At 41.7% G+C, this 57,671-nt stretch carries 30 protein-coding genes and 2 pseudogenes (1 of these 32 running past the window's edge); 27 read left to right on the top strand and 5 right to left on the bottom strand.

Annotated features, from left to right (window positions below; genetic code table 11):
* Positions 1 to 1,429: the 5' portion of a TonB-dependent siderophore receptor gene (locus AC5590_RS07725; protein ID WP_248277149.1), read on the bottom strand. It extends 1,340 nt beyond the left edge of the window; only the first 1,429 of its 2,769 coding nucleotides appear in the window; it begins with the start codon at positions 1,427 to 1,429; its stop codon lies beyond the left edge, outside the window.
* Between the two features lie 979 nt (positions 1,430 to 2,408).
* On the opposite strand from AC5590_RS07725, the gene AC5590_RS07720 reads away from it, so the two are divergent.
* The 17 genes and pseudogenes from AC5590_RS07720 to AC5590_RS07640 all read left to right on the top strand — a co-directional run bounded on the left by AC5590_RS07720 (position 2,409) and on the right by AC5590_RS07640 (position 46,171).
* Positions 2,409 to 5,915, top strand: a complete 3,507-nt coding sequence (locus AC5590_RS07720) for a condensation domain-containing protein (RefSeq protein WP_211178300.1) — start codon at positions 2,409 to 2,411, stop codon at positions 5,913 to 5,915.
* A 61-nt stretch (positions 5,916 to 5,976) separates the two neighbouring features.
* On the top strand, positions 5,977 to 6,864 hold the full coding sequence (locus AC5590_RS07715; RefSeq protein WP_211178299.1) for a hypothetical protein: 888 nt from the start codon (positions 5,977 to 5,979) through the stop codon (positions 6,862 to 6,864).
* Positions 6,865 to 6,970: 106 nt separating this feature from the next.
* Positions 6,971 to 8,020 carry a TauD/TfdA family dioxygenase gene (locus AC5590_RS07710; protein WP_169263549.1) on the top strand — a complete coding sequence of 350 codons (1,050 nt, stop codon included), beginning with the start codon at positions 6,971 to 6,973 and terminating at the stop codon, positions 8,018 to 8,020.
* 21 nt (positions 8,021 to 8,041) lie between these two features.
* Entirely contained in the window at positions 8,042 to 16,876 is an 8,835-nt protein-coding gene (locus AC5590_RS07705) for a non-ribosomal peptide synthetase (RefSeq protein WP_169263548.1), read from the top strand.
* A 12-nt stretch (positions 16,877 to 16,888) separates the two neighbouring features.
* A complete protein-coding gene (locus AC5590_RS07700) occupies positions 16,889 to 17,671 on the top strand; it encodes a class I SAM-dependent DNA methyltransferase (RefSeq protein ID WP_169263547.1) in 783 nt (260 codons plus the stop codon).
* Positions 17,672 to 17,717: 46 nt separating this feature from the next.
* Positions 17,718 to 20,858, top strand: a complete 3,141-nt coding sequence (locus tag AC5590_RS07695; protein WP_169263546.1) for a non-ribosomal peptide synthetase — start codon at positions 17,718 to 17,720, stop codon at positions 20,856 to 20,858.
* Between the two features lie 181 nt (positions 20,859 to 21,039).
* Positions 21,040 to 23,802, top strand: a pseudogene (locus AC5590_RS07690) (type I polyketide synthase); the annotation flags it as partial.
* Between the two features lie 271 nt (positions 23,803 to 24,073).
* Positions 24,074 to 29,458, top strand: coding sequence for a non-ribosomal peptide synthetase (locus AC5590_RS07685; protein ID WP_169263544.1), 5,385 nt, complete (start codon positions 24,074 to 24,076; stop codon positions 29,456 to 29,458).
* Entirely contained in the window at positions 29,455 to 35,298 is a 5,844-nt protein-coding gene (locus tag AC5590_RS07680) for a type I polyketide synthase (protein WP_169263543.1), read from the top strand. Before AC5590_RS07685 ends, AC5590_RS07680 begins: the two co-directional genes overlap by 4 nt.
* A 25-nt stretch (positions 35,299 to 35,323) precedes the next feature.
* Entirely contained in the window at positions 35,324 to 36,286 is a 963-nt protein-coding gene (locus AC5590_RS07675; protein ID WP_318284222.1) for a cupin-like domain-containing protein, read from the top strand.
* Positions 36,287 to 36,569: 283 nt separating this feature from the next.
* Positions 36,570 to 38,120 (top strand): condensation domain-containing protein, encoded by a 1,551-nt coding sequence (locus tag AC5590_RS07670; RefSeq protein ID WP_169263541.1) that lies wholly within the window; start codon positions 36,570 to 36,572, stop codon positions 38,118 to 38,120.
* Positions 38,121 to 38,139: 19 nt separating this feature from the next.
* Positions 38,140 to 39,168 carry a TauD/TfdA family dioxygenase gene (locus tag AC5590_RS07665; RefSeq protein ID WP_169263540.1) on the top strand — a complete coding sequence of 343 codons (1,029 nt, stop codon included), beginning with the start codon at positions 38,140 to 38,142 and terminating at the stop codon, positions 39,166 to 39,168.
* Between the two features lie 19 nt (positions 39,169 to 39,187).
* Positions 39,188 to 43,645 (top strand): non-ribosomal peptide synthetase, encoded by a 4,458-nt coding sequence (locus tag AC5590_RS07660; protein WP_169263539.1) that lies wholly within the window; start codon positions 39,188 to 39,190, stop codon positions 43,643 to 43,645.
* A 129-nt stretch (positions 43,646 to 43,774) separates the two neighbouring features.
* Complete coding sequence (locus AC5590_RS07655; RefSeq protein ID WP_169263538.1) at positions 43,775 to 45,265, top strand: aspartate aminotransferase family protein; 1,491 nt, start codon at positions 43,775 to 43,777, stop codon at positions 45,263 to 45,265.
* A 44-nt stretch (positions 45,266 to 45,309) separates the two neighbouring features.
* The gene (locus AC5590_RS07650) at positions 45,310 to 45,579 is read left to right on the top strand and encodes a hypothetical protein (RefSeq protein WP_169263537.1); all 270 of its coding nucleotides are present in this window, start codon (positions 45,310 to 45,312) and stop codon (positions 45,577 to 45,579) included.
* Between the two features lie 74 nt (positions 45,580 to 45,653).
* Positions 45,654 to 45,947 (top strand): hypothetical protein, encoded by a 294-nt coding sequence (locus AC5590_RS07645; RefSeq protein ID WP_169263536.1) that lies wholly within the window; start codon positions 45,654 to 45,656, stop codon positions 45,945 to 45,947.
* Between the two features lie 11 nt (positions 45,948 to 45,958).
* Positions 45,959 to 46,171 (top strand): MbtH family protein, encoded by a 213-nt coding sequence (locus AC5590_RS07640; protein ID WP_169263535.1) that lies wholly within the window; start codon positions 45,959 to 45,961, stop codon positions 46,169 to 46,171.
* Between the two features lie 509 nt (positions 46,172 to 46,680).
* On the opposite strand, the gene AC5590_RS07635 is transcribed toward AC5590_RS07640, so the two are convergent.
* Positions 46,681 to 46,950 (bottom strand): glutaredoxin family protein, encoded by a 270-nt coding sequence (locus AC5590_RS07635; RefSeq protein WP_169263583.1) that lies wholly within the window; start codon positions 46,948 to 46,950, stop codon positions 46,681 to 46,683.
* A gap of 145 nt (positions 46,951 to 47,095) precedes the next feature.
* Here AC5590_RS07635 and AC5590_RS07630 point away from each other — a divergent pair.
* Together AC5590_RS07630 and AC5590_RS07625 are read left to right on the top strand one after the other, a co-directional pair.
* Positions 47,096 to 47,350: pseudogene (locus AC5590_RS07630) on the top strand (TOBE domain-containing protein); the annotation flags it as partial.
* Between the two features lie 105 nt (positions 47,351 to 47,455).
* Entirely contained in the window at positions 47,456 to 48,253 is a 798-nt protein-coding gene (locus tag AC5590_RS07625) for a YdcF family protein (protein WP_246162751.1), read from the top strand.
* 108 nt (positions 48,254 to 48,361) lie between these two features.
* On the opposite strand, the gene AC5590_RS07620 is transcribed toward AC5590_RS07625, so the two are convergent.
* Positions 48,362 to 48,931 carry a KGK domain-containing protein gene (locus AC5590_RS07620; protein ID WP_498822861.1) on the bottom strand — a complete coding sequence of 190 codons (570 nt, stop codon included), beginning with the start codon at positions 48,929 to 48,931 and terminating at the stop codon, positions 48,362 to 48,364.
* 1,375 nt (positions 48,932 to 50,306) lie between these two features.
* Between AC5590_RS07620 and dnaB the strand changes: the two genes are divergently transcribed.
* A complete protein-coding gene (dnaB, locus tag AC5590_RS07615) occupies positions 50,307 to 51,662 on the top strand; it encodes a replicative DNA helicase (protein ID WP_169263533.1) in 1,356 nt (451 codons plus the stop codon).
* A gap of 158 nt (positions 51,663 to 51,820) precedes the next feature.
* Here the strand turns inward: dnaB and AC5590_RS07610 are convergent, their stop codons facing one another.
* Both AC5590_RS07610 and AC5590_RS07605 read right to left on the bottom strand, forming a co-directional pair.
* Positions 51,821 to 52,345, bottom strand: a complete 525-nt coding sequence (locus AC5590_RS07610) for an FKBP-type peptidyl-prolyl cis-trans isomerase (RefSeq protein WP_169263532.1) — start codon at positions 52,343 to 52,345, stop codon at positions 51,821 to 51,823.
* An 81-nt stretch (positions 52,346 to 52,426) separates the two neighbouring features.
* Positions 52,427 to 52,753, bottom strand: coding sequence for a phasin family protein (locus tag AC5590_RS07605; protein ID WP_169263531.1), 327 nt, complete (start codon positions 52,751 to 52,753; stop codon positions 52,427 to 52,429).
* Positions 52,754 to 53,460: 707 nt separating this feature from the next.
* Here AC5590_RS07605 and AC5590_RS07600 point away from each other — a divergent pair.
* The 7 genes from AC5590_RS07600 to AC5590_RS07570 all read left to right on the top strand — a co-directional run bounded on the left by AC5590_RS07600 (position 53,461) and on the right by AC5590_RS07570 (position 57,537).
* A complete protein-coding gene (locus AC5590_RS07600; protein WP_248277148.1) occupies positions 53,461 to 54,900 on the top strand; it encodes an NACHT domain-containing protein in 1,440 nt (479 codons plus the stop codon).
* 8 nt (positions 54,901 to 54,908) lie between these two features.
* A complete protein-coding gene (locus AC5590_RS07595; RefSeq protein WP_498822860.1) occupies positions 54,909 to 55,709 on the top strand; it encodes a HEAT repeat domain-containing protein in 801 nt (266 codons plus the stop codon).
* Positions 55,710 to 55,725: 16 nt separating this feature from the next.
* Positions 55,726 to 55,947, top strand: a complete 222-nt coding sequence (locus AC5590_RS07590; RefSeq protein ID WP_169263530.1) for a hypothetical protein — start codon at positions 55,726 to 55,728, stop codon at positions 55,945 to 55,947.
* Between the two features lie 157 nt (positions 55,948 to 56,104).
* Positions 56,105 to 56,329, top strand: a complete 225-nt coding sequence (locus AC5590_RS07585; RefSeq protein WP_169263529.1) for a type II toxin-antitoxin system HicB family antitoxin — start codon at positions 56,105 to 56,107, stop codon at positions 56,327 to 56,329.
* Positions 56,330 to 56,362: 33 nt separating this feature from the next.
* Positions 56,363 to 56,617, top strand: coding sequence for a hypothetical protein (locus AC5590_RS07580; protein WP_169263528.1), 255 nt, complete (start codon positions 56,363 to 56,365; stop codon positions 56,615 to 56,617).
* Between the two features lie 9 nt (positions 56,618 to 56,626).
* Positions 56,627 to 57,070 carry an HNH endonuclease gene (locus tag AC5590_RS07575; RefSeq protein WP_169263527.1) on the top strand — a complete coding sequence of 148 codons (444 nt, stop codon included), beginning with the start codon at positions 56,627 to 56,629 and terminating at the stop codon, positions 57,068 to 57,070.
* A 95-nt stretch (positions 57,071 to 57,165) separates the two neighbouring features.
* Positions 57,166 to 57,537: a zinc ribbon domain-containing protein gene (locus AC5590_RS07570; protein WP_169263526.1), complete on the top strand. Its 372-nt coding sequence runs from the start codon at positions 57,166 to 57,168 to the stop codon at positions 57,535 to 57,537.
* The last annotated feature ends 134 nt before the right edge of the window (positions 57,538 to 57,671 follow it).

Genomic DNA, 57,671 nt, shown 5'->3' with positions numbered 1-57,671 from the left:
CAGTAAGACCACGATAAAAGGTGCGATCAACTTTGAGGAATTCATACTCTAGCGTCAATGTTGTTGCATCACCAATTTTGTAGGTGAAAGCTGGTGCGATCGCGAATGTTTCCTGATGATTAAAATCGATAAAACTACCAAAGTTTTCGTATGCAGTATTCAGGCGGTACAGTAACGTTTTGTCTGAGTTCAGCGGTCCAGAAATATCAATGGAGGGACGATAAGTGCTAAAACTTCCGGCTGTAAATTCAGCGGAGTAATAAGGCTCGCTGAGTGGTTGCTTGGTAATGTAATTCACCACACCTCCCGGCTCAAACTGTCCATATAGCACCGAAGCTGGACCCTTGAGAACTTCGATCCGCTCAATGTTAGTCGGATTCACAAGGTCACTTTGAACAGCAAAACCGTTTCTCAAGTTGTCATAGGTTGTAAATCCCCGAATATTGAAATTATCCGAACCCCCAGCATAGCCCCCTTGTTGAGTCACGCCACTAACATTGCGTGTTGCATCGCCAATCCGGGTGATTTGCTGATCTTTGATGATTGTTTGCGGAATGGCTTGAATTGACTGAGGAATATCGCGTGGATTTGTGTCGGTTCGAGTGGCAGTTGTGGTATCGGAAACACGATAACTATCTTGCTGTCCTGTCACCACTAGTTCAATCGGTTCGTCACCAGAAGCTGATGGTTGACTTGGTTGGGTTTGATTCTCTGGTTGAGTTTGTGGCCCAGTTTGTGGCCCAGTTGGTTGCGTTTGCCCTTGTTGTTGTGCAATGGAAGCAGCAGTTGACACGCTGAAGATCAGACCTTCTTTTGGACTATCAAACAACTCCACCACTGGTGGACTCGCTTCACCTATCACCGTCACTCGGATAGTATTGGCATCAAAGTTAGTCACTGTAATCTCAGTTACACCCGCAATTGGTTTTTGTGAGCGGAATGTGAAGGGTCTGTCACCTGGTGCACGCAGTTGAGCATTGGGAATGTCAACGATGAAGCTATTACTATTAACTTGAGTGCGGTTCTGTAGTTGCAACGTAGCAGCTTTGGAAGTTTGTAAAACCAGTTCCAAACCTTTGGAGGTGGGATTTGCCTTCACGAAGGTGACTTGCACGACTGGTGAAGTAGGTGTTGCTTGTGGGGTTGGCGATTGCACCAGCATTTTGGCACTTTTAGCTGGACGTTCTATCTCACTGACTCGCCGAATGTCTGTTATCGGTTTAACCAACCCGGAATTGGTTGCTAGACGTGATTGTTGATTCTTTGCATCGCCAAGAGCGGTTCCTGAAGAAGCATCGCTTTTTTCACCAGATGCTGTGCTCTTGTCAACTGCAATTGATGATATTTCCTGGCTTCTTGTAGGAGCGCTAACCAACGCTACGATGGCGCTACTCAGCAACAGACTGGGAACAAGTTGCTTAAATTTCATACTTTTTCTCTGACTCCATCACGCCACGAAATCTCAAGTTAACGATGCTAGCTTCAGAATTTATTGAAATTCATTTGCATCCACAAAGCAAGCCTCATCAAACGACAACAAATAAAAATTTACATATAATATGTAAATGTGAAGTAGACTGTTGCTACTCATTAACACTAATTTCTTAATAAAATTTCATTATCTCACGCGAAGTCAGAGATAGCGATTTAGTTTTTCCGCTTGCGCCCAAAACGTGCCGTCCCTAAAAAATCGGCCAAGCTTGTTTGTGATTCCGTCAACCAGCAGGACTACTAGAGTTGGCAAGAGCCTACTCGATTTTTTTATGTGTAAGACTGCCTCAAGTCGATATTCAGAAAATCCTCAAGCTGCATGTTCATTTCTACATAGCGAGAATTCTTTGTATAGCAGTCGCCACGTAGATTAGGACACGAATTAATGAGAAAACAGGTTCAGCAAGAGACTTTCAAGTCTGTTAAGCGTTAAGCGTTCCCTGCTATATCAAATTGAGATAACATTTACCACTCAACACTTTTGGCTGAGTTGACATGACTTGACTTACGTAACATCGAATCATCAAGTCCGATGAATGAAATCTTGATAGTACCTAAATTTATTTTAGCATCTACCAAAAGTCATAAAAATACAGTTCAAGAAATTATTATATTTTCTTATTTTTTGATAAGTATTCTCTATTAAACAAGTATTGCTAAAGACAATACTTTTCTTCTAGAGTAAAAGGTGCTAATTAAAAATAACTTGCAACTCATCTCAGCCAAGATTTGCATGACTGACCAAGTCATTGCAATGCATATTTGTATAAGACAGTTATTGAGGTTTATCCAAAAAGAATTATTGCCATGAAAAAAAGGCATGAAGGCAGCATTCTAACTTACATAGAATGAAATTTGCCATTGGGCTTGCCTAATTCAACCATTGTTTATGTGCATCTGATTGCTTGAAACGAAAAATGACTGTAATTTTCAATAGATTTCCAAAAATTTCCCATCAATGTGCGACTGTCGTTGATATTGTGCGTTATCGCAGTTCAACACAACCGCACGCACAAGCGTTCACCTTCCTTGAAGATGGAGAAACTCAGGAATCAACGTTAACTTACCATGAGTTAGATCGACGCAGTCGGGCTATAGCATCTCAACTCCAAACCCTTGGTTTAACCGGGGAACGTGCTATATTGCTGTATCCACCAGGGCTAGATTACTTGAGTGCTTTTTTTGGTTGTCTCTACGCTGGTGTGGTAGCTGTTCCAGCTTATCCACCTCGCAATCAACGCAATACACCCAGAATTCAAGCAATCATAACAGATGCACAAGCAGCAATTATCCTGACGATAACAACGATTCTCCCTACTGTACAGTCTTTACTTGCAAAAGAAACAAACCAGAGTCATTTACGTTGGCTGACTACTGACAACCTGGCACAGGGTATAGAAAATTCTTGGCAACAGCCTGAAATCAATGCAGATACCCTCGCTTTCTTGCAATACACATCTGGTTCTACAGGCACACCCAAAGGTGTCATGCTGAGTCATGGCAATCTGCTGCACAATGCCGCCGTGACTTACCAACTCATGGAACATTCTCCCAGCAGTGTATTTGTCTCCTGGCTACCTGTTTACCATGATATGGGGTTGATTGGTGGGATTTTGCAACCTTTATATGGTGGGTTTGGTTGCATCCTAATGTCTCCAGCATCTTTTTTGCAACGTCCATATCGATGGCTACAGACCATTTCCCACTACAAAGGCACTACGAGTGGTGGTCCTAACTTTGCTTATGAGCAGTGTATTCAAAGGATTACCCAACAACAAAAAGAAACTCTCGACTTAAGTAGTTGGAGTGTTGCATTTAACGGTGCTGAACCAATCCGGCAGGAGACTTTAGACCAATTTGCCGCAACCTTTGCAGAGTGTGGTTTTCGTGGGTCAGCATTCTACCCTTGTTATGGTATGGCAGAAGCAACACTGATGGTTTCTGGTGGGATCAAGAAAGCTTTGCCTCCTTGCAAAACAGTTGCGAAATCTTCATTAGAGAAAAACCTAGTCGTTGAAGCAAATACCAATAGTGAAGATACCCAGACGTTTGTCAGTTGCGGTCAAAGTATTCCTCAACAGGAGATTGTCATTGTCAATCCCGAAACATTAACTCGTTGTTCATCAGATCAAGTAGGAGAAATCTGGGCATCTGGTCCTAGCGTCGGTCAGGGTTATTGGAATCGTCAAGAAGAAACAGAGCAGATATTTCACGCCTACCTAAAAGACACAGGATCTGAACCATTTCTACGCACTGGTGACTTGGGCTTTTTGCACAATGGAGAACTCTTCATTACAGGTCGAGCCAAAGATTTAATCATTATCCGTGGTCGCAACCTCTACCCACAAGACATAGAGTTAACAGCAGAACGCAGCCATTCGTCATTACGTTCAAGTAGTGGTGCAGCTTTCTCGGTAGAGGTAGAGAATGAAGAACGACTAGTCGTAGTTCAAGAGTTAGAGTTTCGTGCCAAACCTAATCTTGAGGAAGTCACAGCAGCAATTCGTCAGGCGGTTGTTGAAGAGCATGAAATACAAGTTTATGGAATATTACTAATAAAACCAGGTACTATCTCCAAAACCTCCAGTGGCAAAATTCAACGGCGTGCAACTCGCGCACAGTTTCTCGCAGGCGAATTGGAGATCATAAACAGCAGTATCCTGGATGATACAGATGAGTTGGGGAGCCAAACAAGTCTCAGCCGTGAGGCAATTCTTGCAACTCCACCAGAAAAACGTCCGCCACTGCTCATACCTTATCTTCAAACACAGATTGCTCGCGTACTAAAAGTTGCAGCATCCCAACTAAACTCAGAGGTACCGCTAAGTACTTTCGGACTCGACTCATTAATGGTCTTTGAACTCAAAAATCAGATTCAAGTAGACCTTGGAGTCACAATATCTATCGAGGATTTCTTCAAAGATGCCAGTGTTGTCCTGCTAGCAACACAAATACTGACTCAACTAACAACAAAAACAGCGTTAGAACCCACACTGGAGCCTATTTCCCGAAATCAAGAACTACCTGTGTGCCTTGCTCAAGAACGCTTGTGGTTCCTTGACCAATTAGAACCTGGAAATCCCTTCTATAATGTTCCTATTGCTGTGCATTTAACTGGGGAGCTTAACCTGACAACCCTAGAACAAAGTCTTAACGAAGTCGTGCGGCGTCATGAGGCATTGCGAACAAGCTTTTCGGCAATACAAGGACGACCGATCCAAAAGATTGCCCCCACCTTAAAAATAACCTTGCCAGTCACAGATTTACCAGGAGTAAGTGTAGACTCAGCTTTGTCCATCGCTACTGAGTTTGCTCAACAGCCTTTCGACTTGTCCCAAGCACCATTACTGCGAGCTAAACTCCTACGTTTGACACAACAGGAGCATATGCTGCTGTTAGTCATGCACCACATTATTTCGGATGGTTGGTCTATTGGTATTCTTATTCAAGAACTGGCAGAGATTTACAAATCTTTTTCTAAAGGCTTACCCTCCCCACTACCTGAACTTACGATTCAATATGCAGATTTTGCTTATTGGCAGAAACAATGGTTGCAAGGAGAAGTACTCAACAATCAGGTTACTTACTGGAAGCAGCAATTAAGGGGTAGTTTACCTATACTGCAACTTCCCACCGACCGACCGCGACCAGCTATACAAACCTTTACTGGCGAAAAACAATTTTTTGCATTTCCTAAGGCTTTAAGCGAGGCAGTCAACAACTTGAATCGACAAGAAAGTGTCACTCAGTTTATGACACTTCTGACAGTGTTCAAGATTTTGTTATACTGCTATTCAAACCAAGAGGAAATAATAGTAGGTTCGCCCGTTGTCGGTCGCACCAGAAGAGAAACAGAAAAACTCATTGGCTTTTTTCTCAACACATTGGTATTGCGTACCAACCTATCAGGCAATCCGACTTTCCGTGAATTGTTAGGGCGGGTGCGCGAAGTTGCTTTGGGAGCTTATGCTCATCAAGATTTGCCCTTTGAGAAGTTGGTGGAGGAATTGCAGCCGGAACGAAATTTAAGCCATAACCCGCTGTTTCAGGTAATGTTTATTCTTCAGAATGCTCCCATACCAACTATAGAACTTCCAGGGTTGACTCTGCGTCCGTTGGAAGCCGACAGCGGCACTTCAAAATTTGATTTGAAGCTAAGTATTTGGGAAAGTCTAGAAGGTTTTAATGGTTCATTGGAGTATAAAACGGACTTGTTCGAGGCCACAACTATTGCTCGAATGATAAGTCATTTAGAAATACTTTTACGCCATGTTGTTGAACAGCCTGACATTAGAATGAATGAGCTAGCCAAAGTACTCGCCAAAGCTGACAGAGAACAACAGATCATAAAAGAACAAGAACTAGAACACACTTCTGTGCAAAAACTCAAGCTGACAAAGCGTAAGGCAATTTATGGAGTCTGAAAAAATCTGAAAATATTTCATGCTTTATTATTATTATTTTCTTTAAATGAGGAGTTTATCAATGAAAATCAACAATTTCCCGCTGAAAATAATAGCATTTCTCGCTCCTTACAATTTAAGTAAAACAGCAGCTATTTATTCTCATGATGAATGGCCAAGACTTCGGTTTGCCCATCGCTATCAAAGTCATTTTGCCCCCTTAAAGTGGAAAAAACTAAAAATTCTTGCAATTGGTGTAGGAGGTTATGAAAATAAAAAATTAGGAGGAGAGGCTTTAAAAACGTGGAAAACCTATTTCCCAAACAGTATGGTTTATGGTCTTGATATAATAGACAAAAGGTATTTAGAAGAAGACCGTATTAAAATCTTTCATGGTGACCAAAATGATGAAAATTTCATTCAAGAAGTTTTAGCTGAAACTGGCGAGCTAGATATTATAATTGAAGATGGTAGTTCTGCAAATGAACATCATATCAACGCGTTCTATACTTTCTTTCCAGCACTTAAAGATGGTGGCATTTATGCAGCAGAAAATATCCACCACTCATATTGGCCAAGTCTTAAAGGTGAAAAGTGGTCAAACTTAGCCAAAGACAGTTTTGAGTTACAAAACTGGATAACTGTTGGTGGTAGCCTCGATCTAAATGATCCAACAACCGTGATGAATATGTTTAAAAGACTGGTTGATGGATTAAACTATCAGGAATTTTTAAATCCAGGATACAGTCCTTCCTACTTTGATGAGAACACTATTTCCATACAATTTTATCATAATTTGGTCATCTTATATAAAGGTAAAAACGATGAAAAAAGTAATTTTATCGAAAACAATACATTGCACCCTTTTGTTTTGGAGACACTGGGTGTCAAGTCATTAGAGGAATTAGATTTAGATTTTTCAAAAGCTAATAAGTCAATAAATGAAGACACCACCATTCAAGCAAAATAGTTACAGCAATAAACTAAGAAGTTTGCCTTCTGGGATTAGTGTGATTTGTCGCAAGATAAAAATCAGAAGATAATTCTGGAAGCTGCAATATTATAAGAGAGCAAGAATGAAGATTCCAGACTATCCAAAAATTAGCCTCAACCAAATAAGGTCAAAAAGACGGCAAGGCGTTAATCTCTCGGATGCAAAATTGATCAAAGCAAGACCTTTGTCGCTTGAGAAATCCTTACCTTTGCTGTTACAACCTATAGTAGAAGGAATTAATTTAGTAACTTGGGCCGCAAGTAATCAGGAGTTAATTGCAAAAAATTTACTGAAGCATGGCGGTATCCTGTTTCGTAACTTCCAAGTCACAGATGTGGTTGAGTTTGAAAAATTTATCCAGACAGTTTCTGGAGATTTGCTGGAATATCGCGATCGCTCTTCACCCCGCAGCCTAATTCAAGGCAATATTTATACTTCAACTGACTATCCAGCCAACCAAACTATCTTTTTACATAGCGAGAATTCCTACGCTGCCACATGGCCCCTAAAAATCTTCTTTTATTGCGTGACACCAGCTATTCAGGGAGGAGAAACACCCATTGCTGATACTCGAAAATTATATAAGCGGATTGATTCCAAGATTCGCGATCGCTTCATCGAAAAAGGAGTAATGTACGTCCGTAACTTTGGCGATGGTTTTGGCTTGACTTGGCAGACAGTGTTTCAAACAACCAATTCAGCAGAAGTAGAAACCTTCTGCCATCACAATGGCATTGAGTTTGAGTGGAAAGAGGGTAATCGCTTGAGAACCCGACAGGTGCGGCAGGCTGTTGCCACACATCCACAAACAGGTGAACAAGTATGGTTTAATCACGCAGCTTTTTTTCATGTGTCAACTTTGGAACCTACCATGCGTGAAACATTGTTAGCTGAATTTCCAGAATCAGACTTGCCACACAATACATATTATGGTGATGGTTCGCCAATTGAAGCAGCCGTATTAGATGAAATTCGTGGTGTATACCAACAAGAAACGGTTATTTTCCCTTGGCAAGCTGGAGATATTTTAATGCTGGATAATATGCTTGCTTCCCACGGACGGATGCCATTTGTGGGACAACGAAAAGTCGTAGTAGGAATGGCAGAACAATTGAGTAGTAAAGATATTTAGTGCCCAGTACGGAGAATGAGAATGATAGAGGAAATGCAGGGTTTTCGACTCTCACCCCAACAAAAACATCTGTGGCATTTACAGGAAAGTGACAACTTCCCTTATTGTTCACAGTGTGCTGTTTTGATAGAAGGGAATCTTGAGATCGACACTTTGAAAATAGCTTTAGAACAAGTTGTCAATCGGCATGAAATTCTCCGTACTAATTTTCATTGCTTGCCTGGTATGACTATACCTTTGCAAGTTATTGGAAATAACGACATAATTTGGAATGAAAACCACAACTTGAGCAGTTGTACACCCCAAGAACAAGAAGAATTTTTATCCGCCTTATTTGATCAGGTTCACAAACAGACGTTCAATTTAGTAGAAGGTTCTCCATTACACCTATCTTTAGTAACTCTGTCACCATCTAAGTATGTTTTGCTCATTAGCTTACCTGCACTTTGTGCAGATGCAGCAACGCTAAAAATTTTAGTGCAAGAAATCAGCCAGTCTTATGCAGCTTGCCTTCAAGGTAAAGAACTAGACGATGAACCATTACAATACGCAGATTTGGCTGAATGGCAAAACGAATTGTTAGAAGGGGCAGATACAGAAGTAGGTAGAGACTATTGGCGGAAACAGGATTTTTCGACGCTGATAAAATTAAACCTACCTTTTGAAAAACAATCTCTAGAGCAACTAGAATTTCAGCCTCACACGCAAAGTTTTACAATTAGCCCTGCTCTGTTAGAACAAATTGACACCCTGACTCAGCAATATAATATTTCAGTGGCTGAGTTTTTCTTAGCTTCCTGGCAGATCTTACTTGCGCGTCTTACCAAACAGCAAAATTTGAGTATCGGTGTGGCTTATGAGGGACGCAAATATCAGGAACTAGAGAAGAGTCTCGGATTATTTACTAAATACTTACCGTTAATTTTAAATATAGAATTTGAATCAAGTTTTATTGATATTTTACACAAAAATCATGCATGTGCAGAGCAGCTTTATAAGTTGCAAGATTACTTTACTTGGGAATCATTAGCACAATCGTATCCCAATACCTTAGGTTTTTTCCCATTTAGTTTTGATTTTGAAGAACTGCCAGGAAATCATCTAGCCGCTGATGTATCTTTTTCGATTGATAGACTGTCTACTTGCATTGAAAGATTCAAAGTAAAGCTTTCCTGTACTCGTCAGAATAATACGCTAAATATAGCATTTCACTATGACTCAAACTTATTTGATGTAGAAGATATCAAACGCTTAGTCGGACAATTTCAGACGTTGTTAGCTAGTGCGAGCGCTTATCCAGATTTACCAATCAGTCAGCTAGAGGTTCTCAGCGACAATGAAAGACAATTACTCGACGAGGTAAACAATACTAAGCGCGATTATCCTCACAATAAGTGCATTCACCAACTGTTTGAGGAACAGGCACGAAAAACCCCCAATAAAGTTGCTGTTATCTTTGAAGACCAACAACTGACTTACCACCAACTCAATCAACGGGCTAACAAAATAGCTCACTACCTGCAAAAGCAGGGGGTTGGATCAGAGGTGTTAGTGGGGCTGTGTGTAGAACGTTCACTTGACATGATAGTTGGACTTTTAGCCATCCTCAAAGCTGGTGGGGCGTATGTGCCACTAGATCCGGCATTACCGAAAGAAGGTTTGGCATTACGATTGCAGGATGCCCGAGTGTCATTAGTCATTAGTCATTCGTCATTGGTAAATAACTTTGAGCAAATAACAGTAATCTACCTGGATAGCGACTCGGAAATTATTGCTCAGGAAAATGAAGTTAATCTCAATACCAAGGTAACAAGTGGAAATCTAGTATATGCACTGTTTACCTCTGGCTCTACAGGCAGACCCAAAGGGGTTGCAATTGAGCACCGACAACTGCTCAATTATCTATATGCCATCATCGATACGTTAAACCTGCCAGCAGGTGCCAACTTTGGACTGGTTTCTACATTCGCTGCAGACTTAGGCAACACGGTTATCTTTCCTTGTCTGTGTACGGGGGGGTGTCTGCATGTGATCTCCTACGAACGTGCTACTGACCCAGCAGCTTTAGCAGAATACTGCCACAGACATCCGATTGACTGTCTCAAAATTGTTCCCTCTCACCTTGCTTCCCTCTTAACATCTTCTTCACCTAAGTCTATCCTGCCTAGAAAACGACTTATCCTGGGTGGTGAGGCTACCAGTTGGGAACTAATCGAGCAGATTCAAAGGTATGCACAAGATTGCCAAATCTTCAATCACTACGGTCCGACAGAAGCCACTGTAGGTGTACTTACTTATCTTGTAGAACTTAATGACGACCTTTCCTGCAATCAAAAATCCAAAACAGTTCCCCTGGGTCGCTCAATTCGTAACACGCAGGTCTATGTCCTAGAAGAGAACCTGCAGCCTGCTCCCATAGGAGTAAGTGGCGAAATATACATTGGTGGGACAACTCTCGCTAGATGCTATCTGAATCAGCCGGAACAGACAGCTGTTAAATTTATTCCCAATCCATTCAGTCAAGAAGAGGGAGCGCGGTTTTACAAAACCGGCGATCGGGCACGCTATTTGCCAGACGGCACGATTGAGTTTTTAGGTCGGATCGACCACCAAGTTAAAATTCGGGGCTTCCGCGTAGAATTAGGAGAAATTGAGGCAGTACTCAGTCTCCACCCAAATGTCCGCGAGGTTGTTGTCTTAGCAAGAGATTCAGAGTCTGGTCAGAACTATCTGGCAGCTTACGTCGTACCATCTCAAGAATCGCCTATCCTTATTAATGAACTGCGTAACTATATGCAGGCGAGGTTGCCTGAGTATATGGTGCCTTCAACCTTTGTCATGCTCAAGGCGCTACCGCTTACTCCCAACGGCAAAGTAGACCGTCAAGCCCTGCCAGAACCCAACCAAGTACGTTCTGAGTTAGAAACAAGTTTTACAAATCCTCGCACGCCAGTTGAGGAGGTCCTTGCTGGAATTTGGGCTAGAGTTCTTGGTACTGAGCACGTAGGTATCCACGATAACTTTTTTGACTTGGGAGGACACTCGTTACTAGCAACGCAAGTTGTTTCCCAAATACGCGAAGCCTTTCAAGTGGAGTTGCGCTTACGTAGTTTGTTTGAAACACCCACACTGGCGGGACTAGCTGAAGTGATTGAAACCGCAGTCAGGGCTGGACAAAAACTCGAACTTCCGCCAATTGAGCACGTTTCGCGGGAGGGCGAGTTGCCTTTGTCCTTTCCCCAGCAACGGTTGTGGTTCCTCGACCAGTTGGAACCAGGTAATCCTTTCTACAACATTTCCAGAGGTGTAATACTGAAAGGTTCGCTCAACGTGACAGCACTGGAGCAGAGCTTGAACGAAATTGTACGACGTCACGAGGTATTGCGAACAAATTTCAGGGATGTAGATGGACGTCCTGTCCAGGAAATTGCTTCGGTGCTGAATATAACGCTGCCGATTATAGATTTAGGGGAATTATCAGAAGAAGAACGAGTTGCTTCGGTTCGGCAGCTGGCTCGCTCACACGCCCAACAGCCCTTTGACTTGACCGAGGGTTCATTGCTACGAACTACCTTGTTGCGGTTGAAGGAAGAGGAACATGTGTTGGTGTTTACTATACACCATATTGTCGCCGACGGCTGGTCGGCAGGCGTGATTGTTCGCGAAGTAGCAGCACTCTACGAATCATTTTGTAGCGGTAAGCCCTCATCACTACCTGAACTGACTATTCAATATGCAGACTTTGCGATTTGGCAGCGACAGTGGTTGCAAACAGAGGTACAGTCATCCCAGATGGCTTATTGGAAACAACAATTAGGCGGTCACTTGCCTGTGCTGCAACTTCCTACCGACCGATCTCGACCAGCCATTCAAACCTTTAGGGGAAGAAAACAGCCGTGGCAAATTTCCAAAACTCTAACTGAGGCACTTAAGTCCCTTTCAAAAGGGGAAGCAGTGACTCTGTTTATGACAATGCTTGCGGCGTTTAAAGTATTGTTGTATCGCTACACAAATCAAGCAGATATTCTAATAGGCTCTCCAATTGCCAACCGGAATCGCAAAGAGATAGAAGATCTAATAGGTTTTTTTGTCAATACCCTTGTACTGCGTACCGACCTTTCGGGAAATCCAAGCTTCAAAGAATTACTGCGACGGATTCGAGAGGTTACCTTGGATGCATATGCTTACCAAGATTTGCCCTTTGAGCAGCTTGTGGAACAGCTACAACCAGAGCGCAATTTAAGCTATACGCCACTGTTTCAGGTAATGTTTGTTTTGCAAAATGCCCCAATGGAGGAATTGACGCTTCCAGACTTGAGCTTGAGTCCAATGGAAGTAGAACCCGAAACAGCCATGTTTGATGTAACCGTGTTTTTGACGGAAACTGAACAAGGACTGATGGGCGTATTCGAGTATAATAGCGACTTATTTGATGCTGCGACTATTGAGCGAATCCAGGGGAATTTTCACACACTACTCGAAGGAATTGTCGCCAATCCCGAACAACATCTTTCTGACTTGCCAATCTTGAGTGCAACACAACAGCAGCAACTGCTGGTAGATTGGAATCAAACATCGGCTGATTACCCCTCTATTTGTATTCATCAGTTATTTGAGGCTCAGGTAGAACAAACACCAGATGCTGTAGCAGTAGTTTTTGAAGACGCGCTACGCGCGGCTTCTCGCAGAGTAGATCAACAACTGACTTATCAGGAATTGAATGTTCGTGCCAATCAGCTAGCACACTATTTGCAAACGTTAGGTGTGGGACCAGAGGTACTGGTGGGAATTTGTGTGGAGCGATCGCTCGATATGCTCATCGGACTATTGGGCATCCTCAAAGCCGGTGGCGCTTATGTGCCGCTTGATCCAGCGTATCCACGCGATCGCTTAGCATTCATGCTAGAAGATGCCAAAGTTTCAGTCCTGCTCACTCAAAAGAAGTTGGTAGCAGCTTTACCGGAACATAAAGCAAAGGTAGTATGCCTTGATACAGACTGGCAGGAGATTGACGAACAAAGCAATTGCCATTCTATCAACCAAGCAACTACTAAAGATTTAGCGTATGTGATTTACACCTCTGGCTCAACGGGTAAGCCTAAAGGAGTGCAAATTAGTCACGGTGCTTTAGTTAACTTCTTAAGTGCCATGCGTCAGAATTTGAAGTTGACTAAAGAAGATATTTTATTATCAGTCACTACATTGTCGTTTGATATCGCAGCACTGGAATTGTATTTACCGTTGATTGTAGGTGCTCGTTTGGTATTAGTGAGTCGTGAAATCGCTGTTGACGGAACCCAACTGCTAGAAGGGTTGACTTTGTTAAATACCACAATTATGCAAGCCACACCAGCAACCTGGCGACTATTGCTATCTGCTGGGTGGCAGGACAATCGGCAATTGAAAATCCTTTGCGGTGGTGAAGCTCTCGATAGCTCCCTTGCTAATCAGTTGCTCGAACGTGGTACGCAAGTATGGAATTTATACGGTCCGACCGAAACTACGATTTGGTCATCTGTCCGAATCATAGAAAGCAATCCAGACCAAAAAGAAAGAGGTGAAGTTATATCAATTGGGCGACCAATTGCCAACACGCAATTTTATATCCTTGACTCAAACCAACAACTGGTTCCTGTAGGAGTTCCTGGGGAATTGCACATTGGCGGTGTCGGACTTGCTCGTGGTTATCTTAACCAACCAGAACTCACAGCACAGAAGTTTATCCCCAACCCCTTTGAAAATTCAAAATGCAATCGTCTGTACAAGACAGGAGACTTAGCCCGATATTTGCCGAATGGAGAGATCGAATACTTAGGTCGTATCGACAATCAAGTGAAGCTACGCGGTTTCCGGATTGAACTTGGAGAGATTGAAGCACTCCTTAGCCAACACCCAATGGTGCGCGAAAGTATAGTTGTGGCTTTTGAGGATGAACTTGCTTCTAAACGTTTGGTAGCCTACGTAGTTTTGCACCTAGAGCAGACTGTAACAGTTACTGAGCTACGTCACTTTTTGGAGTCAAAGCTCCCAAGTTATATGGTGCCATCAGCCTTTGTGATACTAGAGGCGCTGCCACTGACGCCCAACGGCAAAGTAGATCGCCGTGCCTTAAGAGCACTTGACACCACCAAATTCTATCTTAAAGAAGCTTTTGTCGCACCTCGCAATCCAGTTGAGGAAGTGGTAGCTGGAATTTGGATTCAAGTTCTTGGTATTGAACAGCTAGGTATTGACGACAATTTCTTTGAGTTAGGCGGACATTCTCTATTGGCTACCCAAGTCATCTCGCGGATCTGGAAAACTTTTGAAGTACAGCTATCGCTACGTCGCTTGTTTGAGTCACCAACAGTGGCTGGACTCGCAAAAGCTATACAACAAACAATAGAGGTGAAAGTAGGACAGCAGACTCCTCCTCTATTGCGTGTCTCGCGAGACGAAAATATACCACTGTCCTTTGCCCAGGAGAGGTTGTGGTTGCTGGAGCAACTGCAACCAGGTAGTGCTACATACAACATACCAGTTGCCGTACAATTTGTTGGTCTGTTGAATGTAAATGCACTAGAGGAGAGTTTATGTGAAATTGTGCAGCGTCATGAAGTCTTGCGAACTACTTTCTCTGTGCTAGATGGACAACCATTTCAGGCGATAACCTCAACCATAACCCTGAAACTCCCAATAGTGGACTTACGGGAGTTGCCAAAAGCTGAACAGAAACCTCTTGTTCAACGACTGATTGACGAAGAATCCCAACGCACCTTTGACTTAGTTCAAGGTCCCTTACTGCGATGTACTATAGTGCGTGTTAGCGATCAGGAGCATATAGTATTGTTCACTATCCACCATATTGTCTCAGATGGCTGGACAATGGGTGTGTTCATTCGTGAATTAGCAGCACTTTATCAAGCCTTCTGTGCTGGAAAACCTTCTCCACTTCCAGAATTACCCATACAGTACGCAGATTTTGCCGTCTGGCAACGACAGCAGTTACAAGGAGAAACACTGGAAGCTCAACTCGCTTACTGGAAACAGCAATTAGGAAACAACCAGACTGTACTGCAATTACCCACAACTCGTCCGCGAACAGAAGTTAAAACCAACAAAGGCGCTACTCAATCTTTCCTCATTCCCTCTAACAGGTCTCAAGAACTCCAAGCACTCTCGCGCCAAGAGGGTGTCACCTTATTTATGACCCTGCTAGCAGGTTTTCAGATATTGCTACAACGCTACACCAGTCAAGATGATATCGTTGTTGGCACTGATGTTGCTAATCGTAATCGAGCAGAAATTGAGTTATTAATTGGCTTTTTTGTCAATCTGCTTGTCTTACGGACCGATCTGAGCGGAAACCCCACCTTTGGGGAGTTGCTTAAACGAGTACGCTCTATAACATTAGGAGCTTATGCTCATCAGGATTTACCCTTTGAAAAATTAGTAGAGGCTTTGCAACCTGAGCGGAATTTAAGCAACACGCCACCACTATTTCAGGTGTTGTTTGTCCTCCAGAACGCCCCAATACCACCTTTAGAATTGCCAGGACTGACATTAAGCCAGTTGGAAGTTGAAAACAAAGTGGCAAGGTTTGATTTAGCGTTATTTTTGACGGAAACAGAGCAAGGAATCTTAGGCAAGTGGCAGTATAATGCTGACCTTTTCGATACGCTCACTATAACTCGTATGGCAGGTCACTTCCAGACACTGCTTAATAGCATTATTTCCCAACCTGATGCACGGCTAAGCAATTTAGAAATGCTTACTGAAGAAGAAAGAAAACAACAAGTTATGCAAAAAAAGGAGCGCAAAGCCTTCAAGCGCGAAAAGTTTATCAGCATTGCCCCTAAGGCTGTCAGCCTATCACAAGAAAAATGGGTCGTAACTGATTATCTCCAACCAGGACAAACATTTCCTCTAGTCATTCAGCCTGCTGCTCGCGATATTGATTTAGTGGCTTGGGCTAAAACTAACCAGGAATTTATAGAGACAGAATTGTTGAAACATGGAGCGATTCTATTTCGAGGTTTTAATGTAGATTCTGTTTCAGAATTTGAAAGTGTTGCCCAGGCAATTTGTCCAGACTTATTCGGTGAGTATGGCGACTTACCTCGTGCTGGAGAAAGCGGTAAAGTTTATGGTTCTACTCCTTACCCACCTGATAAAGCTATCCTCTTCCATAATGAAAGCTCGCACTTACATCAATGGCCCCTAAAGATTTGGTTTTTCTGCGTGCAACCAGCACAAAAAGGTGGAGATACGCCAATTGTAGACTGTCGAAAAGCTTATCAACTCCTCACTCCAAAACTACGAGAACGATTAGCCCAAAAACAATTCATGTACGTTCGTAATTATACGAATGGTCTAGATGTAAGCTGGCAAGATTTCTTTCGCACTAATGACAAGTTTGAAGTAGAAAATTATTGCCGTAAAACTAATATTGATTTTGAATGGTATGATAATAATGGTTTAATTACTCGTCAAGTTCGTCCAGCCTTAGCAGTACATCCAAAAACTGGTGATCCTGTATTTTTCAATCAAATACAGTTGCACCACATAGCATATTTGGACGCAGAAGTTCGAGAATCTCTGTTGTCTACCTTTGGAGATAAAAAGCTACCGCGTAATGTTTATTATGGAGATGGTACTCCAATAGAAGACGAAGTTATTACAGAAATTAATCAAGTTTATCAGCAGTCACAGATTAGTTTTCCTTGGCAACAGGGAGATATTTTGATGCTAGATAACATGTTGACTGCCCACGGACGGAATTCTTATTCCGGTTACCGCAAAATTGTGGTAGCAATGGGTGAAATGATTAAGGAAGCGCAATCAGTGAGTTCAGAAAAAGAGAAAATGTCAAAATAGGAGAGAAAATGAATGTCTTCCAAACAACGCAATAGTAATCATAATGCTATAGCTTCTATTTACGACTTGAAAGATCCACCAGACCGCCATGACATGGCATTAGATTGCATAAATAAATTGATACTAAAATATATTCCAGAAGGAGCACACATTTTTGATCTCGGTTGTGGTACGGGACAAATTGCACAACGGCTGCTGAAAAAAGGGTATCAAGTTACTGGGCTTGATAGCTCTGAAGGGATGCTTGAGGTTGCTCGCAAAAATGCACCAAATGCAAATTTAATCTTGGATGACGCACGCTTTTTCAAATTGCCGCCTACCTTCCATGCAGCTATTTCAACAGATGTTGTCCTTAACTATATACTCAGTATTGAGGAACTAGAAAATGCCTTACATAAAGTTTATGAAGCATTACTTGATAATGGTATATTTGGATGTGAAATGTATATAGAAGAATTGTGTCAATCAAGTTGGAATAAAAGTGATTCTGGCGGTGGAGTCAAAGATGCTCATGTCTGGGTTGATATTTGGAGCTATGATTCAGAAAACAAAGTTGGTAGAAAAGATACTACTATATTTGAATTTGTCAATGGAATGTGGCAACGTTTAGATAAGACATTTCTCTTAAAACTCTATTCTCTGGCAGATGTCCAGACCACTCTGGAAAAAGTAGGCTTTACGGAAGTTAGTATCTATGATGTTAAACAGGATTTGGGATTAGAGCAAACATTAGGTGAAAGAGTCTGCTTTGTTGGTCGTAAAAAAGTTAGTGAGTCGTCATCTAGATCAACGTAGTTTAGACGGAACTTATGCTTACTTTGTAACAATATGGCATAAATAGATGCAAAATCATACTACTGAAAGCTTTCGGCTTTCCCCCCAACAAAAGCGCCTTTGGTCATTGCAGCAATGTAGTTTAGCTTATTGTGCTGAATGTGCTCTTTTGCTTGAAGGAAATCTCAAACCAGAGGTTTTAAAAACCGCCTTACAGGAAGTCATCAATCAACATGGAATTCTGCGTACAACCTTTCGCCGCTTGAATGGCATGAAGAATGCTGTTATGGTTGTAGCAAATAACAGCATTCTGTCATGGCGTGACATCAATCTAAGTGATTGGGAACCCAAGGAACTCTCAAACAAAATCGAGACTCTTTTCCAAGAAGCACGAAGCCAACATTTCGATTTTGAGCAAGAGCCACTGTTGTATGTATCTCTATTGAAGCTATCAGAAAATAAGTATATTTTACTGATTAACCTACCTTCCCTTTGTGCCGATACCTGGACACTCAAAAATCTGGTAGCTGAAATCAGCTATTCATATTCTGCTTGCTTGCAAAGTGAGGCAGTATCACAAGAAGTTGTGCAATACCTGCAATTTTCAGAATGGCAGAATCAATTACTCGAAGACGAAGATGCAGAGGCGGCTAATAAATACTGGCAAGAGCAAAATCTTCCTTCCCAAGCTACATTAAGACTGCCTTTTGAAAGCCAACCTTCAAAACAATCACAATTCCAGCCTGAGTGTTTGCGAGTGGCGATCGCTCCCGAACTAACAGCCAAAATTGAAACTTTAGCCCAAAAGTATAATACTTCCACTGCTGTCGTCTTACTAGCTTGCTGGCAAACTCTGATTTGGCGACTGACAGGACAGCCAGACATTGTTATCGGTATGGCTTGCGATCGCAGGGATTATGAAGAACTACAAAATTTACTAGGACTTGTTGCTACCTGGTTGCCAATTAAAAGCCATTTGACACCAGACTTACGCTTTAAAGAACTTTTAGAACTAGCTGAACAAACTATAGAGGCTGGTTCCGAATGGCAGGATTATTTCGTTCCAGAACCACTAGAAAATCATAATACACTAGCTTTTCCTATTGGTTTCGAGTTTGAGCAACTACCAGAACAACTCATTGCCGGTGGTGTTTCATTTTATATTGACAAATATTACACCTGTATTGAACCTTTTAAAGTAAAACTTACTTGTACTCAACGCGATAATTTATTAACATCAGAATTTGATTATGATGTCAACTACTTTTCGGCTGATGCTATTGAGCGTTTAGCTGGACAGTTTCAAACTTTATTAAGCAGTGCAACTGCAAATCCAGAAAATAAAATCTCTCAATTAGAGATTCTCAGCAAGAGCGATCGCCAACAATTACTAGTTGAGTTTAACCAAACGCAGATTGATTACCCACAAGACAAATGTATTCACCAACTCTTTGAAGAGCAAGCACAAAAAACACCCAATAATATTGCCATTGTATTTGAAGACCAGCAACTGACCTATGCAGAGCTTAATCGCAAAGCCAACAAAATAGCTCACCACTTGCAAACGCTTGGAGTAAAACCAGAAGTTTTAGTTGGGCTTTGCGTAGAGCGATCCTCTGAAATGATTATTGGACTTTTGGGCATCCTCAAAGCTGGTGGAGCATACCTGCCGCTTGATCCAGGATTACCAAAGGAGAGTCTTGCCTTTCGATTACAGGATGCCCAAGTACCACTGCTATTGACACAACAGCGATTAGTGGATGCTCTACCAACAGATGCATCGCAGATCGTCTGCTTAGACACGGACTGGGATATTATTGCTCAGCACAGTGATGAGAATCCCACAAGTGTTGTAACAACTGAGAATTTGGTCTACGTATTGTTCACCTCTGGCTCGACTGGTACACCAAAAGGGGTGGCGATTGAACATCGACAACTGCTAAATTACCTCAACGGAATCATAGATAAGTTGAATCTATCAACAATAACCAACTTCGCTACTGTTTCCACCCTTGCAGCAGATTTGGGTAATACTGTTATCTTTTCTTCTCTTTGTACTGGAGGGTGTCTGCATGTGTTGTCTGCCGAGTGTGCTACTGACTCAGCAGCCCTAGGAAAATACTTTCGCAAACATCCCATTGACTGTCTCAAAATTGTACCCTCCCACCTTGCTACTCTGCTTGCATCTGCACCATCCGAGTCCATTTTGCCCCGCGCCAGACTGATTCTTGGTGGTGAAGCAGCAAGTTGGGAACTAATTGAGCAAATTCAAGCTTCTGCACCAAACTGTCTTATCTTCAATCACTACGGTCCCACAGAAGCCACTGTGGGGGTTACTACTTTCGCCGTTGGGGATAAACAAGCTAACCATAGTTCACAAACAGTTCCACTTGGTCGTCCACTTGCTAACACGCAGATTTATTTGCTTGATCAGCAACTGCAACCTGTGCCTATTGGTGTCCCAGGTGAATTATACATCGGCGGTGCTTGTTTAGCTCGCGGCTATCTGAATCGGTCTGAGCTAACAGCACAACGGTTCATTCCCAATCCCTTTGCACAGACGGGATTGATTGCATCTAACTCAGGATCGCGCTTATATAAAACTGGTGATAAAGCACGCTACTTAAGCGACGGCAATATTGAGTTTCTTGGACGGGTCGATCATCAAGTCAAAGTTAGAGGTTTCCGTATTGAGCTAGGAGAAATAGAGAGCATACTATGTCAACACCCGGAAGTACAACAGGCTGCAGTTACAGCTTGGGAAAAAGAGTTGAGTAACCAGTGCTTGGTAGGTTATATTGTTCCTAAGCATAAACAAACACTTAGTGTTAGTGAACTGCACAGATTCCTAAGACACAAGCTGCCGGAATACATGGTGCCCTCAACTTTCGTGATGTTGAAGGCTCTACCACTTACGCCTAATGGAAAAGTCAACCGCAACGCGCTACCAGAACCAGACGATCATCGTCCAGAATTAGAAGCAACTTATGAACCACCTCGAACTCAAGTAGAGCAAACCATCGCTAATATTTGGCAGCAGATGCTTCATGTTGAAAAGGTGGGCATTCATGATAATTTCTTCGACCTTGGTGGTCATTCATTACTTCTTGTTCAAATTCATGCAAAATTGCGAGAAGTTTTAAATACTAATATATCAATAGTTAATTTGTTTGAATATCCAACTATAAACTCCCTGGCGAAATATTAACACAAGAACAAACTGAAACATCTTCTTTTGAAGAAAGCGATAAACGAGCGCAAAGCCGCATTGCTTCAAGGCAGTCAAGAGCACAATCTCGGTAAAATTATCTAATTTAAATACATACTTTAGGATGAATACCTAAATAACCATCAGTGCAAATCATCAAGTTATCAAGAAGGAAATTGTAATGAATAGCCTAGAAACACAAAATCAAATAGGCGATTTAGATATAGCGGTTATCGGCATGTCTGGACGGTTTCCTAAAGCCAGGAATCTTGATGCTTTTTGGCATAATTTGCGCTCAGGGGTAGAATCAATTTCGTTTTTTTCAAATCAAGAACTGGAGTCAGTAGGGGTAGATCCATCTTTACTGAGTGACCCCAATTATGTTAAAGCAAACGCTGTACTGGAAGATATAGAATTATTCGATGCCTCATTCTTTGATTACTCTCCCAGAACAGCAGAAATAATGGATCCACAGCACCGCCTCTTTTTGGAAACTGCCTGGGAGGCTCTTGAAAATGCTGGCTATGATTCTAAAACCTATGAAGGTCGGATTAGTGTTTATGGTAGTGCCAGTATTAGCAGCTATTTTTTATTCAATCTTTTCTCTAATACCGAACTGCTAAAATTAGTCGGTCTTGACCAAATTAGGCATAACAATCGTACAGATAATTTGACTACACGAGTCGCTTATAAGTTAGATCTTAAGGGATCAGCTATCACTGTTCAAACTGGATGTTCTAGCTCATTAGTTGCCGTTCACTTAGCCTGTCAAAGCTTAATAGATCGTGAATGTGATATGGCTTTGGCTGGTGGAGTTTCTGTAACAGGATTACAAAAAGCTGGCTATTTGTATCAAGAGGGGGGAATTTTGTCTCCTGACGGACACTGTCGCGCCTTTGATGCTCAAGCAAAAGGGACTGTGGGCGGTGATGGTGTGGGCATAGTCGCTTTAAAGCGATTAGCAGATGCTCTGGCGGATGGAGATAATATTCATGCTGTTATTAAAGGTTCAGCTATTAATAATGATGGTTCTTCAAAAGTTGGTTATACAGCTCCGAGTATCGATGGTCAAGCAAAGGTGATTGCGGAAGCACTTGCGATCGCCCAAGTGGAACCTGAAACAATCAGCTATGTTGAAACTCATGGTACTGGGACTGTTTTAGGAGATCCTATTGAAGTTGCAGCCCTTACCAAATCTTTTCGCGCCAAAACTAAAAAGAAGGATTTCTGCGCTCTTGGTTCAGTAAAAACCAACATCGGACACCTAGATACTGCGGCTGGTGTTGCTGGTTTAATCAAAACCATTCTCGCACTAAAACACAAACAGATACCACCCAGCTTGCACTTTCAACAGCCTAATGCCCAGATTGATTTTGCCAACAGCCCCTTTTATGTTAACAGTACGCTCTCCCAATGGAAGACAAACGGAACACCACGCCGTGCTGGGGTCAGTTCCTTTGGGATTGGCGGAACCAATGCCCATGTGATTCTTGAGGAAACCCCGACAACAGAGCAGGGGAGGCAGCGCCCTGCGGGGGTTCCCCAACGCCAGACGCCTACGGAGGGAAACCCTCCTGCAGCGCTGGCTCCCGTTGAGGCGACTGCCGTGGAGCAGGGGATGAAATATCAGCTGTTAGTTCTTTCTGCCAAGACTAGTTCCGCATTAGATACTGCCACAACTAATCTAGTTCAACATTTAAAGCAGCACCCTAATATTAACTTGGCAGATGTCGCTTACACTCTTGGGGTAGGTCGTCGAGTGTTTGACCATCGCAGGATGGTGGTTTGTCAAGATATTGACGATACAGTTAAAATTTTAGAAACAAAAGACCCGCAACGAGTTTTTACTCATTTCACCGAACCTTGTGAGCAAGAAGTTGTGTTTATGTTTCCTGGTCAGGGGTCTCAGTATGTAGAGATGGGTCGAGAACTGTACCACACTGAGCCAATTTTTCAGGAACAAGTTGATTATTGCTGTAAAATACTTATACCTATTTTAGGGCTAGACTTACGCACTATTCTGTATCCAAGCGAAGAACAGCAAACAGTAGCAGCACAGCAGCTAACACAAACCCATATTACCCAACCGGCGCTGTTTGTGATTGAGTATGCTTTAGCACAATTGTGGATAGCGTGGGGAGTGCGTCCTTCTGCAATGATTGGTCATAGCATAGGAGAATATGTAGCAGCCTGCTTGGCTGGTGTTTTTTCTCTGGAACACGCTTTGGTCATAGTAACCAAGCGTGGACAACTGATGCAACAACAGCCCCCAGGTGCAATGCTTGCTGTACCCCTACCGGAGGCGGAAGTCATACCTCTGCTTGGTGAAAAACTCTCTGTAGCAGCGATTAACGCACCAGCACGCTGTGTGGTTTCAGGACCAATACCTGTGATTGATGATTTACAAAATCGTCTGACTGAACAAGGAGTTGACTGTCGTCGTCTGCATACTTCTCATGCCTTTCATTCTCAAATGATGGATCCCATCATTGATAAATACACACATCAATTACAAAAAGTCAAGTTTAATCCTCCAAAAATTCCCTTTTTATCTAACCTAACTGGCACCTGGATAACCGCAGCCCAGGCGACAGATCCTAGTTACTGGAGTAAGCACTTGCGCTCCCCAGTTCGCTTTGCCGAGGGCATTGCTGAGTTGTTCAAACAACCAAATCGGATTCTTTTAGAAGTTGGTCCTGGACATACTTTGAGTGCCTTATCGAAGCAACAGGCGCAGGGGAGGATGATACTTTCTTCACTACGTCATCCCCATGATCAACAATCGGATGTAACGTTTTTGCTAAACAGTTTAGGTCAACTCTGGCTCAGCGGAATACAGATAGATTGGTTTAGCTTTTACGCCAATCAAAGGCGTCATCGCCTACCTTTGCCAACATATCCATTTGAACGAGAAAAATTTTGGATTGAATTCTCGAAAGTTAATGAATTGAATCAATTGTATGAAAAAAACAATCAAAATCACAAACAACGAGAAGAGAAAACACAAGATTTATTAGTTGAATCTCAGAAAAATGCTTTTAGTGATATGCCTGTCATAAAAAAAGAAAGTATGACAGAATCTCAGATAGAAAAAATTATTAATAAACAAAATCAAATCATGTTACAACAGTTAAATATATTAGAGACATATATGTTGTAATTAACAAAAAAAATGATTTTTAACTAATTCGAGTATATTATTTCATAAATTATCTATGTTTGAAACGAAAGATATTATCAGTGAATACTCTCAGCATCAAAAAATTCTATCCAAGCTCAAAGATATTTTTGTTGAATTGCTGGGAGTCAAGATCTCAAAAATAGATATTCACACTCATTTTCTTGAAATGGGTCTTGATTCTCTGCTCCTGCTACAAATAAAGCGTGCTATTCAAGAACAGCTTGATATTAACGTTCCTTTTCGCTTACTGGTGGAAGATTTCTCAACAATTCATGCTTTAGCAAATCACATAGCTCAACAGCTACCTGCGGAAGAACTCATCAAGACGGAACCATCACTAACTGTCAAGGTTTCCAATACACACGAGTTTGAGCAAGAAAATAAGAAACCTGCGGGAGGTACAGTTCTCGAACAAGTCATAGCACAGCAGCTTGAGCTAATGTCTAAACAGCTTGAGCTATTGCAAAAAACTAACTCCTATGGGAAAGTTCTACCTTCAGCAACAGCTATCCAAGCTACGCCTTTTCAGACAAAGGAACAACAAACGACTCAAAGTTTAACTAATCATTTTGTAAACTTAGCCTCTACATCCATAAAGACAGAGTTTCAGCAACCACCCACAAATCAGACTATTGAATCACAACAGACTCAAACAAAAGCTCAGGAACCACCCACAAATCAGACTGTTGAATCACAACAGACTCAAACAGAAGCAATGGCTCTGTTGAGTCCTCACCAACAGAAACATTTGGATGATTTAATAGCACGGTTTGTTCAACGCACTCAAGAGTCTAAAAGACTCACCCAAGTTTATCGTTCTTACCATGCTAATGGCAGAGCAGTGAGTGGATTTGTTCCCTCCTTCAAAGAGATGTTGTATCCAATCCACGGACAGCGTGGAGAGGGAGCCAGACTCTGGGATGTTGATGGTAACGAATATGTAGACATTTCAATGGGGTTTGGTGCGCTTTTATTTGGTCATTCACCATCTTTTGTTATCCAAACCATCCAAGAGCAGATTCAGCAAGGCATATTACATGGTCCACAATCACGTCTTTGCGGTCACGTAGCTGAGTTAATTTGCGAACTGACGGGTGCAGAACGAGCAGCTTTTTGTAACGATGGCACGGAAGCAGTGATGGGAGCAATACGTCTAGCACGTGCTGCAACAGGACGTTCCAAGATTGCTTTATTTACTGGTTCTTATCACGGAATTTATGATGGGGTATTGGTTAGAGGAGTAACAAGCAATGAAGGAACGCTGCGTTCTATCCCTAAGGCTGTAGGTATTCCATCATACATTGCCGATGATGTCATAGTACTCGAATATGGAAAGCCTGAATCTCTGGAGATTTTAAAAGTTCATACCCACGAGCTGGCAGCAGTTCTGGTTGAGCCGATACAAAGCAGTCGGCCAGATTTGCAACCCAAAGAGTTTCTGCTCCAACTCAGACAACTGACTCAAGCAACAGGAACTGTATTAATTTTCGACGAAGTCATTACAGGCTTTCGGATGCACCCAGGTGGTATTCAGGGATTGTGGGATATTCAAGCAGATTTGACCACCTATGGTAAAGCCGTTGCTGCTGGTATGCCGATTGGGGTTATAGCTGGTAAGGCAGCTTTGATGGATGCACTTGACGGCGGTATGTGGAACTATGGAGATAAGTCTTATCCTCAAGCAGAAACCACCGCGTTCGCTGGTACCTTTTTCAAGCATCCTTTAGTCATGGCTACTGCCTGGGCTGCACTCAATCATATCAAAAATAGCGGCTCGAAACTACAGGAGGAGTTATCTGAAAAAACAAGGAAATTAGCCGATATTCTTAATAATTACTTTGAGCAAAGGCAAGTACCTATTCAAGTAGTCAATTTTGGTTCACTCTTCCGTTTTATTGCTTCAACTCCTCTCAAGTTTGGTAATTTATTTTTCTACTATCTGTTGGAAAAAGGAGTTTATGTCTGGGAAGGACGCACTCTTTATCTATCTACAGCCCATACCGATGAAGATATTGAACATGTCATTCGAGCGGTCAAAGAAAGCGTAGTAGAAATGCAAGAAGGGGAATTTTTACCGTCCTCCCCGAGTTCAACAATTGACACAGAGTCGAGAAAAGTTCCTTTAACAGAACCACAAAAGGAACTATGGTTTCTAGCACAGATGAGTAACGAAGCCTCCCGCGCTTATAACGAATCCAGAGCTATCCACCTGCGAGGATCTTTCCATTTTTCGGCACTACGTCAGGCTGTTCAGGGAATTATCAATCGTCATGAGGCGTTACGAACTACTTTTAGCCCACAAGGAGATTATCAACTTATTCATTCCTCTGTCATTATAGATATCTCTTTCAGCGACTTTTCTACTTTAGAGAAAAGTGAACGTGAAGCTCAACTATCGCAAATTTTCAAACAAGAAGCTCAACAAACTTTCAATCTTGAACAAGGTCCATTACTCTGTTTTCACATAGTAAAACTGGAGAAACAACATCATCTTCTAGTTATTACTAATCATCACATTGTTGCTGATGGTTGGTCGATCACTATCTTGCTACGAGAACTAGCTGCAATTTATTCCGCAGAGTGTCAGGGTATCGCTTACCAACTCCCACAACCAATGCAATTGAGTGAGTATGCTCAATGGCAAGCGCGGCTGCAACAGAGTCCAGAGATGGCAACAGCTGAAGCTTATTGGCTCAATAAATTTGCGAATTCAGTCCCAGTGTTGGAGTTGCCTACTGACCGTCCTCGACCATCAGTCAATACATACACTGGTGCTCGACAAAGTCTTACACTCGGTACATCCCTGTTTAAAAATCTAAAAAGCTTGAGTGTCCAACGTAAGACTACTCTGTTTACGACGCTCCTGGCTGGATATATTGCATTGCTACACCGATTAACTGGTCAAGATGACATAGTTGTTAGTATTGCTGCGGCAGGACAGTTGTCTGTGGGGAGTGAATACCTTGTTGGTCACTGTGTTAACCTATTGCCAGTGCGTACTCAGGTCTCTGGAAATCAAACATTTACGGATTTTTCGACCTCAGTCAAGAAGGTATTGTTGGAAGCCTATGAACATCAAATTTATCCTTTTATTAAGTTAATCAAAAATTTAAATTTACCACGGGATCCAAGCCGAGCGCCGTTACTTACGACAATATTTAATATGGACAAAGCTGGATCTGAGGTAGAGTCTTTAGATCACAAAGTTGAATCGGTGAAAAATCCTACCAGTTCCGCCAAGTATGATATTGCCTTTAATATTGTTGAGACAGGCAGTGACCTTCTAGTAGAGTGTGACTATAGTACTGACCTATTTGACTCCCAAACAATTCAACGCTGGATGGAGCATTTCGGGATATTGTTGGAAGGTATAGTCACCCATCCCGAACAGCGCCTCTCGGATTTACCACTGTTAACACAAGCGCAACAGCATCAATTACTGGTAGATTGGAATAACACACAGGTTGACTATCCTCAAAACCAATGCATCCATGAGTTATTTGAAGCTCAGGTAGAGCGATCACCCAACGCCATTGCTGTAGTTTTTGAAGACCAAGAGTTGACCTACCAGCAACTGAACCAGCGAGCTAATCAGCTAGCACACCACTTGCGTTCAGCGAAGCTGTCGCATAGCGATTCGCTTGGGGTAGGACCAGAGGTACTGGTGGGAATTTGCGTGGAGCGATCGCTCGACATGGTCATCGGACTGTTGGGCATCCTCAAAGCAGGTGGGGCATATGTACCACTAGACCCAAGCTATCCCAAGGAACGCTTGGCTTTCATGTTAGAAAATTCTCAACCAAGCGTGTTGTTAACACAACTGTATTTACTAGAGAATCTACCAACTCACAAGGCGAAAGTAGTTTGCTTAGACGGCGACTGGGAAGCAATTGCCCATCAGAAGATAGAAAACCCCGTCTGCAACATCACCCCTGATAACTTAGCTTACGTCATCTATACCTCTGGCTCTACGGGTAGACCAAAGGGAGCAATGAATACCCACCAGGGAATCTGCAATCGCTTACTTTGGATGCAGGACGCTTATCAATTAACAGCAGCAGATAGAGTTTTGCAGAAGACACCCTTCAGTTTCGATGTGTCAGTCTGGGAATTTTTCTGGCCGTTGTTGACGGGTGCGGTTTTAGTGGTAGCCAGACCAGAAGGACATCGAGACACTAACTACTTAGTGAATTTGATTGCACAGCAGCAAATATCTACCTTACATTTTGTACCTTCCATGCTGCAAGTGTTTTTAGAAGCAGAAAATCTTGAAACTTGTAAGTGTCTCAAGCGCGTGATGGCGAGTGGTGAGGTCTTGCCAGAACAACTTCAAAAACGCTTTTTTCATCGTCTTTCTGCACAATTGCACAATCTCTATGGTCCAACTGAAGCGGCAGTAGATGTCACTTATTGGGCGTGCGTGCACCAAAGCAATACCGAAGAGAATAGTGCCACCGATCACAAGATAGTTCCTATTGGTCATCCGATTGCCAATATCCAGATTTATTTGCTTGATCAGCATCTAAATTTTGTTCCTGTGGGCGTAACGGGTGAAGTGTATATCGGTGGCGTGGGAATAGGTAGGGGCTATCTGAACAGTCCTGAACTAAGTGCAGAAAAATTTATCCCCAACGCCTTTAGCAAACAACCGGGGACACGCCTGTACAAAACAGGAGATTTAGCACGCTATCTGCCCAATGGAGAGATAGAGTATATTGGTCGTATTGACCACCAGGTTAAAATCCGTGGTTTCCGCATTGAACTTGGAGAAATTGAAGCATTCATCAGCCAACACCCAGCAGTGCGAGAAACTGTAGTTGTTGTTTACTCAGATTCAGCAGATTCGCAACGACTAGTCGCTTATGTAGTTTCTCACTCAGAGCAAACACTGGTAATTTCTGAACTGCGCCGCTTTTTAGAGTCGAAGCTGCCAAACTACATGGTGCCAGCAACTTTTATTATGCTGGAGGCGCTGCCACTAACACCTAATGGTAAGGTGGATCGTAAGGTACTGCCAGTACCTGATTTAGCAAGTCCCGAATCAAAAGCGGTTTATCAGGCACCCCAAACTGAGCTAGAACAAACAATTGCTACTATTTGGCAAAAGGCTCTTAATATTGAAAACATAGGGATTCATGATAACTTCTTTGAACTCGGCGGTCATTCATTGCTTATGGTTAAGGTTCATAGCCAATTGCGTGAAACATTCAAAGCCGACGTATCAATCCTCGAAATGTTTAGATATCCAACCATAAGCTCCCTAGCAGAGTACTTAAGTGCATTAAAAAATCAAACAACATCATCTTCATATAAAACTGATATTAAAACTGAAAATATTGAAGCAGGTAAGGCTCAACAAAGGAAACGTCTTCAAAAATTAAAGTCAATCGTCAATAAGAAAGAGGTCAACGAGTCATGAATTATCCTATAGCATCTCCTACTATAAATGGCTCAGAAATAGCAATTATTGGCATGGCAGGACGTTTTCCTGGAGCCAAAAATGTTGAAGAATTTTGGCAAAACCTGCAAAGCGGTGTAGAATCTATTTCTTTCTTCAGCGATGAAGAACTATTGTCTTCAGGAATAGAAAAAGCTGTCCTGAGTGATCCTAACTATGTCAAAGCACGGGCTGTATTAGAAGATGTAGAATTATTTGACGCTTCCTTCTTTGGCTTTAATCCTAGAGAAGCAGAAGTTACCGATCCACAACAACGTCTGTTCTTAGAATGTGCTTGGGAAGCTATTGAAAATGCTGGCTACAATTCTGAAACTTACGAGAAATCGATTGGTGTTTACGCTGGAACCAGCATAAACAGCTATTTTTTCAACCTTTATTCAAATCAAAATCTTATAAATTCTGTTGATAGTTTCCAACTTTTGATTGGAAGTGATAAAGATTTCTTGACTACACGCGTTTCTTACAAACTTAACCTAACTGGACCAAGTTATACAGTTCAAACTGCCTGTTCAACCTCATTAGTTGCTGTCCACTTAGCTTGCCAAAGCTTACTCAATGGTGAATGTGATATGGCTTTGGCTGGTGGTGTTTCAATCTCTGCATCAAGAAAAGCTGGCTATTTTTATAAAGATGGGGCAATTGGATCTCCTGACGGACACTGTCGCGCCTTTGATGCTAAGGCACAGGGAACTGTTAGCGGCGAAGGTGTAGGTATTGTGGTTTTGAAGAGATTAGAAGATGCTCTAGCAGATGGAGATTCCATCCATGCTGTCATCAAAGGTTCTGCTATCAATAACGATGGATCTTTCAAGGTTAGCTACACAGCACCTCGTATAGATACTCAAGCCAAGGTGATTAGAACCGCTCAAGTTGTTGCCGAGGTTGAACCCGAAACGATTACTTATATTGAGGCTCACGGGACAGGGACATCCTTAGGAGACCCGATTGAAATTGCCGCACTGACACAAGCTTTTCGGACGAGTAGTGAGAAAAAGGGCTTCTGTGCAATTGGTTCAGTCAAAACAAACATCGGGCATTTGGACGCTGCTGCTGGGGTTACTGGTTTGATTAAAACAGTCCTAGCTCTCAAGCATAAACAAATACCACCCAGCTTACACTTTGAAGAACCCAATCCTCAGATTGATTTTGCCAACAGTCCTTTTTACGTTAATACTATACTTTCCGAATGGAAAACAAACGGCACCCCCCGACGTGCAGGTGTTAGTTCCTTTGGGATTGGTGGGACGAATGCCCATGTGATTCTCGAAGAAGCCCCAGCTATTGAAACCTCTGCGACTTCTCGTCCTTGGCAGTTGTTACTGCTTTCAGCTAAGACGAGTACCGCTTTAGAAACTGCTACAACTAATCTAACGACTCACCTCCAGCAGCATCCTGATTTAAACCTCGCCGATGTTGCTCACACTCAGTGTGTTGGTCGTCGAGCTTTCGACCATCGCCGGATGGTGGTGTGCCAAGACATTAACGATGCAGTGAAGGCGCTTTCTATTATAGATCCACAACGAGTGTTCACTCATTACCAGCAGCCTTCCAATCGTCCTGTCGTTTTTATGTTTTCCGGTCAGGGAACACAGTACGTGAATATGGGTAGGGAACTCTACCAGAGTCAGCCAATCTTTACTCAAGCAGTTGATAACTGCTGTGAACTGCTCAAACCCCATCTAGATCTTGATCTACGCCATGTACTGTATCCCAATGAAGCACACAAAGATAGGGCAACAGAGCAACTACAACAAACTTTTGTAGCTCAGCCAGCGTTGTTTAGCATTGAGTACGCCCTAGCTCAGTTGTGGATGGCATGGGGTGTACATCCCGAGACGATGATTGGTCACAGTATAGGGGAATACGTAGCTGCCACTTTAGCTGGAGTTTTCTCACTTGAAGACGCTTTAGCACTAGTCGCAAAGCGAGGACGACTGATGCAGCAACTTCCCACTGGGGAAATGCTCTCTGTTCAACTTCCGGAACAAGAGGTACAACCTCTGTTGGGAACGGAAATGTCTTTAGCGGCAACCAATGGACCTGCATATTGTGTGGTTTCTGGTCCAACCGGGGCGATAGAACGATTGCATCAAAAGCTACAAGAAAAAGGTGTTGGCTGTCGGAAGCTGCATACTTCCCATGCCTTTCATTCTCAAATGATGGAGCCAATTCTTGAGCCATTCTCTCATTCGTTACAAAAAGTCACACTAAATCCCCCGAAAATTCCATTTGTATCTAATGTAAGTGGCACTTGGATCACCGCAGCCGAAGCAACAGACCCCAAATATTGGGTCAAGCATCTACGGCAAACTGTGCGCTTTAGCTCAGGGATAGCTGAGTTGATCAAGACACATGAGCGCATCCTGCTAGAAATCGGTCCAGGACGAACTCTGAGCACTTTTGCCAAGCAGCATCATGTGGATGAACTGGTGGTACTAACTTCACTTCGCCATCCACAGGAGCAACACTCAGATGTCGCATTTTTACTCAACACTTTGGGTCGGCTCTGGCTTTCTGGTGTGAAAGTAGATTGGTCTGGTTTTTATGCCAATGAGCAACGCCATCATATCCCCTTGCCAACCTACCCATTTGAGCGCCAGCGTTACTGGATTGAACGACAAAAACAAGAACTTTTAGGGGAATTGCAGCCAAGACCAACAGCAACCCAACTCTGGAAATATCTGGTAGAAGCTGGTAAGGTACAAGCTTGTGCTAGCATCACATCAGTTGACGAACAAACTTATTTGGCAAATAAGCAGTCGTTGGATAATTTATGCACTGCCTACATCAACCTTGCCTTAAGGAATAATGGTGCTTTTAGCAATTCCAACGATCAGTATTCTTTAGAAGAATTGTTTGAACGATATCATATTATTCCTCGCTATCAGCAATTGCTGTGTCGCTGGCTGGATGTGCTGGTACAGCAAGGTCACCTACAGCAAAAGGACGATTTATATACAAACCTTGTACCCTGTTCAACAGACTATCTCAATGCTCTGGTAGAAGAAGTTAAAATCAGATGGGTAGATAGACCTCATATTTTAAATCTCGTCACCGAATGTGGCGAAAATCTGCCATCAGTGCTGTGTGGTGAACAAGAACCGTTGGGATTGTACTTTTCTGTCGCAGAAAAAACAGCAGGAAGTTCAAGTCCAGAATCACTGTTGGATACTTACTTTAAAAAAATCATACGAGCAAGCATGGAACAGGTGGTGAAGTTATTGCCACCAGACGTAAACCTAAGAATTTTGGAAATTGGTGGTGGACAGGGTATTGTTACGACAGAATTGCTAACAGTGTTGCCGCCAAAACAAACAAAATATACTTTTACTGACGTCGGTGGCTGGTTCTTGAACCGCGCTCAAGAGAAATTTAGCGCCTATCCATTTGTCGAATATCGTTTCCTAGACATTCAGAAACCTCCAACTGAGCAAGGCTACTCTAACGACAGCGTTGATGTAGTGGTAGCAGTCAATGTATTACACGTAACCCAGAACATGGGAGAAACCCTTGAGCATGTTCGCTCTTTGTTAGCTCCTGGAGGTTTTCTCCTACTTTGGGAGATAACTGAACCTCAATTAGAATTTGACATCACCGACGGTTTGCTTATGAATCCGGTAGAGGATAAAGGACGTAGCCGAGGTAATCCATTTTTGTCAAAGGAACAATGGCAGCAAGCACTACAAGAGCATGGGTTTGTTGAAGTGGCGGTTTTGTCGAACACTGAAGCTTTCGAGCATCATGTCTTCGTCGCTCAAGCTTCAGCATCGGCAGATTTCTCGGCACCTACAGCTTTTACCACGTTGGTTGAGCCAAAAGATGCTGACCAAATACGTCAAGTTTCATTAGACAAAAAGTCTGACATTGCCGATTGGTTCTACATCCCATCCTGGAAACGCTCTATGCCGCCGCAGCCTCTGAAATCTGCGGTTGAGACAACTCAGTCGGACTGCTGGTTAGTGTTTGTCGATGAGTGCGGCTTGGGTGAAACAATGGTGAAGCGACTGGCAAATTCTGGTCAGGATGTTATTACCGTCAAAGTCGGCGAGCAATTTAGTAGCCAAAAGGAATTGTCATATACCATCAACCCTCGACAACGGGATGACTACGACGCCCTACTTCAAGAACTTCGCGCACAGGGCAAGGTTCCAAAAACAATTGTTCATTTATGGAGTGTTACGCAGGATAGTCACGCCGAATCAGCAATTGAGTCTTTGGATAAGGCTGAAGCTTTGGGGTTTTACAGTCTGCTGTTTCTCGCCCAAGCACTTGGGGAAAATAATCAGACAGATTCGGTAGAAATTGGAATTGTCTCAAACAATATGCAGGAAGTGACAGGTTCAGAGGTGCTTTGCCCAGAAAAAGCATTAGTTCTCGGACCTGTTAAGGTAATTCCCCAAGAGTACCCGAATATAACCTGTCGCAGCATTGATGTGGTTATTCCCGCAAAACAAAGTCGGCAAGAGGATCAACTTATAGAAGCGCTGCAAGGGGAACTAATAACCCAAACATCTGACCAAGTTATAGCTTACCGTGGTACTCATCGCTGGGTGCAAGACTTTCAACCTGTCCGATTGGAAGGAGGTTCTTTTGAGAAAACCCGATTAAGAGAACAGGGACTATATCTGATCACAGGTGGATTAGGAGGCGTTGGTCTAGCGCTGGCAGAATATCTGGCACAAACAGTACAGGCAAAACTAGTATTGATAGGGCGATCGCCTTTTCCTGATCGAGACGAATGGTCACAATGGTTATCCACTCATGATCAGCACGATAGCGTCAGCCTTAAGATTCAGAAGTTGCAGGCACTTGAGGCGTTGGGTGCCCAGATTATGGTAGTCAGCGCCGATGTTGCCAATCTTGAACAAATGTCTGTAGTACTTAAACAAGTCAATCACCAATTTGGTCAGATCCACGGGGTGATCCATGCAGCTGGAGTTTACGGGGGAGGTATGATTCAATTAACAACAAAAGAAGCCGCAGCCAGTGCTTTAGCTCCAAAAGTGAGAGGAACACGAGTACTAGAAACTGTTTTCAAAGATACAGAACTGGACTTCTTTGTCATGTGTTCATCACTTTCTTCATTTCAGGGTACACCGGGGATGATGGATTATACGGCTGAAAATGCCTTCCTTGACGCCTTCGCTCACTACAGCGCTTCTCAAAATGGCACTTTTACTAAATCTATAAACTGGGACAGATGGAACAGCATAGGCATGGCAGCTGCCGTTGAAGCACGGCATAAGGAGATAACAGGGGAAGATCTGACGGCAGGAATGACCTATGAAGAAGGCATTGAGGCGTTTAGACGTATTCTGCACAATAGTACAGTACCTCAGCTAATAGTATCAACACAAGATTTTCTGACTAAGATTCAGCCGAAGAAATCTGTCAAGTCTTTGGAAGAGCAATTAGCGCTTGTGAGTCGAGCGAAATCAACTCACAAGCGCCCTAATCTGGCAAATGCTTATGTTGCTCCTCGTAACGAGGTGGAACGCACTCTAGTTGATATTTGGCAACAACTTTTAGGTATTGAACTCTTAGGCATTCATGACAACTTTTTTGAGTTGGGAGGAGACTCTTTGTTTGCCACTCAGCTTGTTTCTCAGCTATGCAAAACTTTCCAGATAGAACTGCCTTATAAAAATTTCTTCGATTCACCTACTGTAGCTGAACTGGCTGAGGTTATTGTACAAAAATTGGCTCAGCAGACTGATGACGAAGCACTGGCTCAAGCCTTAGCGGACATTGAGCAACTATCGGAGGATGAGGTACTTACAATACTTGCTTTGGAAAACTAAGTAATTGAATGGATTTGACATGACTATGCTTTCTTTCTCAAACATTATTGGGTTGAGTTTTGTCACAATTACGTTGATTGTTGTTACCAGCTTAGTCGTCTATCTGCTTAAGAGGATATGGCGCAAGAACAAATATAAGTTGGTATGGACGCCAATTTCTTGTGTTGAACGTCGCAGTAATCTCTCGTATGAGGAGTTTATACGGGAGTATGCATCTGTTGGCAAACCTGTCATCATCACTGACGCAATGAAAGATTGGAAAGCTACAACAAAGTGGACTGCAGATTTTTTTAGGTCAGAGTACGGTTCAAGCAATTTCCTTGTAACAGATGTTAGGAATCAGACTCGGGTGGACATGACTGTTGCTGAGTACTTGGAACGCATAAATACTGATAAAAACGAAAAATTTTTATACTTGCGAGACTTGAATCTTTCTTCTAATCCTAAACTTTATGAGGATTACAAAGTTCCTGTTTACTTTCGCGATTGGTTACAAAGGCTACCACAAAAGCTTGTCAAAAAATATTACTTGAATTTCTATAGTATCTATGTAGGAGCTAAAGATACATCGATAGGTCTTCACTTTGATTTCTTGGGTATGCCTGGATGGGTGGCACTCATTTCTGGGCGTAAACGATTTGTCTTATTTACACCAAATTTAATACCAGACGCAAAGGATATTTTATCTTATGGCGAAGATGAAAACTTTAACGGTAATTTAGAAAATTTTCCTCTTTATGCTAATGCTAACCCAGTAGAAGTCATACTAGAACCAGGAGAAATTATCTACATACCATCAAAGTGGTGGCATCATGTGAAAAACCTTGAAAATAGTGTCTCCTTAAACGGCAACATTATAAATGAGTATTGTTCAGAAATAGTTTACCAAGATGTTAGTAAAGAGTATCCAATAAAAGGTAGAATCTTACCATTGATTTTAGAATTTCCTTGGCTGGGCAGGTTTTTATTTACTACTGGTTTGTTATAGGGCGTTTCCTAAGCAACTGAGGTACACCTAAATCTTTTTTATCAGAGTTAATACCCTTAAAAACATACCTCACCAGGTTGGTAACCGCTAGAAGAAGGGGTAATTAGTAGCTGGAGATGAGTCATTAACTATTAGTGAAGTAATCACATTTCTTGTAAAATCCTAATTTACACTTCTTAGAAAGAGTTGCATTTAGTTTATCTCACCTACTTAGATATTTCAATAAATTGCGTGAATTCATCACTTGTCTCGCAAAAGCAGTTGATAAAGGGAGGAAGTTTAAATGAGTGATCTTTCCCAAAAAATTGCTGCTCTTTCCCCAGAGAAACTTAAGCTTCTTGCACAACGGCTAAGCAAGAAACAAGGGGACATAGTCTCACAAACACAAATAAAATGCCAAAGTCGCCAAACCAACTCATTCCCCCTATCCTTTGCCCAGCAGCGCCTGTGGTTCCTCGACCAGTTGCAGCCTGGTCATAGCGCCTACAACATCTTCCAGTCCATGCGCCTGACAGGATGGCTGAACGTGACAGCGCTAGAGCTAAGCTTCAACGAAGTCATCAGGCGTCACGAAATATTAAGAACCACATTCACTACAGTGGATGGACAAGCAATACAAGTTATTGCTCCTAGCCTGAGTTTCAGACTACCAGTGATAGACTTGCAAAAACTTCCCAAAGACAAGAGGGAAGCTGAAGTTCTGCGGCTAGCTCATGAGGAAGCTCAACAGTCCTTTGACTTAGCCAATGGTTCTTTACTACGAGTGACTCTATTGCGCCAGACTGAAACAGAGCATGCGTTATTGCTGACAATGCATCACATCATCTCTGACGGCTGGTCAATAGGCGTGCTTATTCGTGAAATAGCAGCCCTTTACAAAGCCTTTTCCCTTGGGAAACCCTCACTGCTTCCTGAACTATCCATCCAGTATGCAGACTTTGCCGTTTGGCAGCGACAATGGTTACAGGGAGAACAACTAGAAACTCAACTTGCTTACTGGAAGCAGCAACTGGGTGGTAAACTACCTGTACTGGAACTCCCTACTGATCGTCCCCGACCAACAATTCAGACTTTCTCAGGAGCAAGAGAATCTCTGGCGTTACCCAAAACTTTGTCCGAGAAGCTTAAGGCTCTGAATCAACGCCAAGGCATTACGCTATTTATGGTACTGCTTGCAGCGTTTGGGACTTTGCTTTCTTGGTACAGAGGGCAAGAAGATATTGTCGTGGGTACTGATATCGCTAACCGCAACCAAGCTGAGACTAAAGGATTAATCGGGTTCTTTGCCAACCAACTGGTGTTGCGTACGGATTTATCGGGAAATCCTACTTTTCTAAAGTTGTTGGAACGAGTACGCGAAATAACCCTGGAAGCTTATGCTCATCAGGATCTACCTTTTGACAAACTGGTAGATGCTCTTAATCCGAAACGGGAGTTGAACCGCTCACCGTTGTTTCAGGTCAAGCTAGTTTTGGAAAATACCCAAACTCCATCCTTGAAGCTTCCAGATCTGACTATAAGCCCCCTAAAGGTCGAAAATAAAACAGTGCAGTTTGACTTGCTCCTAGAACTAAACGAGACAGAGCAAGGACTATTTGGTATATGGGAATATAATACAGACCTATTTGACACAGTCAGCATTGTCCAGATGTCGAGAAATTTTGAAGCGCTTCTAGGCAGGATTGCGACACATCCAGAGGCAAAATTGAGTGAGCTAAAAACAATTCTCTCTGAAGCAGACAAGCAGCAGAATCTTGCTCAAGAACAAACTTATGAAAGCACTATACAGAAAAAATTAATGAACGTTAAACGTAGAGCTAATAGCAGATTATAAGCACAAGGAAATACAAATCATGACAAAAATTGAATCTCTAGGTTCTGTAAGACGTAAAGCTGTCAACATATCCCAAGAAGACTTAATAAAAACAGAGTTTCTCCAGCCAGGAACCAACTTTCCTTTGGTGATAAAGCCTAGCATAAAAGGTGTGAATCTGCAAGACTGGGCTAAGAACAATCGGGATTTTTTGAAAACCGAATTATTAAAATATGGAGCTATACTTTTTCGGGATTTCAAAGTCAAATCATTAGAGGAATTTGAGCAAATCATCGCAGCTATTTGTGGAGAAGCGATGGAGTATCGTTATCGGGCATCTCCACGAACTCAAGTAGGTGGTAGAATTTACACTTCAACAGACTACCCTGCCGAGCAAAGTATCTTTCCTCACAATGAACACGCTTATTCTCCTACTTTTCCATTGAAAATATTCTTCTTTTGTTTGACTCCAGCGCAGTCAGGAGGAGAAACTCCAATTGGTAGCTGTCGAAAAGTGTTTGAGCGTATTGATCAAAGCATACGCGATCGCTTTATCGAAAAGAAAGTGATGTACATGCGTAACTTTGGCGATGGATTTGGTCTTCCTTGGCAAACTGTATTTCAAACAACAGACAAAACAAAGGTAAAGGAGTATTGCCAAAGCAATGGAATTGAGGTTGAATGGAAAGAGAGTAATCGCTTAAGAACTCGACAAGTTGGACCAGCTATTATCAAGCATCCGCAAACGGGTGAAATGGTTTGGTTCAATCACGCTACTTTTTTCCATGTTTCCACATTGGAACCAACAGTACGCGATTCGTTGTTGACAAATTTAAAAGAAGAAGACTTACCGACTAACACATATTACGGGGACGGTTCTCCAATTGAGCCATCAGTGTTAGCTCATTTGAGAGAAGCTTATCAACAGGAAATGGTCACCTTTTCCTGGCAAAAAGGAGATGTATTGATGCTGGACAATATGTTATCAATACATGCTCGCAAGCCATTTGTCCCTCCAAGAAAAATTTTAGTAGGAATGGCTGAACCATATAGTCCCCAAGGCATTTAATTGACACAGAGGTATAAATATGCAAGCAGAAAGTATGGAGGGGTTTCAACTTTCACCTCAGCAAGAGCATTTATGGTTACTGCAACAACTTGATCAAAGTGAAGCTTATCGTAGTAATTGTGCAATTTTAATTGAAGGTCATGTCAATATAAATAATTTAGAATTGGCATTACAAGATATTGTCGATCGCCATGAAATACTCCGTACCTGTTTTCCTTGTCTGCCTGGCATGACTCTTCCAGTGCAGGTCATTAAAAACCGCAAGTTAAAATTAGAAACAAAGCACAATCTTTGTAGTTTGAGTCCTCAACAACAAGAAGCTAAGATTGAGGCAATCTTTCAGCAATTTAACCAATTGTCTTTTGACTATGAACAAGGTTCAATTTTACAGACATCCCTTATAAGTTTATCGCTAGAGAAACATCTGTTGTTTATTGGTTTGCCTGCTCTTTGCGGAGATAATGCAAGTCTGAATAATCTGGTACAAGAAATTGCTATTTTTTATTCAAAGCAATCGCAAGATGAACTATCTGAAGAACCACTACAATACGCCGATTTTTCAGAATGGCAAAATCAAATACTTGAGGCAGAAGAAACGGCAGTAGGAAGAAAGTATTGGAGCAAGCAAGACTTTTCTGGTTTGAGAAAGTTCCAGCTTCCTTTTGAAAACTCTCTTTCTGAAAAACAAATATTTGAACCTAAGTTAGTAATTTCAAGAATTGCACCTGAACTAATAGAAAAAATCGAAGTATTAGCCCATAAGTATAATACATCTGCTTCTATATTTTATTTAACTTGCTGGTTGATTCTGCTTTGGCGGCTTATTGGACAATCGGAGATGATAGTTGGCAAAGCTGTTGATGGCAGGAAATATGATGAACTAAAAAAAGCATTAGGACTGTTCGCTAAATACTTACCACTGCATTGTGATTTACAAGAGAATTTACGGTTTCGTCAAATTCTACAGGAAATTCATGAATCTGTAGAATCTATCTACAAATGGCAGGAGGGTTTTACTTGGGAACAAATATCATCGGATACCAAATCAGAGAATTTGCCTTTTTTCCCTTTTTGCTTTGATTTTGAATCAGAAGAACCAAAGTATTTTGCAGATAATATAGCATTTTCAATTTACAAGCGTTACACCTGCATTGAGCGTTTCAAAATAAAGCTCTCTTGTCGGCAAAGGGATAATTTTATAAGTACAGAATTTCATTATGATTCCAACCTGTTTTGTGCAAAGGATATTGAAGGTTTAGCAGAGCAATTTCACAAGTTAGTAGAAAGTGCCGTAAATCATCCAGAAGCTGCGATTAGTGAATTAGAAATTTTAAGCGATCGCCACCTCCATCAACTTCTCGTCGAGTTCAATCAAACACAAGCTGACTACCCACAAGACAAGTGTATTCACCGCTTATTTGAAGAACAAGTAGAGCGCACACCAAACAATATTGCCGCTACATTTTCTGACGAAAAACTCACCTATGGTGAACTCAACATTCGTGCCAACAAAATAGCTCACTACCTACAACGACTAGGAGTTAAACCAGACGTACTGGTGGGAATTTGTGTTGAGCGAGCGCTGGAAATGATTGTTGGTATCCTTGGCATTCTCAAAGCTGGCGGAGCTTATGTACCACTCGACCCAGCTTATCCTAAAGAGCGCTTAGCGTTCGTATTAGAAGATACCCAAACACCAGTATTATTAACTCAGCAGCGATTACAGGAAAGTTTACCTGCTCACAACGCCCAAACGATTTGCTTGGACACAGATTGGGAAACAATTGCTCAAGAAAGTGAGGAAAATCCCGCTCTCCAGACGTGTCCTGAAAACTTGGCTTATGTCATCTACACTTCCGGTTCTACAGGCAAACCTAAGGGAGTGCAGATTGCACATCAAAACCTAGTTCATTCAACGACTGCTCGTATTACTTATTACCAAGAAACAGTTACCAGCTTCTTATTGCTTTCTTCGTTTGCTTTTGATAGTTCTGTTGCGGGTATTTTTTGGACACTTTGCTTTGGAGGAACTCTTTGTCTTCCCCAAGAAGGTTTACAACTGGAGATACCAAAACTGGTAGAGTTAATCGTCCAAAATCATGTCTCCCATTTATTAAGCCTTCCTTCTCTATATGCTCTCCTATTGGAGGAGACAAAAGCCGAGCAGTTAACATCACTTCGTACCGTGATTGTTGCGGGTGAGTCTTGTCCAACAGAGTTGGTGCAACGTCACTACCAATTGTTGTCAGAAACATCTCTGTTTAATGAGTATGGACCAACAGAAGGAACAGTGTGGAGTAGTGTATATCACTGCCCTTCGGGTAAGCGCAAAGCGCACGCTACGCGAACGCAGTCGCCTACGGAGGGAAACCCTCCTTCAGCGCTGTCTCACCATTCTCAACAAACTAGAAAGCAAGTCTCGATTGGTTCCCCCATTACCAATACGCAAATATATATACTAGATTCTCATTTGCGTCCTGTCCCCATCGGCGTTATTGGTGAAGTCTATATCAGTGGTGATGGTTTGGCTAGAGGCTATCTCAATCAGCCTGCTGTAACTAGCGAAAAGTTTATTCCTAATCCCTTTGGCGATGCTCGCCCAGGAATGCGCCTGTACAAAACGGGAGATTCAGCTTGTTATCTGAGCGATGGAAACATTGAATTTCTTGGCAGGCTTGATCACCAGGTTAAAATCCGGGGTTACCGCATTGAATTGGGAGAGATTGAGGCGGTACTGAGTCAACATCCACAGGTGCGGGAAAGTGTGGTAATAGCGCGAGAGGACGTACGAGGGGACAAGCGCTTAGTTGGCTATATGGTACTTAAGCGAGAATCTGCTTTGACAATAACTGAACTACGCCATTTCCTTGAAGAAAAGTTGCCTGATTACATGCTACCGTCCGCTTTTGTACTCCTGAAGGAGCTACCTCTGACCCCCAATGGCAAAGTGGATCGTCAGGCATTACCTGCGCCTGAGCAGGTGCGCTCAGAGTTCACAGGAATCTTTGTCGCTCCTCGCACCCCTGTAGAAGTGATGCTGGCAGAAATCTGGGCTGAAGTTTTGAAAGTTGAGCGAGTGAGCATCTATGACAACTTTTTTGATTTAGGAGGACATTCTTTACTAATAACTCAGCTTCTTGTTAAGGTACAAAAAATTTTTCAGGTAGATGTGTCTTTACGCAGTTTGTTAGAAAGACCTACTGTGGCAGGTATAGCAGAGAATATCGAGAACATTTGCTCCTATGAAAGCAGTCCCACAGTTAACTCAAAAACTTTTGTAGATCTCAATGCTGAAGCCGTTTTAGATCCCACAATTTTTCCTGAAACTTTCAATGGATCTGTGAGTGAACCAGCTTGTATTTTATTAACTGGAGCAACAGGCTTTTTAGGAGCATTTTTACTTTCTGAACTTCTACAGCAAACTAAAGCAGATATTTATTGCTTAGTGCGTTCTCAAAATGTTGACGAATCCAAGCAAAAGCTGCAAAGCTGCCTTAAAGCTTATTCACTTTGGAATGAATCTCTAAGTTCCAGAATTATCCCAGTTGTCGGTAATTTATCTGAGCCTCTTCTCGGTCTAGAAGAGGAGCAATTTCAACTAATGGAACGTAAAATAGATGTCATCTATCATAATGGGGCTTGGGTTAATCATATTTATCCATACTCTGTTCTTAAAGCTGCCAATGTGTTAGGTACTCAAGAGGTTCTGAGATTGGCAAGTAAAATCAAAGCAAAGCCCGTACATTTCATTTCTGCTTCTAGTGTTTTCTCGTCAGTTGGTTATTCTGGGGTCAAATTAGTTCGAGAGCAGGATAGTCTTGATGATGGTCAACTGCTTTCTAATGGTTATTCTCAAAGTAAATGGGTTGCCGAAAAATTAGTAAAAACTGCGGGTGAGCGAGGGCTTCCTGTTTGTATTTATAGACCATCACGTATATCAGGACATAGCCAAACTGGTGTATTTAATACAAATGACTTCTTGTACAGATTAATAATAGGCTGTATCCAACTGGGAAGTGTGCCAGATAGGGACATTAGGGAGAACATAGTTCCTGTGGATTATGTAAGCAAAGCGATCGTCCATTTATCGAGACAGGAAAAATCCCTAGGAAAGGCTTTTCACTTAGTTAATCCCCAGCTTCTGCACTCAAGTATGCTTATCGACCAGATTTGTTCACAAGGCTATCCAATTAAGCAGATGACTTATGAAGATTGGCGAGCAGAGTTACTCAATATGACTAAAAGTTCACAGAAACATCCTTTGTATTCATTAGTACCATTTTTTGCGTCAAGTAATGCTGAAGAGAAAACATCTCCATCAGCAGTTTTACATTTTGCCTGCGAGAATACACTTAATGGACTGGCTGGTACTTCTATCGTCTGTCCACCAATAAATAATCAGTTACTAAGTACTTACTTTTCTTATCTAATTCAAAAGGGTTTTATAGATGGTCTACAGCGTAACATTCAGGTGTAATGACTCTCGAAAAATACTCATAATTCTGTCAATGCTAAGTACGACTCATCATTCATAGGGGTTGGAAATCAAAATGTCAACAAATCTGATTGTATTAGCAATTTAAACTGAAAAAGGATATAAGCTCTTATGGCGACACAAGAATCTACAGTACAAAACAAATTATCACAAATTGATTCGACACAAACCACAAAATTGTTATCCACTGAAGGTCTTAATCCATATCAACAGAAGTATTTAGAAACATTTATTAACAGCTATACCAAGCGGACAATAACATCAAAACAACTCACGCAAGCCTGTCGCCAAGTTTTGGCTGACCCAAGAGCGTCAGATGGGTTCAATCTAATGATGAAGGAGATATGCTATCCCATTGTTGGCAAGCGCTCTTTGGGTTCCAAGATATGGGACATTGATGGTAACGAATATATAGACCTCATGATGGGTTTTGGCGTAAATCTCTTTGGTCATAATCCGTCCTTTATCAAAGAAGCACTGACAGAGCAACTTGAGAAAGGAATACAGATTGGTCCGCAATCAGAGTTTGCTGGTGAAGTAGCAGAGTTAATTTCTGAACTCACTGGGATGGAGCGGGTAGCATTTAGTAATACAGGCACAGAAGCCGTTATGACGGCGATACGCTTGGCACGAGCAACAACAGATCGCAACAAAATTGTCATCTTTTCAGGCTCCTATCATGGTCATTTTGATGGAACGCTAGTTAAAGCACAAAGCGTAGACGACGAAAATTTACGTGCAGTGCCAATTGCTCCTGGAGTACCGCCAAATATCGTTAAAGATGTTTTAGTCTTAGATTACGGGAATCCTCAATCACTAGAAGCGATCAAAGCTCATGAGCAAGAATTGGCAGCTGTTCTAGTTGTACCTGTACAAAATAGCCGACCGGACTTACAGCCCAAAACATTTCTCCAACAGCTGAGGAAATTAACAAAAGAATTAGGAATCATCCTAATCTTCGATGAAATGGTTACCGGCTTCCGCATTCATCCGGGTGGTGCTCAAGCATATTTTGGCGTTGAAGCAGACATAGCGACGTATGGAAAGATTATTGGTGGGGGTTTGCCGATTGGAGTCATCGCTGGCAAAGCTGCTTATATGGATGCTATCGATGGGGGTATCTGGAGTTATGGAGATTCTTCCTACCCACAAGCAAAAACAACGTTTTTTGCAGGTACATTCTGTAAGCATCCGTTAGCTATGGCTGCTGCAAGAGCGGTTCTTAGACATCTTAAAACTCAAGGACCAGCCCTTCAAGAGCAGTTGAATCAACGCACATCACAATTCATCCAAGCTTTGAATACTTACTTTGAAGAAGATGAAGTACCCATCCGAATGGCGAATTTTGGCTCACTATTCGGTACTGCTTCTTCAAGGAATTCTGAAGAAGCGGGGAATTCTGCTATATCGCAAACTATGAATCTATTAATTTATCATTTGTTCGACAAGGGAATTCTCCTCTTTAATGGAACTGGTTACCTATGCACAGCCCATACAGATGAAGATATTGATTGCATTATTCAGGCTGTTAAGGATAGTGTAAGGGAACTGCGAGACGGAGGTTTCTTGCCTACTTCCTCTGACAAATTGGCTGAAACATAAAAGCTGTTTAAAGGAATTGATGATTAGTCTAACAATTCGCTTTGATGAAAGCGAAACTGATTTACAATTGCGGAAAAAAACCCATTCCAGAAGCGCAGTTACCAGCAAATTTTATCCTCCGCCAAGTTAAACCTCAACAAGATGCCGAAGCATGGGTAGAGATGCACAAACAGTCGTTTATCGACGCCTGGAATCACCATAACTTAACAGTCCAACATTACAAATACCTGCGGAGTCACTACACATACAGACTCATTTGGATCTGGTGGCGATCGCTCCTGATGGCATTTTTGCAGCCTGCTGCAAGTGTATAATTAACCCACAGAGTAACACTTCGCACGAATAAATCTACTAATGCTAATTAACTGGATAAAAAGAAGGTAAAACTATGGCAACAATGGGAAAATACTGCAAAGCTTACTCTCTAAAAAAATTACGTCAGTTCAATCAGTGGATTGAGCATTCAGAAAATACAAGAAAAGAAAAGCAACAAGTCGATGGTCAGGAAGTCGAAATCAATAGAGAACTAACCGATGATGACTTTCTTTATCTGCAAGAAAACTATGTCGTCACAGATGGTATTTTCAAGGACGAAAATATCATTTTCGACAATGTAACAACAGAATGGCAAGAGTTTTGTAAAAATACACTTTTGTTCGAGATTCCAGTTTACCAAAATTAACGGAGATAAAAATGTATCAAGATGATAAAGACGACACAACAATTTACAAAGTTGTAGTCAATCACGAAGAACAGTATTCTATTTGGCCCGCCGACCGGGACAACGCACTTGGTTGGAAAGATGCTGGAAAAAGTGGCCCCAAACAAGAATGTCTAGATTACATCAAAGAAGTTTGGACTGACATGAGACCGCTCAGTCTCCGCAAGAAGATGGAGGAAGTTTGATAAATTAACTACTTATCTACTAGGGTCAGTTGATAAACTGTCACTCATCTAATTCCGCGTTTCATGGTATGAGTTTAATCTTTATTAATGCAAGGAGTGATACCATTTCACAATATGTTTGGCACAAGTTATATTCGCAATTTGTCTCACCAGCAGAGTGTTGCGAGTTTCAAATGTTGCACAAAAAGTGAATTGGTATACAATTATACAAAAAAGCGCTTGAGCTAAAAAAATTATCAAGCGCTTTTTAATGTAAAAATAACACCATGTTGCCGCTACATTTTTCCTAGACAAAAACGGACAACCTTAGCATTTTGAGGCGGTTGATCTGTTCTATTGTTGAAAATATCGTCAATAACCGCCTCAAAATGCTCCAAGTTCGTCGTTTTTAGTGAGGATTTTGTAGAAGGTTGTCCGTTTTTGTCCGGGTTCATCCCAACCCTTTGGGTAAGAAGAAATTGAAACGACAAAGAGCGGTTTAGGGTATAGTATATTCGCCTACACCTTAGTTATAAATACTTCTGAAGCATATTCTCCAATTGTTGTACTGTTGCCCTAGGAGAGGGACGAGGCAAAGGTAGCTCCTGTGTGCCTTCTGTACTTCTAGCGTTTGCTAAAAAAAGCACTGGCACCTGGTATTGGTAAGCTTGAAACCAATCTTCACGAGTCGTAATATCCCGGATTTCTAGCTCAAACTTGAGGTTTTGTATCTGTTCTAGTTTTTCCTGCAAACCCTCACACAAATGACAACCGGGCTTGCTATATAAGTTGATTCGAATTTGCTTCAACCAAAATAGACGTGTTTAACTGCATCTGTGATATTTCCTCTGGACATAGGGGGACTTATAAGTCGAAGGTGGAAGAACCAGAAGTTCTACAACTTTCTTACGGGCAGCAACTGATACGATATTATATGGCACCTAACATTCAGAAATATTTTTGTGTCCGCAAGATGTGATTGTGGAAATGATCGCCAACGATTCTACAGTATCAGCTACTGTTAGTAGGTTGATACATTTGGGTTGGCAAGTGCAAGCACAGTTGACTTTGGATGATGGGCAAATGGTTATAGCTCATTTGACGCGGGAAGGGTTTGACGAGTTAAAGTTGGAACCGCAACAGCGAGTGTATGTAAAGCCGAAGGATGCAAAATCGTTCCCACTCTATTATTCGATTTAGACTGTTAACTACCCTAAACGCAGGCGTTCATAATTAACAGTTCATGAAATGAAGATTTAGCTACGATGACAAGAAGTGCCTTTACAGTATGTGGAGTTCACTTCAATGGTTATCCAAGCTTTGTGTGTTCACATGTTTGGGGTGGGTACTTTGTGCAATCGCTCAGTTAGTCAGTGGCTTGTCTTGAAATCAACGCTCTCCCACTGGCTAATGACACCAATATTTATTGTATTGCCACTCTTGACTTTAGTCTTTTTACCTTGGATGATTCCACGCCTGCGCTGGAAACGTTTTTGGAGTGGTTTGGGAACTGTGTTACTCGTGGTTTACTTTTCTGCCACTTTCCCACTCACCATCGCTGTCGCAAAAAAAGGATTAGTTACTTTTATTCCCCCTGATCCTGGTACAAGTGCAGATGCAATTGTTGTACTCGGACGGGGCGTACCATTTAGAGATTCAAGGGTTGAGGTTGCAGCTGAACTTTGGAGGAATCATCGGGCACCATTCATTTTTGCCAGTGGTTTAGGAGATGGTTCGGAAATTGTCCAACAACTCAAAGCAAAAGGTATTCCTGATGCTGCATTGGGCGAAGAACACTGTTCTCAAACCACCAAGGAAAACGCACTGTTCACCGCATCTATCCTGCAACCACGCGGAATCAAGCAAATTCTGCTAGTCACAGATTCTCCTCATATGGTGCGCTCGCTATTGACTTTTAAAAGTGTAGGGTTTGAAGTCATGTCCCATACAACTCCCATACCATCGCAATTTACTGCGAGTAAAAAAGCAATGCTCATGTTTTATGAGTATATGGGATTAGTTAGCTACGGTTTGCGAGGGGACTTTCTGAAACACAACTTACCTCAACAGAAAAATCCACCCGTTGCTAAGCTCAAGAATTAGGCAAATTTTGACCTATAAAAACAGCATATCGAGGATAACAGAATATCAGTTATCCTCTTTAAGCACAACTATGGCTAAACCAGTTGTATAAAAGTCCTTTTGCATCTCCTAGAGAGACGCTTGGTATTCGTGTATACCGTATTCGTGTATACCTTTTTTACGAGCATCTATCTCAAAAGGACTTACGCGCAGCGTCTCCCTAGGCCATTTTCTCAATCCTGACTCTGTGGTTTTTTCTTGGTGAGAAATTTCCTCTAGCAATCTTTCCTCAGGATAGAAATCTAACGAAACTTTTATCTCAAAATCTTTTGAAGTCTTACTATCTGTGATTGATAGAGAATGAGATAGGCTTCCACCATCATTGACAGATGAGAATTGTTTGTTTAATGAAGAAAATTCTAAAGTAACCCTAATTTCAAGTTTCCCTTTTTGTCTACGATTTTTATTGGGAAGAAGCAGTTCACATTGTATTTCTGATCTCAGGTAAAATTCCCACTCAACTCGATTAAATATACCTGTTACATTTCTCTTTTTGAAATATTTTTTAACAAACTTGTCTTGACAAGAAAAATTTAAATCATTTCCCTTTGGCTCAAAATATTCAAGGAATTTCTTAACTATTTGAACTGCATTAAAAATTTGATCTCCTAAAAAAAGAATATCATCCTCTTGCTCCAATCGTTGAAATTGGTTACTCAACATGTTAAAAAAACCCCCTTACTAATCCCGAATTCTTGAGATTCTCTTACAATCCTTGCCACAAATTTGACTGATGTCAAATAAAATACATTTTATATACTTAAAAGGCGGTGAGACAGCCTTCCTTAACGGATTTACCACCTGTTGGTGACTAAAAGAACAGTCATAGGGCTGTAGCATGAGAAGCGCAGCTTCTCGCAAGCCAGGGTAAAGTCGCGTAAGATAGACAGACAAAGATAGACAATTAATTTACTTTATTTATCTGCGTAAATTGCGTCTTTAAAACTACATTTTTTAAAATACTACTACACTATTTAACTCAATTCAGGTCTTGTTATAGAGATATATTATAACACAAAAAGTAAAAAAAGACACTAGTTTAGTATGATGAAAATATCATGACCGTTTATATTGTAAAAGTTGTCATATATACTCAAAAATTTCTTGAAAAGCTTAAGACTGAAGTAGTAATCATTTTGGATTCAATATTCACACAAAAAAATGATGGTATTTTTTTGTATAGTTTAATAACTCTTTATAAGAAATACCGTGTATTTACTAGCTAAAAATGATAGGTCTAGTTTAAACAAAAAATGACACAAGTATAAATGAAGCTAATTGCTATCTTATTATTTAAGATTTAATATTAATTTAATATATGATTCTTTGATAACTGATGAAAATATAGCGCTTCTCATTTGAATTACATAATGTGAAAGTGCATGTACTTTCACTACAGCACGTGTTACGGCACTCAACACCAGAAGCGCTATATTCACTCTCAGAGGATGTTTTAGAAGTATTGTTTTCATACCTGGACCTTCAATATTCCCCTAAATCAACAAAGGCTATGACGGGACGCCACATGCACAGATTGAGGCGTTGTTGACGCCAGTCGCACTCAACCAGGGAACCTCGAACGGCGTTTACGCTCCCAACACGGTTTGGATAAGCACAACTTAATTCACGCTCCGCTCGTTGGGAAAAAGTTAAAAAGCAAGGGTTAAAACAAGAAGGAAGCACCTTTACCCCTTAACCAAACCGTACTGCTTACGCTCCCCTTTTGAGGAGGTTTAGGGTGGATATACGACAATTTGTCTACTCCTTAAGACTTTCCAAACATCTTCTGAGCATATTTTAAATTATGTTAATTTTGCTATCTCCACACACTGCTAACATGGTGCGTTACACTACATTAACGAACCCCACGTATGGAATATTTACTTTTATATCAGTTATTCATCTCAACGGGTGGAAACGATTCAAACAGGACACATATTAAAAATGTATATTTTACTTTATAAGATGAAAAATTTAAAAATAATATCAAATCTAAAATTTCTACTTATTATTTATGTCTGAAGAACTTAACTTTCAAGGTCATGGTATGGATCGCCTCCCTCCCCAAAACATTGAGGCGGAAGAAGCAATATTGGGGGGGATTTTGCTAGATCCGGAAGCGATAAGTAGAGTGAGCGATCGCCTGATTCCAGAAGCCTTTTATCTGAACGCTCATAAAGATATCTATCACGCCGCTGTCAGGTTACACACTCAAGGTAAACCTACAGACTTGCTTGCAGTCATAAATTGGCTAAACGACCACGATATGCTAAGCCGTGTTGGCGGTAGAAATAAATTAGTTTCACTAGTAGATCGTACAGTGTCAGCCGTTAATATCGATGCCTTAGCAGATTTAATTATGGAAAAATACCTGCGGCGTCGATTAATTAAAGCTGGAAATGAAATTGTGCATCTAGGTTATCAGACAGAAACTGAGTTACCAACTGTTTTAGATCAAGCAGAACAAAAAGTCTTTGGTATCACTCAAGAACGTCCCCAAGTCGGTCTGGTTCACATTTCTAACACCCTGATTAATACTTTCCAAGATATTGAAACTCGCCATCAAGGTATCGCCCTACCGGGAATACCTTGCGGCTTTTATGATTTAGACGGTATGACTAGCGGTTTTCAACGTTCTGATTTGATTATTGTTGCTGGTCGTCCTTCAATGGGAAAAACCGCTTTCTGTCTCAATCTTGCTCATAACATTGCTGCTTCATATAAATTACCAGTTGCTATCTTCAGCTTAGAAATGTCAAAAGAACAACTGGCGCAGCGGTTGCTAGCAAGTGAAGCGGGAATTGAAACGAGTTATTTGCGGAGTGGACGCATTAGCCAAACTCAATGGGAACCTTTAAGTCGTGCGATTGGTATGCTCTCTGATATGCCAATTCATATTGATGATACGCCAAATATTACAGTTACAGAAATGCGAAGTCAAGCGCGGCGTTTGCAAACAGAATTAAATACAGAAGTAGGACTAATTATTATAGATTACTTGCAATTAATGGAAGGAGGGGGCGATAACCGCGTGCAAGAACTATCAAAAATTACCCGAAGTCTTAAAGGTTTAGCGCGTGAATTAAGTGTTCCAGTGATTGCTTTATCTCAGTTGAGTCGAGGAGTAGAATCACGTACGAACAAGCGTCCCATGTTATCTGATTTGAGAGAAAGTGGAAGTATTGAGCAAGATGCGGATTTAGTTATTATGTTGTACAGAGACGATTACTATAACAGCGATAGCCCAGATAGAGGAATTGCTGAGGTGATCATAGCTAAGCACCGTAATGGTCCAACAGGTACTGTTAAACTCTTGTTTGATCCACAATTGACGAAGTTTAAAAATTTTGCCAGACCGAATAATTATTAAATCAGGGAACAGGGAACGCTTAACAGGGAACAGGGAACGCTTAACAGTTATCAAGCAATTGATGACTGATAACTGATTATTGAAAATGAATTAGTAGTTCGTGGCAAGTTATTAATAGTTATGATAATAACTAACAACAAACTACTAACGATGAGTCATTACTGAATTTTCAGCAACTCCACATCAAAAATCAAAGTAGCGTTGGGTGGAATAACACCACCTGCACCACGAGCGCCATAACCCAAATCAGAAGGTATGATTAATTTACGACGATCGCCTACTTTCATAGTACTCAGTCCTTCGTCCCAGCCTTTGATCACTTGTCCAACACCAAGTTTAAAACTAAAGGGTTGACCGCGATCGCGTGAACTATCGAACTTGGTACCATCTTCTAAAGTCCCGGTGTAGTGAACCACAACCGTTTGTCCTTTTTTAGGAGTCGCGCCAGTCCCTTGTTTTAACTCAGTGTACTTAAGTCCAGAGGGCGTGGTGACGACATTATCATCAGACATATTTTTACTCGCAATAAGGGTATTGTTTTCTTGTACCTGGATGGGTGCTTGTGTTGTTTCAACCAACTGGCTAGCAACAGCGGTATCTTGTTTGTTACCGCTTATTTGCGCAAATACCAGAGCCAAAACACAAACCAGCATGAAACCCACGCTGAGTAAAATCGCTTTCAAAATTAATCCTCCTTACTCAGTATTCTGGGTACTTTACGATCACCAGTAGAACAAAATTTAGTGTAAACCACAAAGCGACCCTTAACGCCAAAGCTTATTTTCTAAATCACGCATTTGACGCTCTAAACGGTCAATTCTACCACGCAGTTCGTCCATTTCCGACTGACGAGGTACCCCCAAGTCCTGTAGCATATTTCGCAGTTGTCGTTGCATAGTTCCCTCCAAATTTCCCTGCTCCGACTTCAACTGCTGTACCATGTCATCCATAACCGCCTTCGCTTGCTCAGGATCAAGCTTACCATCCTTAACAAGTTGGTCGCTGGCTTCCCGCAGTTTATCTGCTACCAAGGACGTTGTTCCAAGACCTATCGTAAATAACTGCTTCATCCAGTTGTTGTTGCTGTCCATAATTCCTTTCTATCACTTTTTTCAAATCAAACGCCCCTTTATCATAAATCTACCTTATAGACCTATGGTGCAAGGATAATTAATATAGACTACACCTCTATTCTGACAAACACACACAAAGGATCAAATGTGTGATAATCGAACAACTGAAGGTGAAAGTTCCGCCCCAACAAACACTCAAGTAAGTTTCAAGTGCGGAAATTTCCGCATCCCACGCCAGAAGAACGGATAAAAGCAGCAGAACAACAAGCACGAAGGCTGGCAGATAAATTGCGTGAGTTAGGGATAGATCCGCAGACTCTTGGTTAACTCAAATTTTGCATCTCACCGATTAGTACGCCTTGAACTCAAGTTCAAGGCTTATAGTCAAAGTCCGTTAAAACGGACTCAAAGACTACCCAGTCTGTTTTAACTGATGTCTTACGTCATTACGAGTAGACCATTAATGCTTATATGAAGTAGTGTTTAAATTTACTCAAAAATCAGTTCCACTCTTAGTCCATTTTAATGGACTTCGCCTATGAGCCTGGGACTTACAGTCCTAGGCGGACGAGAACCTGCGTCAAATAATATGTTTAGACTATTGACATTTGTTTTACTAAATGCGCCTAAGGTTGTCCTATTGCTAAAAATTACGTGACAATCAGGAAACATGACTCAATCAGGTGTATATATTCTTAATCAATAACTGAACAAACACGAGTATTATGCCTATAGACTTTTTAACCGCTTGGGGAGTTAGTACTGCTGTTGGGTTCCTCTTCCAACCAGTGATGAAACAATTTGCCCAAGATGTAGGCAAAGATTTATTAAAAGATATACTCAAAGATGTATTGAAAGCTATCCCCAGCCAGATTTTAGAGAAACTAAAAAAAGAAGAAATAGATATTGCTGCTGGTAAAGCACTTAAAGAATTTTTGTCACTCGTGCAGCAAGAGTTACAAGATGCTGACATTCCTGATAACCAAGTTAGGGATTATAACAAACCGCTACAAAAATTCCTGAATGAGAAAAAAGTTAAAGAAATACTGGGAACTCCTTTTCATGATGAATGTCATGCTCTAAATACAATAAAGTTAAAAAAGATTTGGAACGAACAGAATTTGTTAGCTTTGCCAAGCGAATTTGATTGGACAAAGCTTGGTAAGCGTTACGTTAAAAAAGTCAAAGCGATTATTCAGGACTCATCTGAACTGAGAGCGATTCTGGATTCCCAAAATCTTGAAAAAATCGCAGAAAACACAACAGAGACTGCCGGAATTATCCCCGACTTTAATTTAAAACAATATCAAGAAGCAATTCGCGAGTCCTACGCCAATCTAAAACTAGATAGTATAGATACCAGCGGTTACGCCTATAATGAATTGCGGCTATGGCGAATCTTTATTCCTCAAAACGTGCGGGAAGTTCACCAAGTTTTACCACAAGTCCACGAACTCCCCAAACAACATCTCCGACGATTGCGAGAAAAGAACGAACTCGAAGCAGAAGAAATTGCATTAGAAGAATTAGAACATCACAAGCGAGTTTATTTAGAACAGCCAGTAGGTTCAGTTAAAAAGATTGTTGAAAATAAACAAAACTATAAATATATTGTAATTTTAGGTGATCCAGGTTCAGGAAAATCTACATTATTGCAATACCTGGCGTTAGATTGGGTAGAACAAACGCTGGATCGGCTTGATAAGATAAAAAATCCTCCGCCGATTCCATTGCTGATTGAGTTACGCACTTATATGCGGCGACGAGAAGATAAAGAATGTAGTAATTTTCTGGAATTTTTTCATAAATGTAGCGGTGCGATCGCCCACCTCAACCAACATAAATTGCAAGAACAACTCAAGGCTGGTAACGCCTTAGTCATGTTTGATGGTTTGGATGAAGTTTTTGATCCTGGTAAGCGAGAAGATGTCATAGCAGATATTCACCGCTTCACAAATGAGTATCCCAATGTGCAGGTGATTGTGACTTCTCGCGTCATTGGATATAAAGCGCAACGGCTGCGAGATGCTGAGTTTAAGCATTTCATGCTGCAAGATTTGGAACCAAAACAAATTCAGGATTTCATCAACCGATTGAAGAACTTAAGAGTGAAGTTTTTGGCAAACACTGGCAGGATGAAACTTGGCATGAAGTTTTGCGGCTGATTGCAGGAATGATTGAGCCAAAATTTGTTGGCGAAATTTTGGAATATTTAATGGCGCAAAATGGTGAGTCAGAGAAATTTAGCAACTTGTTTTTGGCGGCTAAGTGTCTTTCTGACGTGAGGAATAGGACGGCGATCGCGGAAGTCGCTAATCAATTACGCAATTACCTGGAAAACTTACTTAGATATGGAGATGAATATCAGGCTTCAGGTAAGCAATTCGAGCTAATTCGTGAAATTCGTACTCAATCTGTTGCAGCAATAGCAATAACTTGGAAAGATGACCCCGAAACTTTAGCATGGCTCAAAACCCTCGCTCATTTTTATGGGAATTGGGATATACAACAAGCAGCGGTACAAGAGTTAGCTAGGGCGTGGAAAGATGACTCAGAAACTTTAGCATGGCTCAAAACCTGCTCTGAGTGTCCTGATCCGGCTGTGCGATTTGGGGCAGTGCAAGCATTAGCTAGGGGGTGGAAAGATGAGCCTGAAACCTTACGCATCCTTAAAATCTGTGCTCAGATTGATTACGACTGGTCTGTGCGACGGGTATCATTGCAACAGATAGCCTGGGGGTGGAAAGATGAGCCTTGGATGTTGGAATTTCTGTGCGATCGCGCCATCAATGACTCTTTTGAGCGTTGGACAACCTGGCAAACCAACCCCCGGCAAACAGCACTTGAGATAATTATCAAACAACATCCTCACCATCCCCAAACTTTACCACTGTTGCGCGACAGAGCGGAGAATGATCCAGATGAGCAAGTGCGGGAGTATGCTCAGAAGAAGTTGGCAGAATTAGAGAAGTAGAAGAAGCTCTAAAAATATGAACAATACTACTACAATTCGTGAGAAAATCAACCAATATCTTGATGGATTATCTTCAGAACGTTTAGAACTGGTTGCTGATTTTCTAGCTTACCTAGCAGACAAAGAGACTGAAGATGCAACCCAAGAATTACTCGATATTCCAGGTTTTATAGAATCTTTTGAAAGGGGTAAAAAAGATGTTGCTGAAAGTCGTGTAAAAAATTGGAGAATAATCTAATTATATCAAGTGAAAACAACCTCACCCCCATCCCCTCTCCTTAATAAGGAGAGGGGTGCCCGATAGCGTAGCGTGCCGTTAGGCATAGGGCGGGGTGAGGTAAAACGAGAATTATAAGTCATCATCAGAACTTGATATTCAATGTATATGAAGAAATATGAAATATACAATCATCATTCAATGGTCAGAAGAAGACCAATGTTATGTGGTTTTCTTACCTGAGTTTACTGATGTCATGCAGCCTTGCACTCACGGAGATACTTACGAAGAAGCGCTCAAGAATGCTCAAGAAGTGATAGAGATGTTAATTGAGACATCCTTAGAAATCGGTGAACCTCTGCCAGAACCTCAAACGCTAGCAAAATCCTGGAAAGTAGCATAGAAGTATAATTAGCAAAAAGAAGAAACACGCGCTATGAATACGCCTACCCAAACAACAAAAGTTTACGACGAAATTATAGACTTCATTGCCGCTGGAACCACTCCGCAAACTGTCGTCAATTTTCAACTTTCAGATTCAGCAAAAGAGCGTTTGGAAGACCTAGTGTACGGACACAAAATGGGTGAACTAACACCAGAGGAAAAACGAGAATTAGATCATTTCTTAACGCTAGAGCATATAATGACACTAGCAAAAGCACGGGCTTATAAGTATATTAGTGCTGAGTAAATATTCAAAATGTCTCGTCCTTACGTTAATCTAGAACTTAGGCGTTTAGTTGCAGCTCGTGCTGACTACATCTGTGAATACTGCCTGATTACAGAAGTAGATAGATCTTCTGGTTGTCAAGTTGATCATATTATTAGCGTCAAACATGGTGGAGCCACAACAGAGGATAATCTCTGCTACGCCTGTGTTTTCTGCAATCTTCAAAAAGGAACTGATTTGGGATCGATTAATTGGCGTAATGGAGAACTCGTCCGGTTTTTCAACCCACGTAGAGATTTTTGGGGAGAACACTTTCGACTAGATCAAGCTGTGATTCAACCGCTGACAGATATTGGAGAAGTGACAGTACGCATTCTAGATTTTAACAGTAATGAACGAATTCCAGAGCGGCAAGCCTTGGTACAAGCTGGTAAGTATCCCTCAGCATCGGCTTTACGACGGATGACAAAGTAGAGAATGAATCTTGAAAACAAATCGATCAGTATTTTGTTCCCATGCATATGAGGAAATAGCTAGAATCAGAATGTTTGCTCTTTAAGGCTACGCTTGTGGACACTGCAACTTGCCCTCGCTGTCATCAACCCGTGAATTCCCAAGCTGTCACCTGTCCTCATTGTGGCACTCAGTTGAAAGCTTATGGACATCCCGGCATTCCTCTACATCGCGCCACAGGGAAGGAGTATCTCTGCGACAGCTGCACTTACCACGCTGACGATACTTGCAATTTTCCCCAGCGTCCTTTTGCCAAAGAATGCATTCTCTACGAAAATATTGAGGAGAGTAAGCAATACTTGCAGCAGCAGCGTTACGCCAACAGCTTTGGTGCAACTGTGAAAAATTGGATCAAACGCAATCAAGCTTTACTTTTGCTGCTGGCTCTGTTATTCGTCTGTTTAATTATTGCTCTGTCTACATCATAAAGCAAGGCTGTATTTCAGCTTGCCTACTTTGTCAATGCGTAAGTTTTAACAACATTCATAAGACACGTAGGGGAGCCATTACTGCAGAGAGAAGTGCCTTGCGGGGGTTCCCCCCGTTGTGGCAACTAGCCCCG

The organism is Brasilonema octagenarum UFV-OR1 (assembly GCF_963888615.1).
GTDB lineage: Bacteria > Cyanobacteriota > Cyanobacteriia > Cyanobacteriales > Nostocaceae > Brasilonema > Brasilonema sennae.
This window is presented reverse-complemented; position numbering and strand designations above follow the sequence as displayed.

Excerpts from the sequence above, each read along its gene's own strand:
- AC5590_RS07720 (WP_211178300.1), top strand. The coding sequence starts at position 2,409 with ATGACTGTAATTTTCAATAGATTTCCAAAAATTTCCCATCAATGTGCG.
- AC5590_RS07715 (WP_211178299.1), top strand. The coding sequence starts at position 5,977 with ATGAAAATCAACAATTTCCCGCTGAAAATAATAGCATTTCTCGCTCCT.
- AC5590_RS07710 (WP_169263549.1), top strand. The coding sequence starts at position 6,971 with ATGAAGATTCCAGACTATCCAAAAATTAGCCTCAACCAAATAAGGTCA.
- AC5590_RS07705 (WP_169263548.1), top strand. The coding sequence starts at position 8,042 with ATGATAGAGGAAATGCAGGGTTTTCGACTCTCACCCCAACAAAAACAT.
- AC5590_RS07700 (WP_169263547.1), top strand. The coding sequence starts at position 16,889 with ATGTCTTCCAAACAACGCAATAGTAATCATAATGCTATAGCTTCTATT.
- AC5590_RS07695 (WP_169263546.1), top strand. The coding sequence starts at position 17,718 with ATGCAAAATCATACTACTGAAAGCTTTCGGCTTTCCCCCCAACAAAAG.
- AC5590_RS07685 (WP_169263544.1), top strand. The coding sequence starts at position 24,074 with ATGTTTGAAACGAAAGATATTATCAGTGAATACTCTCAGCATCAAAAA.
- AC5590_RS07680 (WP_169263543.1), top strand. The coding sequence starts at position 29,455 with ATGAATTATCCTATAGCATCTCCTACTATAAATGGCTCAGAAATAGCA.
- AC5590_RS07675 (WP_318284222.1), top strand. The coding sequence starts at position 35,324 with ATGCTTTCTTTCTCAAACATTATTGGGTTGAGTTTTGTCACAATTACG.
- AC5590_RS07670 (WP_169263541.1), top strand. The coding sequence starts at position 36,570 with ATGAGTGATCTTTCCCAAAAAATTGCTGCTCTTTCCCCAGAGAAACTT.
- AC5590_RS07665 (WP_169263540.1), top strand. The coding sequence starts at position 38,140 with ATGACAAAAATTGAATCTCTAGGTTCTGTAAGACGTAAAGCTGTCAAC.
- AC5590_RS07660 (WP_169263539.1), top strand. The coding sequence starts at position 39,188 with ATGCAAGCAGAAAGTATGGAGGGGTTTCAACTTTCACCTCAGCAAGAG.
- AC5590_RS07655 (WP_169263538.1), top strand. The coding sequence starts at position 43,775 with ATGGCGACACAAGAATCTACAGTACAAAACAAATTATCACAAATTGAT.
- AC5590_RS07650 (WP_169263537.1), top strand. The coding sequence starts at position 45,310 with ATGAAAGCGAAACTGATTTACAATTGCGGAAAAAAACCCATTCCAGAA.
- AC5590_RS07645 (WP_169263536.1), top strand. The coding sequence starts at position 45,654 with ATGGCAACAATGGGAAAATACTGCAAAGCTTACTCTCTAAAAAAATTA.
- AC5590_RS07640 (WP_169263535.1), top strand. The coding sequence starts at position 45,959 with ATGTATCAAGATGATAAAGACGACACAACAATTTACAAAGTTGTAGTC.
- AC5590_RS07625 (WP_246162751.1), top strand. The coding sequence starts at position 47,456 with ATGGTTATCCAAGCTTTGTGTGTTCACATGTTTGGGGTGGGTACTTTG.
- dnaB (WP_169263533.1), top strand. The coding sequence starts at position 50,307 with ATGTCTGAAGAACTTAACTTTCAAGGTCATGGTATGGATCGCCTCCCT.
- AC5590_RS07605 (WP_169263531.1), bottom strand. The coding sequence starts at position 52,753 with ATGGACAGCAACAACAACTGGATGAAGCAGTTATTTACGATAGGTCTT.
- AC5590_RS07600 (WP_248277148.1), top strand. The coding sequence starts at position 53,461 with ATGCCTATAGACTTTTTAACCGCTTGGGGAGTTAGTACTGCTGTTGGG.
- AC5590_RS07595 (WP_498822860.1), top strand. The coding sequence starts at position 54,909 with ATGATTGAGCCAAAATTTGTTGGCGAAATTTTGGAATATTTAATGGCG.
- AC5590_RS07590 (WP_169263530.1), top strand. The coding sequence starts at position 55,726 with ATGAACAATACTACTACAATTCGTGAGAAAATCAACCAATATCTTGAT.
- AC5590_RS07585 (WP_169263529.1), top strand. The coding sequence starts at position 56,105 with ATGAAATATACAATCATCATTCAATGGTCAGAAGAAGACCAATGTTAT.
- AC5590_RS07580 (WP_169263528.1), top strand. The coding sequence starts at position 56,363 with ATGAATACGCCTACCCAAACAACAAAAGTTTACGACGAAATTATAGAC.
- AC5590_RS07575 (WP_169263527.1), top strand. The coding sequence starts at position 56,627 with ATGTCTCGTCCTTACGTTAATCTAGAACTTAGGCGTTTAGTTGCAGCT.